The sequence below is a fragment of the Nocardiopsis sp. MG754419 genome (assembly GCF_018207095.1).
GTDB lineage: Bacteria > Actinomycetota > Actinomycetes > Streptosporangiales > Streptosporangiaceae > Nocardiopsis.
In genome coordinates this window covers 1-54,445 of record NZ_QOCZ01000037.1, presented here as the reverse complement: position 1 = coordinate 54,445, position 54,445 = coordinate 1, and the positions used below count along the sequence as shown (strand labels likewise).

The 54,445-nt window shown below is 72.3% G+C and carries 46 protein-coding genes and 1 pseudogene; 25 read left to right on the top strand and 22 right to left on the bottom strand.

Features of this window, described 5'->3' with window-relative positions; translation table 11 throughout:
• The 5 genes and pseudogenes from DSY14_RS10180 to DSY14_RS10160 all read left to right on the top strand — a co-directional run.
• Positions 1-461, top strand: a pseudogene (locus DSY14_RS10180) (exopolyphosphatase); the annotation flags it as partial.
• Positions 458-1,966: an acyl-CoA carboxylase subunit beta gene (locus tag DSY14_RS10175; RefSeq protein ID WP_211716253.1), complete on the top strand. Its 1,509-nt coding sequence runs from the start codon at positions 458-460 to the stop codon at positions 1,964-1,966. The pseudogene DSY14_RS10180 and the gene DSY14_RS10175, both read left to right, overlap by 4 nt.
• Positions 1,967-1,979: 13 nt before the next feature.
• Positions 1,980-4,082: a biotin carboxylase N-terminal domain-containing protein gene (locus tag DSY14_RS10170; protein ID WP_211716252.1), complete on the top strand. Its 2,103-nt coding sequence runs from the start codon at positions 1,980-1,982 to the stop codon at positions 4,080-4,082.
• On the top strand, positions 4,079-5,251 hold the full coding sequence (locus DSY14_RS10165) for an acyl-CoA dehydrogenase family protein (protein WP_211716251.1): 1,173 nt from the start codon (positions 4,079-4,081) through the stop codon (positions 5,249-5,251). Before DSY14_RS10170 ends, DSY14_RS10165 begins: the two co-directional genes overlap by 4 nt.
• Before the next feature lie 20 nt (positions 5,252-5,271).
• Positions 5,272-5,889 (top strand): TetR/AcrR family transcriptional regulator, encoded by a 618-nt coding sequence (locus DSY14_RS10160; protein WP_211716250.1) that lies wholly within the window; start codon positions 5,272-5,274, stop codon positions 5,887-5,889.
• Positions 5,890-5,936: 47 nt separating this feature from the next.
• On the opposite strand, the gene DSY14_RS10155 is transcribed toward DSY14_RS10160, so the two are convergent.
• Together DSY14_RS10155 and DSY14_RS10150 are read right to left on the bottom strand one after the other, a co-directional pair.
• Positions 5,937-7,019: a tartrate dehydrogenase gene (locus DSY14_RS10155; RefSeq protein WP_211716249.1), complete on the bottom strand. Its 1,083-nt coding sequence runs from the start codon at positions 7,017-7,019 to the stop codon at positions 5,937-5,939.
• Between the two features lie 95 nt (positions 7,020-7,114).
• The gene (locus DSY14_RS10150) at positions 7,115-8,002 is read right to left on the bottom strand and encodes a LysR family transcriptional regulator (RefSeq protein WP_211716248.1); all 888 of its coding nucleotides are present in this window, start codon (positions 8,000-8,002) and stop codon (positions 7,115-7,117) included.
• Between the two features lie 123 nt (positions 8,003-8,125).
• Between DSY14_RS10150 and DSY14_RS10145 the strand changes: the two genes are divergently transcribed.
• The 3 genes from DSY14_RS10145 to DSY14_RS10135 all read left to right on the top strand — a co-directional run bounded on the left by DSY14_RS10145 (position 8,126) and on the right by DSY14_RS10135 (position 10,707).
• Entirely contained in the window at positions 8,126-9,745 is a 1,620-nt protein-coding gene (locus tag DSY14_RS10145) for a DASS family sodium-coupled anion symporter (RefSeq protein WP_249187636.1), read from the top strand.
• Positions 9,746-9,923: 178 nt separating this feature from the next.
• Positions 9,924-10,499 carry a hypothetical protein gene (locus tag DSY14_RS10140; protein ID WP_211716247.1) on the top strand — a complete coding sequence of 192 codons (576 nt, stop codon included), beginning with the start codon at positions 9,924-9,926 and terminating at the stop codon, positions 10,497-10,499.
• A 22-nt stretch (positions 10,500-10,521) separates the two neighbouring features.
• Positions 10,522-10,707 (top strand): hypothetical protein, encoded by a 186-nt coding sequence (locus tag DSY14_RS10135; protein ID WP_211716246.1) that lies wholly within the window; start codon positions 10,522-10,524, stop codon positions 10,705-10,707.
• On the opposite strand, the gene DSY14_RS28690 is transcribed toward DSY14_RS10135, so the two are convergent.
• The 3 genes from DSY14_RS28690 to DSY14_RS10125 form a co-directional block, all read right to left on the bottom strand.
• Positions 10,680-10,925, bottom strand: coding sequence for a hypothetical protein (locus DSY14_RS28690; protein ID WP_249187635.1), 246 nt, complete (start codon positions 10,923-10,925; stop codon positions 10,680-10,682). The genes DSY14_RS10135 and DSY14_RS28690 overlap by 28 nt on opposite strands.
• Positions 10,922-11,107, bottom strand: coding sequence for a hypothetical protein (locus tag DSY14_RS28685; protein ID WP_249187634.1), 186 nt, complete (start codon positions 11,105-11,107; stop codon positions 10,922-10,924). Before DSY14_RS28685 ends, DSY14_RS28690 begins: the two co-directional genes overlap by 4 nt.
• A 71-nt stretch (positions 11,108-11,178) precedes the next feature.
• Positions 11,179-12,465: an MFS transporter gene (locus tag DSY14_RS10125; RefSeq protein WP_211716245.1), complete on the bottom strand. Its 1,287-nt coding sequence runs from the start codon at positions 12,463-12,465 to the stop codon at positions 11,179-11,181.
• 126 nt (positions 12,466-12,591) lie between these two features.
• On the opposite strand from DSY14_RS10125, the gene DSY14_RS10120 reads away from it, so the two are divergent.
• Positions 12,592-13,362 carry a glyoxalase gene (locus DSY14_RS10120; protein WP_211716244.1) on the top strand — a complete coding sequence of 257 codons (771 nt, stop codon included), beginning with the start codon at positions 12,592-12,594 and terminating at the stop codon, positions 13,360-13,362.
• A 98-nt stretch (positions 13,363-13,460) separates the two neighbouring features.
• On the opposite strand, the gene DSY14_RS10115 is transcribed toward DSY14_RS10120, so the two are convergent.
• The 9 genes from DSY14_RS10115 to map all read right to left on the bottom strand — a co-directional run bounded on the left by DSY14_RS10115 (position 13,461) and on the right by map (position 23,997).
• The gene (locus tag DSY14_RS10115) at positions 13,461-14,078 is read right to left on the bottom strand and encodes a PadR family transcriptional regulator (RefSeq protein ID WP_211716243.1); all 618 of its coding nucleotides are present in this window, start codon (positions 14,076-14,078) and stop codon (positions 13,461-13,463) included.
• A gap of 56 nt (positions 14,079-14,134) precedes the next feature.
• Positions 14,135-16,102 (bottom strand): acyl-CoA dehydrogenase, encoded by a 1,968-nt coding sequence (locus DSY14_RS10110; RefSeq protein ID WP_211716242.1) that lies wholly within the window; start codon positions 16,100-16,102, stop codon positions 14,135-14,137.
• A gap of 166 nt (positions 16,103-16,268) precedes the next feature.
• Entirely contained in the window at positions 16,269-16,544 is a 276-nt protein-coding gene (locus tag DSY14_RS10105; RefSeq protein WP_211716241.1) for a helix-turn-helix domain-containing protein, read from the bottom strand.
• Between the two features lie 217 nt (positions 16,545-16,761).
• Positions 16,762-18,420: a glycoside hydrolase family 13 protein gene (locus tag DSY14_RS10100; protein WP_211716240.1), complete on the bottom strand. Its 1,659-nt coding sequence runs from the start codon at positions 18,418-18,420 to the stop codon at positions 16,762-16,764.
• A gap of 130 nt (positions 18,421-18,550) precedes the next feature.
• A complete protein-coding gene (locus DSY14_RS10095) occupies positions 18,551-19,555 on the bottom strand; it encodes an LD-carboxypeptidase (protein WP_211716239.1) in 1,005 nt (334 codons plus the stop codon).
• Positions 19,556-19,639: 84 nt separating this feature from the next.
• Positions 19,640-21,031, bottom strand: a complete 1,392-nt coding sequence (locus DSY14_RS10090; RefSeq protein WP_211716238.1) for a M20/M25/M40 family metallo-hydrolase — start codon at positions 21,029-21,031, stop codon at positions 19,640-19,642.
• A gap of 160 nt (positions 21,032-21,191) precedes the next feature.
• A complete protein-coding gene (locus DSY14_RS10085) occupies positions 21,192-22,025 on the bottom strand; it encodes a M55 family metallopeptidase (RefSeq protein ID WP_211716237.1) in 834 nt (277 codons plus the stop codon).
• A 59-nt stretch (positions 22,026-22,084) separates the two neighbouring features.
• Positions 22,085-22,621 carry a hypothetical protein gene (locus DSY14_RS10080; RefSeq protein WP_211716236.1) on the bottom strand — a complete coding sequence of 179 codons (537 nt, stop codon included), beginning with the start codon at positions 22,619-22,621 and terminating at the stop codon, positions 22,085-22,087.
• Between the two features lie 524 nt (positions 22,622-23,145).
• Positions 23,146-23,997 carry a type I methionyl aminopeptidase gene (map, locus tag DSY14_RS10075; protein ID WP_211716235.1) on the bottom strand — a complete coding sequence of 284 codons (852 nt, stop codon included), beginning with the start codon at positions 23,995-23,997 and terminating at the stop codon, positions 23,146-23,148.
• 116 nt (positions 23,998-24,113) lie between these two features.
• On the opposite strand from map, the gene DSY14_RS10070 reads away from it, so the two are divergent.
• Both DSY14_RS10070 and npdG read left to right on the top strand, forming a co-directional pair.
• Positions 24,114-24,305: a hypothetical protein gene (locus DSY14_RS10070; protein ID WP_211716234.1), complete on the top strand. Its 192-nt coding sequence runs from the start codon at positions 24,114-24,116 to the stop codon at positions 24,303-24,305.
• 51 nt (positions 24,306-24,356) lie between these two features.
• Positions 24,357-25,052 carry an NADPH-dependent F420 reductase gene (gene npdG / locus DSY14_RS10065; RefSeq protein ID WP_211716233.1) on the top strand — a complete coding sequence of 232 codons (696 nt, stop codon included), beginning with the start codon at positions 24,357-24,359 and terminating at the stop codon, positions 25,050-25,052.
• A gap of 275 nt (positions 25,053-25,327) precedes the next feature.
• Here npdG and DSY14_RS10060 read toward each other — a convergent pair whose 3' ends face one another.
• Positions 25,328-26,368: an LLM class F420-dependent oxidoreductase gene (locus DSY14_RS10060; protein ID WP_211716232.1), complete on the bottom strand. Its 1,041-nt coding sequence runs from the start codon at positions 26,366-26,368 to the stop codon at positions 25,328-25,330.
• Positions 26,369-26,551: 183 nt separating this feature from the next.
• On the opposite strand from DSY14_RS10060, the gene DSY14_RS10055 reads away from it, so the two are divergent.
• Both DSY14_RS10055 and DSY14_RS10050 read left to right on the top strand, forming a co-directional pair.
• Complete coding sequence (locus DSY14_RS10055; protein ID WP_211716231.1) at positions 26,552-27,181, top strand: transcriptional regulator; 630 nt, start codon at positions 26,552-26,554, stop codon at positions 27,179-27,181.
• On the top strand, positions 27,178-28,419 hold the full coding sequence (locus DSY14_RS10050; RefSeq protein ID WP_211716230.1) for an MFS transporter: 1,242 nt from the start codon (positions 27,178-27,180) through the stop codon (positions 28,417-28,419). The genes DSY14_RS10055 and DSY14_RS10050 overlap by 4 nt, the downstream gene beginning before the upstream one ends.
• A gap of 145 nt (positions 28,420-28,564) precedes the next feature.
• Here the strand turns inward: DSY14_RS10050 and DSY14_RS10045 are convergent, their stop codons facing one another.
• Positions 28,565-29,446 carry a sulfurtransferase gene (locus DSY14_RS10045; RefSeq protein ID WP_211716229.1) on the bottom strand — a complete coding sequence of 294 codons (882 nt, stop codon included), beginning with the start codon at positions 29,444-29,446 and terminating at the stop codon, positions 28,565-28,567.
• A 127-nt stretch (positions 29,447-29,573) separates the two neighbouring features.
• A complete protein-coding gene (gene panB, locus DSY14_RS10040; protein WP_211716228.1) occupies positions 29,574-30,428 on the bottom strand; it encodes a 3-methyl-2-oxobutanoate hydroxymethyltransferase in 855 nt (284 codons plus the stop codon).
• 508 nt (positions 30,429-30,936) lie between these two features.
• Between panB and DSY14_RS10035 the strand changes: the two genes are divergently transcribed.
• From DSY14_RS10035 to DSY14_RS29595, 4 genes are all read left to right on the top strand, one after another.
• Positions 30,937-32,544: an MFS transporter gene (locus DSY14_RS10035; RefSeq protein ID WP_211716227.1), complete on the top strand. Its 1,608-nt coding sequence runs from the start codon at positions 30,937-30,939 to the stop codon at positions 32,542-32,544.
• A 135-nt stretch (positions 32,545-32,679) separates the two neighbouring features.
• On the top strand, positions 32,680-35,670 hold the full coding sequence (locus DSY14_RS10030; protein WP_211716226.1) for a helix-turn-helix transcriptional regulator: 2,991 nt from the start codon (positions 32,680-32,682) through the stop codon (positions 35,668-35,670).
• Between the two features lie 89 nt (positions 35,671-35,759).
• Positions 35,760-38,366: an AAA family ATPase gene (locus DSY14_RS10025; RefSeq protein ID WP_374223998.1), complete on the top strand. Its 2,607-nt coding sequence runs from the start codon at positions 35,760-35,762 to the stop codon at positions 38,364-38,366.
• A complete protein-coding gene (locus DSY14_RS29595; protein ID WP_374223997.1) occupies positions 38,363-38,575 on the top strand; it encodes a LuxR C-terminal-related transcriptional regulator in 213 nt (70 codons plus the stop codon). Before DSY14_RS10025 ends, DSY14_RS29595 begins: the two co-directional genes overlap by 4 nt.
• Before the next feature lie 13 nt (positions 38,576-38,588).
• Here the strand turns inward: DSY14_RS29595 and DSY14_RS10020 are convergent, their stop codons facing one another.
• A complete protein-coding gene (locus DSY14_RS10020; RefSeq protein ID WP_249187633.1) occupies positions 38,589-39,164 on the bottom strand; it encodes a Chromate resistance protein ChrB in 576 nt (191 codons plus the stop codon).
• Between the two features lie 83 nt (positions 39,165-39,247).
• On the opposite strand from DSY14_RS10020, the gene DSY14_RS10015 reads away from it, so the two are divergent.
• Positions 39,248-40,438, top strand: a complete 1,191-nt coding sequence (locus DSY14_RS10015) for an MFS transporter (RefSeq protein WP_211716225.1) — start codon at positions 39,248-39,250, stop codon at positions 40,436-40,438.
• Positions 40,439-40,622: 184 nt separating this feature from the next.
• Here the strand turns inward: DSY14_RS10015 and DSY14_RS10010 are convergent, their stop codons facing one another.
• Positions 40,623-41,984 (bottom strand): glutamine synthetase family protein, encoded by a 1,362-nt coding sequence (locus DSY14_RS10010; protein ID WP_211716224.1) that lies wholly within the window; start codon positions 41,982-41,984, stop codon positions 40,623-40,625.
• Positions 41,985-42,250: 266 nt separating this feature from the next.
• Between DSY14_RS10010 and DSY14_RS10005 the strand changes: the two genes are divergently transcribed.
• Entirely contained in the window at positions 42,251-44,035 is a 1,785-nt protein-coding gene (locus DSY14_RS10005) for an NAD+ synthase (RefSeq protein WP_211716223.1), read from the top strand.
• 30 nt (positions 44,036-44,065) lie between these two features.
• Here the strand turns inward: DSY14_RS10005 and DSY14_RS10000 are convergent, their stop codons facing one another.
• Complete coding sequence (locus tag DSY14_RS10000) at positions 44,066-44,674, bottom strand: dihydrofolate reductase family protein (protein WP_211716222.1); 609 nt, start codon at positions 44,672-44,674, stop codon at positions 44,066-44,068.
• A gap of 113 nt (positions 44,675-44,787) precedes the next feature.
• Here DSY14_RS10000 and DSY14_RS09995 point away from each other — a divergent pair, with 113 nt between their 5' ends.
• The 4 genes from DSY14_RS09995 (at position 44,788) to DSY14_RS09980 (ending at position 48,986) form a co-directional block, all read left to right on the top strand.
• Positions 44,788-45,366 carry a TetR/AcrR family transcriptional regulator gene (locus tag DSY14_RS09995; protein WP_211716221.1) on the top strand — a complete coding sequence of 193 codons (579 nt, stop codon included), beginning with the start codon at positions 44,788-44,790 and terminating at the stop codon, positions 45,364-45,366.
• 408 nt (positions 45,367-45,774) lie between these two features.
• Positions 45,775-46,431, top strand: a complete 657-nt coding sequence (locus tag DSY14_RS09990) for a hypothetical protein (RefSeq protein ID WP_211716220.1) — start codon at positions 45,775-45,777, stop codon at positions 46,429-46,431.
• 92 nt (positions 46,432-46,523) lie between these two features.
• Complete coding sequence (locus tag DSY14_RS09985; RefSeq protein ID WP_211716219.1) at positions 46,524-46,862, top strand: hypothetical protein; 339 nt, start codon at positions 46,524-46,526, stop codon at positions 46,860-46,862.
• 315 nt (positions 46,863-47,177) lie between these two features.
• Positions 47,178-48,986 (top strand): carbohydrate-binding module family 20 domain-containing protein, encoded by a 1,809-nt coding sequence (locus DSY14_RS09980; protein WP_211716218.1) that lies wholly within the window; start codon positions 47,178-47,180, stop codon positions 48,984-48,986.
• Between the two features lie 84 nt (positions 48,987-49,070).
• Here DSY14_RS09980 and DSY14_RS09975 read toward each other — a convergent pair whose 3' ends face one another.
• Positions 49,071-49,682, bottom strand: coding sequence for a M15 family metallopeptidase (locus DSY14_RS09975; protein WP_211716217.1), 612 nt, complete (start codon positions 49,680-49,682; stop codon positions 49,071-49,073).
• Positions 49,683-49,845: 163 nt separating this feature from the next.
• On the opposite strand from DSY14_RS09975, the gene DSY14_RS09970 reads away from it, so the two are divergent.
• Positions 49,846-50,517, top strand: a complete 672-nt coding sequence (locus tag DSY14_RS09970; protein WP_211716216.1) for a response regulator transcription factor — start codon at positions 49,846-49,848, stop codon at positions 50,515-50,517.
• Positions 50,518-50,570: 53 nt separating this feature from the next.
• Entirely contained in the window at positions 50,571-51,701 is a 1,131-nt protein-coding gene (locus tag DSY14_RS09965) for a HAMP domain-containing sensor histidine kinase (RefSeq protein WP_307851181.1), read from the top strand.
• Here DSY14_RS09965 and DSY14_RS09960 read toward each other — a convergent pair.
• A partial coding sequence (locus DSY14_RS09960) for a bifunctional [glutamine synthetase] adenylyltransferase/[glutamine synthetase]-adenylyl-L-tyrosine phosphorylase (protein WP_211716214.1) occupies positions 51,689-54,445 on the bottom strand: 2,757 nt, incomplete at its 5' end. The genes DSY14_RS09965 and DSY14_RS09960 overlap by 13 nt on opposite strands.

The following is a 54,445-nucleotide window of genomic DNA, read 5'->3' as shown; positions in this document are numbered from 1 at the left end:
CACCCCCGCGCACCCGTCCGCTCGCCGCCGTCCCCGCACCGGAACCACCCGTGCCGCTCCCCGAGGGTCGCACGCGCACCGTCCCCCTCGGCCTGGTATTGGGCGCGCGCAGCGGTGACAAGGGCGCCGACGCCAACGTGGGGGTGTGGGCCACCACCGACGAGGGGTGGCGCTGGCTCGCGCACGCCCTGACCGTCGACGCGCTGCGCGAGCTCCTGCCCGAGACCGCCGGCCTGTCGGTGACCCGCCATCCACTGCCGAACCTGCGTGCCGTCAACTTCTGGATCGAGGGCCTGCTCGCCCCGGGGACCGCCCGGCGCGAGGGTGTCGATCCCCAGGCCAAGGGGCTCGGCGAGTGGTTGCGCGCCCGCCCCTTCCCGGTCCCCGAGTCCCTGCTCGACCGACCCGGACACGCGGCGACGGTCGACCCACCGACCCCGGCGAACGAGGAGACCCCGTGAGCGTCCTGCCCTCCCGACTCGACACCCGGAGCCCGGCCTACTCCGAGGCCCGGGAGACCATGCTCGGCAGGCTCGCCGAGATCGACGAGCAACACGCCAAGGCCCTGGCCGGCGGCGGTGAACGCTACGTGGAGCGTCACCGTTCGCGAGGCGGCCTCCTCGCCCGCGAACGCGTCGAACTGCTCCTCGACGAGGGCTCCCCGTTCCTGGAACTGTCCACCCTCGCCGCCTGGGGCAGCGACTTCCACGTCGGAGCGAGCGTCGTCACCGGTGTGGGCGTGGTCTCCGGGGTCGAGTGCGTGATCGTGGCCAACGACCCCACCGTGCGCGGCGGCTCCAGCAACCCCTGGTCCCTGAAGAAGTCCCAGCGCGCCGGCGAGATCGCCGAACGCAACCGCATGCCGATGATCAGCCTGGTGGAGTCGGGGGGCGCGGACCTGCCCACCCAGAAGGAGATCTTCATCCCCGGCGGGGGCACCTTCCGCCACCTCACACGGTTGTCCCGGGCCGGTATCCCCACCATCGCCCTGGTCTTCGGCAACTCCACCGCGGGCGGCGCGTACGTCCCGGGCATGAGCGACCACGTCGTCATGGTGCGTGATCGCGCGAAGGTGTCCGGGCTCGCCGACCACCTCGCCGAGGACGAACACGACGCGCTTCGCATCGGGCGGCGCATCGTCGCCCGCCTCAACCACACCAAGGCCGGTCCCGCACCGCGCGCCGCCGCGCCCGAACCCGTCCACGCGAGCGAGGAACTGCTCGGCGTCATGCCTCCCGACCTCAAGATCCCCGTCGACCCCCGCGAGGTCATCGCCCGGATCGTCGACGGCTCCGAGTTCGACGAGTTCAAGCCCTCCTACGGCGCCGGACTGGTCACCGGACTGGCCACCCTGCACGGGTATCCCGTCGGTGTCCTGGCCAACGACAACGGTGTGCTGTTCAGCGAGGAGGCACAGAAGGCCGCCCAGTTCATCCAGCTGGCCAACCGTTCCGACACCCCGCTGATCTTCCTGCACAACACCACCGGGTACATGGTCGGCGCGGAGTACGAGCAGGGCGGCATCATCAAACACGGCTCGATGATGATCAACGCCGTCTCCAACAGCACCGTCCCGCACTTCTCCGTCCTCATCGGCGCCTCCTACGGCGCCGGGCACTACGGCATGTGCGGCCGCGCCTACGACCCCCGCTTCCTCTTCGCCTGGCCCAGCGCCCGCTCCGCGGTGATGGGCCCCCGCCAACTCGCCGAGGTGGTCTCCCTCGTCTCACGGGCCTCGGCGGCCAAGAAGGGCCACCCCTACGACGACGCACAGGACGCGGCCATGCGCGAACTGATCGAGAACCAGATCGAGGCCGAGTCCCTGCCGATGTTCCTGTCCGGGCGGGTCTACGACGACGGTGTCATCGACCCGCGCGACACCCGCACGGTCCTGGGGTTGTGCCTGTCCTTCGCCCACAACGCACCCGTCGCCGGTACCGACGCCTTCGGCGTCTTCCGTATGTAGAGGAGGCCAGGCCATGTCCCCGATCGACCCCGCCGCCACCGGCGCCGGCCGTCCCGTCACGACCCTGCTCGTGGCCAACCGCGGCGAGATCGCCCGCCGGATCCTCCGCACCTGCCGCACCCTGGGCGTCGCCTCCGTGGCCGTGTACGCGCCCGGCGAGGAGAACGCCCCCCACGTGCGCGAGGCCGACGCCGCCGTGGCGCTCACCGTCCCCGAGGGCCGCGGTCCCGTGGACGCCTACCTCGACCCCGACGCCCTGGTGGCGGCGGCCCGTACGGCGGGGGCCGACGCCGTCCATCCCGGCTACGGCTTCCTCTCCGAGAACGCCGACTTCGCCCGCGCGGTCGTCGAGGCCGGACTCACCTGGATCGGTCCCTCCGCCGAGGCCGTCGAACGGATGGGCTCCAAGACCCGCGCCAAGAAGGTCGCGCGCGACGCCGGGGTGCCCGTCGCCGACGCCCTCGACCCCGCCGACGTGCGCACCGAGGACCTTCCCGTGCTGGTCAAGGCGGTCTCGGGCGGCGGTGGCCGAGGTATGCGGGTGGTCCGTGACCTGGCCGACCTCCACACCGAGGTGGAGGCGGCACGCGCCGAGGCGGCCTCCGCCTTCGGCGACGCCGGCGTGTTCTGCGAGCCCTACGTCGAAGGCGGTCGGCACGTGGAGGTCCAGGTGCTCGCCGACGTCCACGGCACCGTGTGGGCGCTCGGCGAGCGCGACTGCTCGGTGCAGCGCCGTCACCAGAAGGTCGTGGAGGAGACCCCGGCCCCCGGCCTGACCGAGGCCACCCGTGAACGCCTGCACCGGGCCGCGCGGGACCTGGCCGCGGCCATCGGCTACACCGGCGCCGGCACCGCGGAGTTCCTCGTCCCCGTCGACGCCACCGGCCCGGGCGAGCCGGTCTTCCTGGAGATGAACACCCGCCTGCAGGTGGAGCACCCCGTCACCGAGTGCGTCACCGGACTGGACCTGGTCGAGTGGCAGCTGCGCGTCGCCGAGGGCGAGCCCCTGCCACCGGACGGTCCGCCCGCCCCGCGTGGGCACGCCATCGAGGCACGTCTGTACGCCGAGGACCCGGGCGACGCATGGCGACCACGCACCGGGGTCCTGCACGCCTTCGACGTGCCCGCCGCCGACGTCTCCTTCGTCCCGCGCACCGAACCCGGGGTGCGCCTGGACCACGGGGTGGAGCCCGGCGACGAGGTCGGTACCGACTACGACCCCCTCCTGGCCAAGGTGATCGCGGTGGGGAGGGACCGTCGCGACGCCCTGCGTCGGCTGTCCGCGGCCCTGGCCTCGGCCCGTCTCCACGGGGTGGGCACCAACCGGGACCTGTTGGTGCGCGTCCTGCGCCACCCCGACATGGCCGGCGCCGAGGCCCACCCGGCCGGCCTGCACACCGGCTTCCTCGGCGGGGACCGGCTCACCGCGCTGTCCCGGCCCCTGGCCGACCCCGCCACGGAGCGACTGGCCGCCCTGGCCGCGTCGATCGCCGGGGTCGAGGCCGCCCGGGCCGGCGCCACCGTTCCCCCCGGGGTGCCCGCGGCCTGGCGCAACGTGCCCTCCGCCCCTCGCAGGCGCGAGCACGCCACGCTCGACGGGCGGACGATCACCACCGCCTTCCGTTCGGTGCGCGGAGACTTCCGCCCCGAGCAGGAGGGTGTGCGGGTCCTGTCGGCCGCCGCCGACCGGGTCGTGCTGAGCGTGGACGGGGTGCGACGCGCCTTCGACGTCCACCGGGTTCACGGCCGGGGACCCGGCGTCACCGGCGCCGTGTTCGTGGAGTCCCCGATCGGCATGGTCGCGCTCGTCCCCGTCGATCCGCTGCCGGCACCCGAGTCCCGGGTCGACCCCGGAGCGCTGCCGGCCCCCATGCCGGGCACCGTCATCGCCGTCGACGTGGAGGTGGGCCAACGGGTCGACCGGGGCCGGACCCTGCTGCGCATGGAGGCCATGAAGATGGAGCACCGCATCACCGCCCCCGCCGACGGCACCGTGCGAGAGCTCCCCGTGACGGTCGGGGAGCGGGTCGCCGCGGGGACCCCGCTGGCCGTCCTCGACCACACCCCCGACGCAGACGTCACCATCGCCACCAGCGACGAAGGGCCGAACCCGTGACCGGTGCCATGACCTTCAACGAGACCACCGAACGCGTCGAACTCCGGGCGGCCGTGTCCGCGCTCGCCTCCCGCTACGGCTCCACCTACTACCGCGCCAAGGCCGATGAGGGCGCCTACCTGACCGAACTGTGGGCGGAGGCCGGCAAGCTCGGCTACCTCGGCGTCAACATCCCCGAGGAGTACGGGGGCGGGGGCGGCGGCATCGGCGACCTGGGCGCCGTCCTCGAGGAGTTCAGCGCCGCGGGCTGCCCCACCCTCATGATGGTGGTCTCCCCGGCCATCTGCGGTACCGTCCTCGGCCGCTTCGGCACCGTCGCGCAACGGCGGCGATGGCTGCCCGGTCTCGCCACCGGCGCGACCATCATGGCCTTCGCCATCACCGAACCCGACGCCGGATCCAACGCCCATCGCATCACCACCACCGCCCGGCGCGACGGCGACGGGTGGGTGCTCACCGGGCGCAAGACGTTCATCTCCGGGGTCGACGTCGCCGACGCCGTGCTCGTGGTCGGCCGGATCGAGGACGCCCGCACCGGGCGTCTGTCCGCGGCCCTGTTCGTCGTGCCCACCGACGCCCCGGGTTTCGAGAAGCGCCGGATCGAGATGGACCTCGTCAGCCCGGACCACCAGTACCAGCTGTTCATGGACGAGGTCCGGCTGCCCGCCGACGCCCTGGTCGGTGACCCCGAGGCCGGACTGCTCCAGTTGTTCGCCGGGCTCAACCCGGAACGCATCATGGCCGCGTCCCTGGCCACCGGCAGCGCCCGGCACGCCCTGGACAAGGCCGTGGCCTACGCCAAGGAGCGGGTCGTCTGGAGCGACCGGCCCATCGGCTCCCACCAGGGGATCGCCCACCCTCTGGCCCAGGTCAAGATCGAGACCGAGCAGGCCCGGCTGATGACCCGGTACGCCGCGCTCCGCTACGATTCCGGCGATGACGCGGGCGCCGGGGAGGCCGCCAACATGGCCAAGTACGCCGCCGCCGAGGCATGCGTGCGGTCCGTCGACCAGGCCGTACAGACCCTGGGCGGCAACGGGCTGGCGAGCGAGTACGGGTTGGGTGCGGCGATCGCCGCCTCCCGCCTGGCCCGGATCGCCCCGGTGAGCCGGGAGATGATCCTCAACTACGTGGCCCAACAGTCCCTGGGGTTGCCCAAGTCGTACTGACGCACGAGGAAGGGGCGCGAGTGGAGACGGCATCCGACCGGGAGCCGAGGCAGGAACGCAGTCGGGCCACCCGGGCCCGACTGTTGGACGCCGCCGTCGGCTGCCTGGCCGAACGCGGGGTGTCCGGGGCCACGGTGGGGGCCGTCGCCGAACGCGCCGGGGTCTCCCGCGGCGCCGCCCAACACCACTTCCCCACGCGGGAGGAGCTGTTGCTCGCGGCGCTGCGGCACATGGTGGACGGCCGTGGTGAGGACCTGCGCCGCCGGGTGGAGAACGTCCCGGCCGGTCCCGGCCGCACCGAGGCGGTGGTCCAGCTGGTGGTGGACGCCTTCAGTGGTCCCGACTTCGACGCCGCCCTCCAACTGTGGGCGGCCGCCGCCAACGACCCGGCGCTGCGCGCCCAGGTGATCCCCCTGGAGGAACAGGTGGGGCGCGACGTGCACCACGCGGTGGTGGACCTGCTCGGCGCCGACGAGTCGCTGCCCGGCAACCGCGAGGCCGTCCAGGCGACCCTGGACCTGGCCCGCGGTCTGGGGCTGGCCAACCTGCTCACCGACGACCGCGCCCGACGCCGCCGCATCGTCGGCCAGTGGGCCCGCATGCTCGATCACACCCTCCATGGGAGGCCGGGGACCTAGCTGTACTGACCACGGAGCCGGGCTCCGACCGACGCGCCCCCGGTGACTCAGGCGCCGAGGTTGTCGATCAGCGCCCGGGTCACCTCCTCCGTGCCGGCGGTGCCGCCCACGTCCCGGGTGAGCACGCCCTGACCGGTGGTGGCCTCGATGGACCGGTGGATCCGCGCGGCCTCGTCGGACAGCCCCAGGTGCTCCAGCATCAGGGCCGCGCTGCCGACCGCGCCGATCGGGTTGCACACGCCCTGACCGGCGATGTCCGGGGCCGAGCCGTGGACCGGCTCGAACATGCTGGGGAAGCGCCGTTCCGGGTTGAGGTTGGCGCTGGCGGCCAGGCCCAGGCTGCCGGCCAGGGCACTGCCCAGGTCGGAGAGGATGTCGGCGTTGAGGTTGGAGGCCACCACCACCGACAGGTCCTCCGGCTTCAGAACGAACTTGGCGGACATCGCGTCCACCAGCACGCTCTCGTGTTCGACGTCGGGGTAGTCGGCCGCCACCCGGGCGAACACGTCGTCCCACAGCACCATGCCGTACTGCTGCGCGTTGCTCTTGGTGACGCTGGAGACCTTCTTACGGGTCCGGGTGCGGGCCAGGTCGAAGGCGAAGCGGATGATGCGCTCGCACCCCACCTCGGTGAACAGCGCGGACTGCACCGCCACCTCGCCGCCCCGACCGCGGGCGCTCAGGTTGCGCCCGCCGAGTCCGGCGTACTCGCCCTCGGAGTTCTCCCGCACCACGACCCAGTCCAGTTCGGTGTGGTCGGCCTTGCGCAGGGGGCTGGTCACGCCGGGCAGGAAGGTGACGGGGCGGACGTTGGCCCACTGGTCGAAGCTCTGGCAGATGCGCAGGCGCAGCCCCCACAGACTGACGTGGTCGGGGACGGTGGGCCAGCCGACCGCGCCGAAGTACAGCGCGTCCAGGTCGCGGATCCGGTCCAGACCGTCCTCGTCCATCATCCGCCCGGTGCGCGCGTGGAAGTCGCTGCCCCAGGGGAACTCCTGCCAGTCGAAGCCGAAGCGACCACCGGAGTCGGACGCGAGGGCGTCCAGGACGCGGCGTCCGGCCGCGACGACCTCGGCCCCCACACCGTCGCCGGGGATCGCTCCGATACGAAAGGTCCGGATGTCGGTCATTCTCGCTCCTCACGGATGGGTTGCTCGACACGAGTCAAGCCCCTCGCAGGGTCGCGGGTCCAAGACCGATCCTGGATCGCACCCATAGGAAACGCCTATGGGTGCAGGTCGGCGTGGTCGCGGGCCACGGCCACGAAGGCGCGCGCCGCCGGGGTGAGGTCCTCGGCGCGGCTCACCAGTGCCACCTCCAGGTGGGCGTCGGGCTCGATGGCGCGCACCTGGGCGCCGGAGCGCAGGGCCAGGGGCGTCCAGGAAGAAGGCACCACCGCGTGCCCCACCCCGGCCAGGACCAGGGGCAGGAGCGAGGTCCGGTGCGCGACCTGGGCGGCGATGCTCACCAGGGTGCCTCCGGCGAGCAGGTCGTCCACCAGCGACCGCATCAGGCTGCCGGGTTGCGAGACGACCATGGGGCGCCCGTTCAGGTCCTCGCGGTGGACCCGGTCCGGGGGCAGGTCGGTGCCGGGCGGGGAGAGCAGGACCAACGGTTGGCGCTCCAGACGCAGGAGCGAGAGTTCGCCGCTGCGCGGGTCGCCGGGTGAGCCCAGCAGGCCCAGTTCGGTGCGTCCCGAGCGCACACTGTCCACCACCTCCTCGGGGGTGAAGGCGGCCTCCACGTCGACCATCAGGGCCGGATGGCGTCCCCGGAACGACGCCACCAGGGTGGTGAGCGGTTCGATCCCGGGGGAGGGCATGGTGACCAGGTGTACCCGGCCCCGCTGGAGCCCGTTGACCGAGTCCACCACCGCCCGGGCCGCCTCGACGTCGCGCAGGACCCGACGGGCCGGTCCGACCAGCCGCCGGCCCGCGTCGCTGAGTACCACGCCGCGGCCCACCCGGTGGAACAGCCGGGTCCCCAGGTCCCGCTCCAGGCCCGCCACCGCCTGCGACAACGAGGGCTGCGCGATGAGCAGGTGCTCCGCCGCCCGCCCGAACCCACCGTGGTCCACCACGGCGAGGAAGTAACCCAGCCGACGCACGTCCATGACGCCTCCTTCACGCGGAACTCATAGGCCGAGCCTATGGGAGGGGGTGGAAAACGGTCTTGGACGTGACCTGCGCCACGGGATCAGTGTGGTGGCGATCACCCCCGAGCCAGGAGGTACGGCATGGCCGGCGAACCCACGACCCCCACCGACCAGGAAGGGCGCCCGCGCACCGACGTCACCCGCGCCCTGATGGAGGGGGGTGGCTACGGCGGCTCCGACACGAACGAACTCTCCCCCGGGGAGGCCCGGTTCGAGCGGATCCGACACACCGTGGGCTGGATCCTCACCCCCGTGGTCGTGGTGGGGTTCGCCCTGCTGCCCCTGGGGATGGACCCCCGTCAGCAGCTGCTCGCGGCGGTCCTGCTCGGTGTCGTCGTCATGTGGGTGTGCGAACCGATCCCCATCCCCGTGGCCGGTCTACTCGGGGTGTGCGCGGTGGTCCTGCTGGGGGTGGCCCCCGCGGGCGACGTCCTCGCCCCCTTCGGCTCCACCACGGTGTTCACCTTCATCGGGGCCTTCATCCTCGCCCAGGCCATGCTCCGCCACGGCCTGGCCCGGCGGCTCGCCTTCTTCGTGCTGTCCCTCCCCGGGGTCGGGAAGTCGACCCTGCGCATCATCATCGCGTTCGGTCTGGTCACGGCGATGCTGTCCGCGCTCATCTCCAACACGGCGACGGTGGCGATGCTGCTGCCCACCGCGCTCGGGATCCTCGGCGTCATCGCCAAGCTGATGCAGGACCGGGGTGCGGTCCGCCCCGACTTCGACCCCAAGCGCTTGCGCGTGGGGGCCGCCCTGATGCTGATGCTCACCTACGGAGCGGGCATGGGCGGCCTGGTCACGCCGGTGGGCACCCCGCCCAACCTGATCGGGCGCGGTCTCATCGAGGAGGCCACCGGTGAACGGATCTCCATCGTCCAGTGGTTCCTGACCGCGCTGCCCATCGCGCTCATCATGCTCGTCGCGGTCGTGGTGGTGTTGTTCCTGGTCAACCCGCCGGAGATCCGCCGGATCGAGGGCGTGGAGGAGCACATCCGCGAACAGCGCGCCCTTCTCGGTCCGATGGCGCGGGCCGAGGTCAACACGCTCGTCGCCTTCGCCGTCACCGTCTCCCTGTGGCTGGCACCCGCGGTCGTCGGACTCGTCTCCGGGACCGACTCCACGGTGTACGCGGCCGTGGACGACACCCTCGACGAGGGCATCGTCGCGGTCCTGGGCGCCTGTCTGCTCTTCCTGCTGCCCGTGGGGCGGGGGAGGGCGACCATGCGCTGGAAGGACGCCCAGGCCATCGACTGGGGGACCATCCTGCTCTTCGGCACCGGCATGATCTTCGGCTCCCTGCTCACCGGCACCGGTCTGGCTGCGACGATCGGCAACGGGGCCCACGGGCTGTTCGGTATCGGTACGCAGTTCGCCCTGGTCGCGTTCTCCGCACTCCTGGCCATGACCATCTCCGAGACCACGAGCAACACGGCGACCGCCGCGGTCGTGGTGCCGATCGTCATCCCCCTGGCGGTGGCGGCCGGGGTGGACCCGGTCGTGCCCGCGATGGCCGCGACCCTGGGCGCCTCCTTCGGTTTCATGCTGCCGGTGTCCACGCCGCAGAACGCCATCGTCTACGGCTCGGGCACCGTCCCCCTGCTCACCATGATCAAGACCGGCATCGGTCTCAACATCGTCGGGACCGTGACCCTCATCGGGCTCATCGTCCCCCTCACCGCACTCACGGGCATCAGCGGCTGAACACGGTCGAGGCGTCGGGGTCGTGCCGGTGAGGGGACCGGGACGACCCCACCGTGGATACCGATCGGTAACCGCCTACCTCCTTCGGCCTCACGCGGCTTATGATCAAGGTCCGGACCGGGGTCGGACCGCGACCCCGTCCCGGTGACGCGACAACGGGATCGATGGACAAGGCGGTGTGTCGGTGGGTGCGGAAACGGGCAGGGACCTCCCCGGCCTGGCCAAACGGGCGGTGGACGCGTTCGCGGAGAGTGCCGCGCGGCGCCGGGACCGCGACGCCTTGATGGACACGGCGTTCGCCCGACTCTTCGAGGTCTACCGGGCCACCAGCCCGGCCGAGCGCCGGTCCCCGGCGGGCCGGAACCTCAGTGCCACCCTCGCCGAACTCCTGGTCAGCGGTAGCAACCCGGATCGGGTCGGCCTGTACGTGGTGCGGACCCAGACGGCCGCCGACAACGGCCGCCACGAGGGGTACCGGCCGGCCTGCTGGCGCCGTTCCATGTTGCAGATCCTCGGCGACGAGTTCGTGCGGTGGGAACTGTTCATGCGTCCGGGCGACCTGGAAGCCCTCCCGCGCATCGACGACGCGCTGGAGGCGGTGGCCGACGACGCCGCCCCGACCACCGTCGAGGAGATCCCGTCCTGGGTGCCCGAGACGCACTGGTGGTGGTGGGAACCGGCCCGGCGGCGCGGCGAGGAGGTCTCCGGGATGACCCGTGCCGACACCGGTTCGATGGACGCCGTCGCCGAGTGAGTCCCTGACGAAGGAGGCCCGTATGCTCTCCGAACTCGCCCGTCGACCCTTGACCAACGCGGCCGGCCCGGCGGTGATCTCCGCCGTCGTCCTGGTGCCGTTGCGCGCGCTGATGGGTGACACCTGGCCCCAGGCGTTGGCCTACGGTGCGCTGTTCGGCGTGCTCTTCTTCGTCATCGCCTACGTCTGCCTGCGCTGGGCCCGCTGACCCGGCGGGTCGGCGAGAGTGTCGATCCCGCCCGTGTCCGGTCGCATGTGCCTCTCTCCGGGGCGGCTGGTGTCCACGGTCTCCTCCAGGTGCGACCGGAACAGCGCGAACGCCTCGATGAGGCCGCCGGAGCGGCGGCTTCCGAAGACCGTGACGGCCTCCTCCACCAGGGTCCGCAGATGCGCCGCGAACCCGGTCGGGTCCGTGTGCGGAGTCATCGGGGTTCCAGGTCCCGTCCGTGGAAGCGGAGGACGCGGATCCCGCGCTCTCCGGGCAGGACCTCGGCTCGATCGGTGGCGCGGTAGGTCACCGGTTCCCCCACACCGCCCGGCTGCACCGTCATCTCGGTGCCCTCGGTCAGGTCCAGGGCCAGAATGTTCCACAGTTCCCGGTCGTCCATGGCTCCATGCCGGACCTCACCCGACCCCCGCGCCACCCCCGCCACGGACGGGCCGAACCGGGACGGGGCCGTCAGCGCACGCCCCTGATCCGCCAGACCGCGGCGGCGCCCAGCAGGGAGAGGACCCCGCACACGGTGTACAGCACCGGGTAGCCGCCCAGATGGACCACGATCGGTCCGGCCAGCGCCGGGGCGATCACCTGGGGACCCGAACTGGCGATGTTGACGATCCCCAGATCCTTGGCGCGCCCCTCCGCGCTCGGCAGCACCTCGGTGACCAGGGCGTTGTCCACCGACAGGAACACACCGAAACCCACGCCGAGCACCACCGCGCCCACCAGCAGGGTCGGCCATGTGGGGGAGAGGGCCACCATGAACGCGGGCACGCCCATGACCGCACCCGCGCAGGCGACCATGGCGCGTCGTCGTCCCCGCCGGTCGGAGACCCATCCGGCCACCACCGTGGTGGCCACGACCGCCCCCGTGTAGACCAGGATCAGGGTGAGGAGTCCGTCGGTGGCGTCCGCGCCGGGGAAGAGTTCCTCGTACCCCACGGCATCGCGCAGGAAGTACAGCAGGTACAGGATGAACATGGCGTTGCCCGTGCCGATGAGGAACCGGGTGAGGAACGCCCACCCGAAGTCCGGATGGCGGCGGGGCGAGACCCACAGCCCCCGGAGCAGACCGCGCCAGGAGGGACGCGCCGAACGGGGCAGCGGAGGGTCGGGGGACAGCAGCGCGAACGGCAGCGCGCACACCAGAGTGAGCACCCCGATGAGCGTGTAGCCGGGTGCGATCTCGGTGACCACCACGGTCACCAGCACCACCGCGACGACCACTCCGGCGGACTGGGGGATGCCGATCCAGCCGGAGACCGCTCCACGCTGGCTCCGCGGCACGTGGTCGGGGACGGCGGCGAGGAGGGTCGCGTTCAGGCAGGACAGCGCGGTCTGCACGAACGACCAGCCCAGCAGCACACCCGCGACACCGTCGCGGGTGCCGAGGACCACGAGCCCGGCGCCGCCGAGCACCGCGCCGGCCAGGACCCAGGGCCGACGACGCCCCAGTGGCCCGGTGGTGCGGTCCGACAGGGCTCCGACCAGCGGTGTGGCCACGAGCGCCAGGGCGGCGCCCACCCCGGTGACCCACGCGAGCACGGTCTCCTTGTCGGCGGGGGCGACCCGGCCGATCTGCTCGGGCAGCAGGACCTGGAGGGGCCCGAAGAACGCCATCCACATGCCGAGGTTGGCCAGGCTGATCCCGGCCACCCACACCGCCCGGACGCGGCGGGTGGGTTCGGCGAGCGCGGCGGGCACGGAGTGATCGGGCGAGGGCGGAGGCGCGGGGGGTGTGCGCACGGTGTGACCTGCCTAACATGAAGATGCTTCAGGTTAGACCGCCGGGTGGTCCGAAGGAAGGGCATGTGCATCTAGTCAAACTTGACTAGTAAGGTGAGGCGATCGCGACGACCACCGGAGGAGACCATGGCGGAGACGGTCCGCGCCAACGAGACGCCCATCGTGACCCTGCACACCCACGACGCCGAGGCCACGCTCGCCTTCTACACGATGCTCGGCTTCGAGACGACCTGGAAACAGCTCAAGCCCTACGTCTACCTCGCGTTCCTCTGGAGCGCCATCGAACTGCACTACAGCCGGGCGCCCAAGGGTCTGGACCCCACCGAGGAGAACGGCGGCGGCGCGCTGATCATGGTCGACCACGTCGCCCCGTACCACGCCACCTTCACCGCCGCGATGCGCGCCGCGCACGGCAAGGTCCTGTCCCGCGGGCTGCCCCGGATCACCCGGCTGCGCCCCGGTGCCACGCGCTTCTCCCTCCTGGATCCGACCGGCAACCACCTCATCTTCATCCAACGGGACGAACCCGAGGAGCTGGAGTACGGCGGTTCCGCGGAGCTGGCGGGCCTGGCCAAGGTGTTGGACCAGGTGCGGATCTACCGGGAGTTCAAGAACGACGACCACGCGGCCTACCGGTACGCCAAGTCCGGGCTGAAGCGTCACCCGGACGCGCCGGCGGTGGAGCGCGCCACCGCGCACGCCGTGTTGGTGGAGCTGGCCACCGCGCTCGACCGCCCGGAGGAGGCCGCCCGCCGGCGGGACGATCTCCAAAGCATCATGGACGACGAACTGACCGAGGAGGAGCGGCAGGAGGTGGAGCGGGAACTGGACCACGCCGAGGAACTGCGCGAGTGGCGCGGTGACGGCCCGGACGACGGCGGGGGCGAGCGCACCTGAGCCGTCCCCGGGCCGGCTCCGAGGGTCGCCGGTCCTGCCATGGGGCTCCCGCACAGGGCCGGAAGCGCGGCGGAGGCCCGGAAGAGCACCGCCACCACCTAGGTCGCCGCGGCCTCCTCGCCGTCGGGCAGACCCGCCGGGCGCCAGGAGCCCTCTCCGGCGAAGACGTGGGCGCCGCCCTCGATCCGTGCGATGAGCGCCCGTGTCCACGCCGTCATGGACTCGGCCGAGTGCACCCAGAACCCCAGCACCTCGCCCACGGCACCGGCCTCCTCATGGTCGGGGGCGTGCGGGTCGTGGTGGACCACCACGCTCGCCCGCCACCCCTCCAGATGCCCCGCTCGTCGACGCAACAGCTCCAGGACCTCGGCGCGAGGCAGGTCCGTCATCAACCCCAGCCCGGCCGAGACCACGTCCACCCGGGCGTCGTGGTCGGCCGCGAGCGCCGCCCGCAACAGGTCGGTGTACTCCGCCTCGCCCCGCTCGGTCAGCGCGTAGGCGGTGCGGGGCGGGCCACCGGCGTCGGAGGGCGCCACCTCGTCGGCGGCCAGCAGTCCCTGGCGGGCCATCTGCTTCAGCGCGTGGTACACCGATCCGGGCTTGGCGGTGGACCACTCGTGCGCGCCCCACGACTCCAGGTCGCTCCGGACCTGGTAGCCGTGGGCGCGCTCGTGCGCCCGGACCGAACCGAGCACCAACAACCGGATCGCCGACATTCCCCCACCTCACATGGTCGAACGGCATGAGCATAGGGGAGCCGGGACCGGTGGTGTCACTCGCCCTGACGACGGTGTTCGGCACCCAGGGCGATCGGCGCGCCCAGCCACTCGTCGCGCAGCCCGAAGGCGTCGACCAGGCGCACCGCGTACGGCCGCAATCCCCGGCACAGGTCGTTCACGGCCGCCGTGACCGCCTTGGAGCGGGAGGTGGAGAGCCGTTCGTGCTCCAGGAACCAGCCGCGGTTCTCCTCGATCACCGACAACACGTACAGGTCGCACAGGCGGTTGAGCAGCTTGGCGGTGGACTTGTCACCGCAGCGGTCGATCCCCGCCACGAACGCCTCCAAAACGACGCGGTCCATGTGCGCGCGGCCCGCCTCCAGCACGTGGTCTTGGGCCACGTTGAACACCTCGAAGGCGTCGCCGCCGTCCTTCCTGGCCCGGCGCAGGCGGCCCGCCAGTCCTTCGAGCACGTGCTTCTCCCGGTCCTCGAACAGTTCCAGGTGCCAGCCGCGGTTGTACAGGCCCGCCTCGTCGCCCCGGCCCGGGGCCGCGGCGATGAGCCGTTCGATCAGCGGAAGGGCCGCGGTGCGCTCGATGACCGTCTCGAACGCCTTGCCCGCCATGAACCGGGCCAGGCCCAGCTGGTCGAGGTCGCCGAAGGAGTCCTGGAAGTTGGTGAGCAGCGCCTTGGTGAGCTGCTGCAGCAGGACCGTGTTGTCGCCCTCGAACGTGGTGAAGATGTCGGAGTCCGCCTTGAGCTGCGGGATCCGGTTCTCCGCCAGGTACCCCGAGCCGCCGCACGCCTCGCGGCAGGTCTGGATGGTCTCGGTGGCGTGCCAGGTCGCGATCGCTTTCAACCCGGCCGCGCGCGACTCCAGCTCCCGTTGGGCGTGCTCGTCGCGCTCCTCAACGCGAGACAGCTCGTGCAGTCGGGTGACCAGCTCCTCCTGGGCGAAGTGCAGCCCGTAGGTGCGGGCCAGCGCCGGCAGGAGCTTGCGCTGGTGGGCCAGGTAGTCGAGGATCCGCACCTCCTGTTCGGGGCGGTCCTCACCGGCGGGTCGGGTGAACTGGCGGCGCGTGTCGGCGTACCGGATCGCGATGCCCAGGGCCGCCTTGGTGGCGGTGCCGGCGCCCCCGGCCACACTGATCCGTCCCCGGATGAGGGTCCCCAGCATGGTGAAGAACCGGCGGTTGGGGTTCTCGATCGGGCTGGAGTAGGTGCCGTCCGCGGCGACCTGGCCGTACCGGTCGAGCAGGTCGGTGCGCGGCACCCGCACCCCGTCGAACCAGAGCCGACCGTTGTCGACCCCGTTGAGCCCGGCCTTGGGCCCGCAGTCCTCGATGCCGACACCGGGCAACGGTCGACCGGCCTCGTCGCGGATCGGCACCATGAGCGCGTGCACGCCGTGGTCGAGGGGACCGTCCTGGCCGGGCGTGCGCAGCTGGGCGAAGACCACCGCCATGCGTCCGTCCCGGGCCGCGTTGCCGATGTAGTCCTTGCGCGCCGACTCGTCGGGCGTGTGGACCACGAACTCCTCGGTGGCCGCGTCGTAGGTGGCGGTGGTGCGCAGACGCTGTACGTCCGAGCCGTGTCCGGTCTCGGTCATCGCGAAACAGCCGGGGAGCGCCACGCTCATGACGTCGGGCAGGTACCGCCGGTGGTGCCGGTCGGTGCCGAGGGCCTTGATCGCGCCGCCGAACAGCCCGAACTGCACCCCCATCTTCACCATGAGGGACATGTCGGCGACGAGCATCTCGAAGGCCACGACGGAGGCGCCGATGTCGTCGGTCCCCCCGACCGACTCCGGGAAACCGTAGGCGGGCATACCGGTCTCGGCCAGCCCCAGGAGCTGTTTGGAGGTGCGGGCGCGGTGCTCCTCCATCGACAGGCCGTGCACCGGAGCGTACTCCTCGCCCTGGACGACGTCCCGGGCCTTCTCGCGCACGTGCGCCCAGCACCCGTCCAGAAGACCGCGCAGTTCGGCCTCGTTCAGTGTCAGCGGTGCCTGCTCGCTCATCTGCTCCCCCTATGGTCGTCGTCGACGCGCACCCGTGCCCTCACGTGACTACCACCGGCGCACCCGCGGGTGTCCCGAACACGCCCGGACACGGGTGTGTCGATCCAAACTAGGTGGTCGCCGGACGGGGCCGGGCACGAGGGGAGGCGGAGGAGACCGCCGATGGTCACACGGCGATGTCGTGAGGGGCGGGGGCGACGGTGGCGTCGGTCCGGGTGAGGAGGTCGTCCAGGGACAGGCCCAGGGTGGCGGCCACCGCCGCGACGGTGAAGAAGGCCGGGGTGGGGATGCGGCCGCCCTCGATCTTGCGCAGGGTCTCCACGGAGATCCCCGAGTGGCGGGCGACGTCGACCATGGTGCGCCCCGCACGGGCTCGACGCAGCAGGGCGCCCAGGACACGGCCTCGCTCGATCTGCTCTTCGGTCAGCGGTTCACGAACCATGCGTCGAGTCTAACCGGGGTTCTCCGGCGCGCCGGAGCCCCGCGTCCCGGTCCCGTCGGTGGCCGAACACGTGCCGGCCGGTCGATCGGTGCCGGGCCGCCACCGTGGACGATCCGGCACCGACCGGCCGACGGCCGCGGCGCGGCGCGGGGTTCCCACCTCGCCGTGAGGCACCCGAACGCGGGCCGAAGCGCGGCGCGGGCCGTGGAAGCACGGCTCAGCGCAGCCGCACCCACGCCGCGGTGTCGCGCGGCAGTCGTCCCCCGACCACCACGTCGCTGGCCAACAGGACCTCCGCGCCCTCGGGCAGGTCCACCGGTTCCGTTCCGAGGTTCACCACGCACCGCACCCCCTCGCGGTCGAAGGCCAGCACCTGCTCACCCGCGTCCACCCACGTCATGGCCTCCCCGGCCAGTCCGGGGACCTCCGAGCGCAGCCGCAGCGCGTTCCGGTAGAGCGAGAGCATCGAGTCCGGGTCCGCGGCGGCCCGCTCGGCGGTGAGCTCGGCCCACCCCGCGGGTTGCGGCAGCCACGGCTCGGCACCGTCACCGAACCCGAAGGGCGGGGCCTGGCCGGACCACGGCAGGGGGACCCGACAACCGTCCCGTCCCGGGTCGGTACGCTCCGACCGCTCCCAGGTGGGGTCCTGCAACACCTCCGGGGGAAGGTCCTCCACCTCCCACAGGCCCAGTTCCTCGCCCTGGTAGAGGTAGACGTTGCCGGGCAGGGCCAGTGACAACAGCGCGGCCGCGCGGGCGCGTCGCGTCCCCAGCTCCAGGTCGAGCGGCGCGTCGCGCAGGGCCGAGAGCGCCTTGTGCTGGGCGTGGTCGGGACGACCGAACCGCGACACATGGCGCACCACGTCGTGGTTGGACAGCACCCAGGTCACGGGAGCCCCCACCGACCCCAGCGCGGCGAAGGAGGCGTCGATCGACGCGCGCATGCCCTCGGCGGTCCATGGAGCCTGGAGGTAGTGGAAGTTGAACGCGGTGTGCAGTTCGTCGGCGCGCAGGTAGCGCGAGAGCCTCTCCGGTGTGGGCACCCAGGCCTCGGCCACGAAGATCCGCGGCGGATCGTAGGAGTCAGCCACCCGACGCCAGTCCCGGTAGATCTCGTGGACCCCGTCGAGGTCGGCGTAGGGGTGCACGTGTCCGGGGGCGGGCAGGTGCTGCTCTCTCGGGTGCTGCTGGAAGTCGGGCAGCAGGGGGTCCTTCACCAGCCCGTGCGCGACGTCGATGCGGAAACCGTCGACGCCGAGGTCGAACCAGAAACGCAGGATCGACCGGAACTCCTCGTGGACGTCGGGGTGCTCCCAGTTCAGGTCGGGCTGCTCGGGGGCGAACAGGTGCAGGTACCACTGACCGGGTGTGCCGTCCGGGTTCGTCGTCCTGGTCCAGGCGGGGCCGCCGAAGTTGGCGCGCCAGTTGTTGGGCGGCTCGTCCCCGTCAGGACCCCGACCGTCCCGGAACAGGAACAGTTCGCGCTCGGGTGCGCCCGGCCCGGCGGCCAGCGCCTGCCGGAACCACGCGTGCCGGTCGGAGACGTGGTTGGGCACGATGTCGAGGATGACGCGGATCCCGTGCCCGTGGGCCTCCTCGATGAAGGCCCGGCCCTCCTCCAGGGTGCCCAGGACCGGGTCGATGTCCCGGAAGTCGGCCACGTCGTAGCCGCCGTCCGCCATCGGCGAGACGTACCAGGGGTTGAGCCACACCGCGTCCACACCCAGGTCGCGCAGGTAGGGGAGACGGGCGCGCAGGCCGGCGACGTCGCCCACACCGTCACCGTCACCGTCGGCGAAGCTGCGCACGTAGACCTGGTAGATGGAGGCGGTGCGCCACCACAGGGGGTCGTCGCGGTGGAGGAGACGCTCGGTCATGGAAGCTCCCGGAGTCGGAGGGGAAGAGGCTCGTGTGCATCAGGGGGACGGGGCCCGCCCCCCGTGGTCTGCCCCGACCGGGCGGTGCCGACCCCTGCTCCGGGAACCCGATCGCCATCGGGCCGACACGTCACTCCAGTCCGGGGACCGCGAGTTCCAGGCTCGCCCGTTCGGTGTCCAGGGTCGCCAGGACCCCCAGCGGCAGCGTGAGCTGGGCGGCGCAGTGGCCGAACTCCAACCCCCACAGCACCGGCACCCCCAGTGAGGACAGGCGATCCCGCATGAGGTCGGCGATCGCACCCGGGTCCGGCGGGCAGTCCGTCCACGTCCCGATCGCCACCCCCCTCACCCCGTCCAACCAGCCGGTGCGCAACAGGTGGGTGAGCATCCGGTCCACCCGCGCGGCGTCCTCGTTGACGTCCTCCAGGACCAGAACGCCGCCGTCCGTCGCCAGGCGACTGTGCGGCGTGGCCAACCCGTCGTTGAGCAGGCTGAGGTTCCCGCCGAACAGCACGCCCTCGGCCCGCCCCGGCACCAGGGCGTGGGCGCCCGGTGAGGTGAGCAGCATCCGCCGTTCGGGGGTGAACAGGGTGGTGTGCAGTTCCCGCTGGGCCACCTCGTCGCCCACGAAGTACCGGGTGCCCACCACGGGGCCGTGCACCGTCGCCACCCCCAACTCGACGGCGAACGCCTCGTGCAGCGCGGTGATGTCGCTGAACCCGATCAGTGCCTTGGGCTCCGCCCGGCGCATCCGCGCGAAGTCCAGCAGGTCCAGCATCCGGTGCGCCCCGTCACCGCCCCGGGCGCAGAAGACCGCGCGCACGTCCGGGTCGCACCAGGCGTCCTGGAGGTCGCGTGCCCGATCCCGATCGAGCCCGGCCAGGTAGGGCAGCAGGGGGTGCCGGTCGCGCACGTGCGGGGCGAGTTCGACCTCCAGTCCCCAACCGGTGAGGATCTCCACGGCCGCGTCCAACTGGGCGTCCGGCACCGGGCTGCACGGGGCCACCAGCCGTACCCGGTCACCTCGGCGCAGTCTCGGCGGTCGACGCAGTGTCGACGGACGGGCCTTCGCCACCCGACCGCCCGTGAACCCCTCACGCACCTCGACCACCGACTCGCCCACGTCGTCCCTCATCCTTTTCGTCGTCCCCTCCTCGGTGCGCCCGCGCACGGGCGGCACCCGGGCACCGGCCGTCCCGACCGGTGCCCACGCGGTCCCTCAGGAGCGCAGGAAACCGTCCAGCACCCGTACCCCGAACCGCAGTCCCTCCAGCGGCACCCGCTCGTCCACCGCGTGCAACAACCCGGGGTAGTCCAACCCCTCGGGCAGACGCATGGGCGAGAAGCCGTAACAGTCGATCCCCAGCCGTGCGAACACCTTCGCGTCGGTGCCCCCGGCCAGGCACACCGGCACGACCCGCGCCTCGGGGTCGTGCGCCAGCACCGCGCTCCGGAGCGCGTCGAAGGCCGGTGAGTCCACCGGGGCGGCCACCGGATCCGACCCGTGCGCGTACTCCCACGTGACGCGGTCGCCGGTCAGCGCGTTCATGGTGGCGGTGAACGCGTCCTCTCCGCCGGGCAGGACCCGGCCGTCGATCCCCGCGCTCGCCTCTCCCGGCACCACGTTCACCTTGTAGCCGGCCGAGAGCATCGTCGGGGTGGCGCTGTTGCGGACCGTGGGCGCCACGAGCGGCGCCGCGGTGCCGAAACGGGCCACCAACGCGTCCATCGCCTCGTTGGAGTCGGTGTCGCCCGGAGCGCGTTCCACCCCCAGCGCGTCCGCGATGGCGTCGATCGCCGAACGGACCACCGGGGTGGGGTGCAGGGGCCACTCGTGAGCGTCGATCCTGGCCACGGCGGCGGCGAGCGCCCCCACCGCGCCGTCCTTCGGCGGTCGGGAACCGTGCCCGGCGGTCCCGTGCGCGCGCAGGGTCAACCAGGCGCTCCCACGCTCGGCCGAACCGATCGGGTACAACCGCACCGGCGCTCCGCCGGTGCCGCGGGCGTGGACGGTGTGGCCGCCGCCCTCACCGATCGCGACGGTGCAGCCCTCGAACAGGTCGGCGTGTCCGCGCACCAGGTAGTCGGCGCCGTAGGCGGCGCTGTCCTCCTCGTCGGCGACGAACGCCAGCACGATGTCGCGCCGCGGTCGCAGCCCCAGCCGCGCCCAGTACCGCACCACCGCGGTGACCATGCCGATGGTGTTCTTCATGTCCACGGCGCCGCGCCCCCACAGAGCGGGCACCCCGGTGTCCGGACAGTCGGCGATCTCCCCCGAGAAGGGCGGCACCGTCCAGTCGCTCGGGTCGGCGGGAACCACGTCGAGGTGGCCGTGGACCAGCAGCGCGTCGGCGTCGGGGTCGGTACCGGGGATCCGCACCACCATGTTGGCGCGGCGGTCGGCGGACTCCAACACCAGGGGGGACAGGCCCGCGGCCCCCAGCGCCTCGGCCACGAACTCGGCGGCGGCGCGCTCGTCGCCCCGCCCTCCGCCGTGGTTGGTGGAGTCGCGGCGGATCAGCTCACGGGTCAGGTGAACGGCGTCCTCGCCGGCGGCGACCAGCGCCTCTTCTCTGACGCTGTCGGGCAGGGAGGTGTCGGTGTGGCCCACGGGCTCGGCCTTTCTTCGGGTGCGGGTGGTGATGTGCGGCGAACCGCGCACGGGGCGTGTGCGGTGGTCCGGACCGGGTCCCGGGCACAGTTCTACCGGTTGTTCCTGGTGGCTGTCCGCCGAACCGCCCGGAAGTGCCGTTTCCGGGCGGCGGTACGGGTCAGCCGTAGTCCTTCTCCATGTGCTGGGAGATCATCGTGGTCACGGTCTTGAACGTCCGGATCATCTCGTAGGCGTCCGGAGAGGTGTAGCGGACCCGACGGTCCCCGGTCCGGGTCACGCTCGGCACGATCGCCGCCGCCTGGGCGAGCTGGGCGGAGTCCACCTCCACCTCTACCGTCCGAGGGGCGGGGGCGACCGGGTCGGTCCGTCCCGCCGACGTCATCGCCCCCTCCGCGGCGGCGCGGATGTCGGCGGCGGTGCGCGCGGGCGGTCGGCAGCGTGCCGCGTACCGGCTGACGTGGTCCTTCACCGCGACGGTCCGGGCGAAGGGGGCGTAGGACGCGGCGTCCTCACAGGCGCGGTCGTCCCCGGTCACGAGGATGACGGGTGTGCCGTACTCGGCGACCACGGCGGCGTTGAGGCGGCCCTCGCTCGCCGGCGCGCCGTCCAGCAGAACCTCGGTGACGGCGTTGGGCAGGTAGGTGTGGGCCAGGACCCCGTCGTCCCCGGCGCCGCAGTGATAGCCGAGGAACACGATCCCGTCCACGTCGCCGGCCTGCACGCCCTCCACCATGGAGAGCTCCTTGTGCCTGCCGGTGATCATCGTGGCCCGCTCGTCCAACTCCTCCAACAGCAGGTTGCGCATGGTGGAGTGGGCCTCGTTGACGAGAACCTCGGTCGCGCCGCCCGCGAGGAGACCGCCGATCGTGGCGTTGACGTCACCGGTCAACATCGACCGACAGCGCTGCCACTGCTCGGTGCCGGGTTCGCAGTCGGCCGGCCAGGTGACGCCGGTGGCGCCCTCCATGTCCGCGGAGATGAGGATCTTCATCCGGCAGAGCCTACGACCTGTGCACCTCGCGAAGCCAGGGATCCGCCGACCCGTGACGGTCAGTCGCCGCGCACCTGCTCCGGGATGGCCCGGCCGAGGTCCACGACGGCCTCGGCCGGGGCCGCCATGGGTTCGGGTCGCAGCCGTGGGAAGGCGCCGTTCAGGGGATCCGGCACGACCTGGGCCCGGGGTTGCAGGGCCGACACGTACCCGGTGGTCCACCGGACCTCGCGGATGCGCTGGACCTCGCCCCGCAGCACCGGTCGCGGGACGACCACCTCCCAACCGCCGGGGTCCTCCAGCTCCCGGACCACGCGGACCGCCTCCGCGGCGGTCACGCGCCGGGCGTCGCGGTCGTCGAAGTGGCCCACGGTCACGGGCTCGTCGTCCGGCAGACGCACGTCGACCGCCACCAGTCCGTGCGGTCCGTGGTGCGGCCCCAGCGCCCCGAACCACTGGTGCGTCACCGAGTAGGAGGGCAGGAGGGGGAAACAGAAGACCCCCCGGACGTCACCGTGCCCGTTGGAGGGACGCACACCGGACCGCTGGACGCGGGTGATGTTGGGGCGAGGGGTCAGGTGGACGAACAGCGCCATGGGGTGGATCCCTGTCGATCGGGAGACATCAGTGGTCGATCTCGCGAGCCTCGTCCAGGGGTCTCACCGGCAGGCGCGGGGTCGCCCACCGTCGGTGTGCAGCGGGCACCCGGTGCAACAGGTGCCCTCGACCGGCGCGCTCTGGTGCATGATGCGGAATCTCGGCCCCTTCGGAGCGGGGTCGAGTCACCACCCTACGTGCACACGGGCGTCGTGGTGACACCCGTGACGCCGCGTGGTGCGGGTTCGGAGAAGTGACCCTGAAGTCTCATGATGTGCGCGGGGCCGGCCTCGCTCCGCACCCGTGGGACGCCGCCCCGGGGCGATCCGTTCGACCTCCGTCCCGGCGGGTCTTCGGCCGGTGCGCCTTCCCGGTCGCGGGCGTGGTTCGGCGGCGGTGAGGGCTCGTCCCACCGGGGGAGTGCGAACGTCCTCACGTCGACCCCGCCCCACCCCCGGGGCCGGCCGACCGCCGGACATGCGCGGGCCCCGGTGCGGTGACCGGGGCCCGAGGACGTGCGCCGCTAGGGGAGGGTGAGGATCTCCGCGCCGGAGTCGGTGATGACCAGGGTGTGCTCGAACTGGGCCGTCCAGGAACGGTCCGCGGTCACCGCGGTCCAGCCGTCGTCCCACAGGTCGTAGTCCACGCCGCCCAGGGTGATCATCGGCTCGATGGTGAACACCATGCCCGGCTCCATGATCGTGGTGGCGCGCGTGTCGTCGTAGTGCGGGATCACCAGGCCCGAGTGGAACTCCGGTCCCACGCCATGGCCGGTGAAGTCCCGGACCACGCCGTAGCCGAACCGCTTGGCGTAGGACTCGATCACCCGGCCGATCACGTTGATCTGCCGCCCCGGGCGGCACGCCTTGATGGCGCGCATGGTCGCCTCGTGGGTGCGCTCCACCAGCAGACGGTTCTCCTCGGCGACGTCCCCCGCCAGGAAGGTGGCGTTGGTGTCGCCGTGCACCCCGTCCTTGTAGGCGGTGATGTCGATGTTGACGATGTCGCCGTCGGAGACCACCGTGTCGTCGGGGATGCCGTGGCAGATGACCTCGTTGAGGGAGGAGCACAGCGACTTCGGGTAGCCCTTGTAGCCCAGGGTGCTCGGGTAGGCGCCGTGGTCCAGCAGGTACTCGTGGCCGATCCGGTCCAGCTCGTCGGTGGTCACGCCCGGCTCGACGTGCTTGCCGACCTCTTCGAGGGCCCGCGCGGCGATCCGACCGGCGACTCGGACGCGCTCGACCGTCTCGGCGTCGTGGACGTCCCCCAGGACCCCCTCGATCGGGCGCTTTTTACCGACGTACTCCGGGCGGACGATGTGCGGGGGGACCGAACGTTGCGGCGAGATGCGCCCAGGAACCAGCGGAGTAGTCATGGACACTGAGTGTAGTTCGTGGGTGGCACCGGACGGTCGGGACGGTGGGTGTGATGAGCGTCCCGGGCGTGGGTAGGTGCCCCACGAGAACGACGAGGTGAGGGAGGCGGTCGACCGTGGTGGACGTCCAGGACGACGGTTGGTGGTTCTGTCTGCGGCACGACGAGGTCGAGCAGGGCAAGGGGTGTCCCAACAGCCAACGCCTGGGTCCCTACCCTGACCGCGAGACGGCGGCGCGGGCGCTGAACATCGCCGCGCGGCGCAACGAGGCCTGGGACGAGGACGAGGAGAACGAGGGTGATCGTTGAGTCCGGCCCTGCGCGTTCCGCGCCGGGGCCTGCTCTGACAGGATCGGCCCCATGAGCGAACAGAGCGTGCCCCAGGGCGTGGACATCTCCGGGAAGACCATCGCGGTTCTGGGCGGGACCGGCGACCAGGGGCGGGGACTGGCCCGCCGGTTCGCCCTGGCCGGTCACACCGTCCTCATCGGCTCCCGTAGCGCCGAACGCGCTTCCAAGGCCGCGAACGACCTGGTCGACGCGGAGTCCGTCGAGGTGCGGGTGCACGGGGCGGACAACGCCGAGGCGGCCGCGCGGGCCGACATCGTCATCGTCGCGGTGCCCTGGGACGGTCACCGGGACCTGCTGGTCGCGTTGGCCGACAAGCTCGCCGGGAAGATCGTGGTGGACTGCGTCAACCCGCTCGGCTTCGACAAAAAGGGGCCCTTCGCCTTGGAGGTCCCCGAGGGCAGCGCCGCCCAGCAGGCCGCCGAGGTCCTGCCGGGCAGCCGGGTCACCGCCGCGTTCCACCACGTGTCCGCGTCGTTGTTGCTGGACCCGCGGGTGGCCGAGGTCGACCTGGACGTGCTGGTGCTGGGCGAGGACCGTGAGGCCACGGACGTGGTGCGGGCCCTGGCCGAGCGCATCCCCGGTGTGCGGGGCGTGTTCGGGGGTCGGTTGCGCAACGCGCACCAGGTGGAGGCGCTCACGGCCAACCTCATCGCGGTCAACCGCCGCTACAAGACGCACGCGGGGATCCGGATCACCGGTCTGTAGCCGGCACCGTCACCGCCACCCGGTCCCGTACGCCCGTTCCCGTCCACGCGGCACCGATCTCCGTGGCGCTCCCGGGGGCGGGGTCGGGGCCGAGGCTCTGCGCGTCGCACGACGAGGTGTTCCCCCGTACCGGTGTGGGCGGGAGTGCCCCCTCGGCCCGGGGTGCGGTGGGTGGGATCGTGCGGAACGATCCCCCTGTGGCGCCGCGGCCCCGGTGGCGTCGTGGGGCGCCCGGACACGGGCCCGACCACGGTGGAGGCAGCGAGGAATCCGGCCTAGGAGGCCCACTCCTTGACCTTCGCGATCAGCTCCGCGGGGTCGCCGCCGACCGGGGTGACGTTGAGGCGGGTGACCCCGGCGGCCCGGAAGGCCTCCACCCGTTCCCGCACGTACGACTCGGGGCCGACCAGGTTGGTCAGCTCCACGAACTCGTCCGGGACCGCGGCGGCGGCCTCGTCCTTCTTGCCGTCCAGGTACAGGTCCTGGATCCTCTCGGCCGCCTCCTCGTAGCCGTAGCGCCGGGCGACCGTGTTGTAGAAGTTCTTGCCCTTGGCCCCCATGCCGCCCACGTACAGGGCGATCATCGGACGGGTGAACTCCAGGAGGCTCCTGGTCTCCTCGCCCTCGCCGATGGCCAGCAGCCCGCCCGCGGTGATGTCCAGGGGGCCCAGGGAGGCGTCGCGCGCGGCCGTCCCCTTGGCCAGGGCCTGCCCCCACACCTGGTCGGCCTTCTCCGGGATGAACAGGTGCGGCAGCCAACCGTCGGCGATCTCGGCGGTCATCTCGACGTTCTTGACGCCCAGCGACGCCACGTGGATCGGGATCCGCGGGCGCTCGGGGTGGTTGATGATCTTGAGCGGCCGACCCAGACCGGTGCCCTGCTCGGGCGGCAGGGGGAGGGTGAACACGTCGCCGTCGTGGGTGAGGCGCTCCTCGCGCGCCCAGATCTTGCGGCAGATCTCGATGGTCTCGCGGGTGCGGGTCAGCGGCTTGGTGTAGGGGATGCCGTGGAAGCCCTCGATCACCTGGGGACCGCTGGCGCCCAGCCCGAGGATCGCGCGACCTTCGGAGAGGTGGTCCAGCCCGGCGGCGGTCATCGCGACGAGCGCGGGCGTGCGGCTGTACATGGGAAGGATGGCCGAACCGATCTCCACCCGCTCGGTGCGGGCGGCCAGGTACCCCATGAGGGTGGGGCTGTCGTACCCGTAGGCCTCGGCGACCCACACGGTGTCCAGCCCGGCCTTCTCCAGCGCGACGACCTGCTCGACGGCGGCCTTGGGCTCGCCCGCGTACTGGAGCGGCATCGAGATGCGCATCTGCTGTCCTCCCGGTGGGGCCGGGGGCCGACCCCGTGGCGGTCCTGGTGTCGCCGTCACTGTACTACCGAGCGACGTTCGGCCGGTGATGTGGCTCACGCCCTCGCTTCTTCTCCTGCAATGCCCAAGAGTTCTTGGCCAAAGAGTCTTGGCCAAGAACTCTTGGGCATCTAGGGTGTGCCCATGACCCACGAACACGAGCCCACCGCACACGACCCCTTCGAGAACGCCGCCGTCCTGGACGCCCGCTCCCTGCGCGGTCTGGCCCACCCCCTGCGCATGCGGGTCTACCTGCTGATCCAGAAAAGGCCCGCCACCGGCAAGAGCATCGCCGAGCGGCTCGACATCTCCTCCGCCTCGGCCAGTTACCACCTGCGCCAGTTGGAGTCCTACGGGTTCATCGAGGAGGACACCTCGCTCGGGCACAGCCGCGAACGCTGGTGGCGCGCCGTCCATCAGGGCTTCCGGTTGCCCGAACGCCTGGACACGGAGGCGCCCGAACTGACCACCGCCCTGCGACACGCCCTCGCCGCCGGGTGGTCCGAGCGTCTGGGGGCCGCGGTCAACCTGTGGTCCGCCCAACCCGAGCGGTGGCGTGAGGCCCAGTTCATGGCCGACCGCACCGTCTCCCTGACCCTCGAACAGATGGAGCGCTTCCGCGCCGAGGTGATCGGGCTGCTCGACCGCTACGCCGACGAGGGAGGCACGGACGAGCGCACCGTCAACGTCCAGTTCGCGGCCTTCCCCACCCCCGGCCCCGAGAACGAGCCTGAGACCGACGTGCCTCCCGTCCCCCCGGGCGACGCCTCGTGAGACCCGTGACCGGTCTGGTCCTCGCCCAGGCCTGTGCCTATCTCGGCACCCGCCTGGCCATGATCGCCATCCCCTGGTTCGTCCTGGAGAGCACCGGCAGCCCGGCCCACATGGGTCTGGTCACGCTGTTCGAACTCGGTTCCTACACCCTGGCCCGGTTGTTCGTCGGTCCCGTTCTGGACCGATGGGGTCAGCGGGCCGTGAGCGTCCGGGTGGACGTCCTCGGAGCGGTCGCCCTCGTCAGCGTGCCGGTACTGTTCACCGCCGGTCTGCTGCCCTTCCCGGTCCTGCTCGCCCTGGTCACCGTGATCGGGCTGGCCACCGGCCCCTCCGAGGCGGCCAAGGTGTCCTTGTCGCCCTTCGCGGCGCGCGCAGCCGGGGTACGCGTGGAACGGGTCACCGGGCTCACCGGCACCGTCGACCGGCTCTCCATGACGGTCGGCCCCCTCGTCGCCGGGGTCGTGGTCACCTCCCTGGGCGCCCTGACCGCCCTGTACCTCAACGCGGCGCTCATGCTGCTCGCGGCGTTGGTCATGACGGTGTTCCTGCGTCGGGACATCGAGGCGACCGCGGGCGACGGGCCGGATCCGGAGGCGGACCAGGGGTACCTGACCCGCCTGCACGCCGGATGGCGGGCGGTCTGGGGCGACCTGCCGCTGCGCACCCTCACGGTGATGATCCTGGTGACCAACGTCGTGGACGTCGCGGTGATGAGCCTGGCCCTGCCGGTGTGGGCCCACGAAGGCGGATGGGGGCCCGAGGCGATCGGTCTGGTGGCGGGAACGCTCGGCGGAGCCTCGGTTCTCGGGTCGCTGTGCGCGGTGGCGATCGGTCACCGCCTGCCCCGACGCGCGGTCTTCTTCACGGCCCTGGCGGTGGCCGGTCCGCCGCGCATCCTGGTCCTGGCCCTCGACGTGCCGTTGTTGGTCGTCCTCGTGGTCTGGGGCGTGTCCGGCCTGTTCGGCGGGCTCATCAACCCGATCCTGTCGGCGATGCTCTTCGAACGCCTGCCCCTTCCCATGGTGGGTCGGGGCATGGCGATGCTCGGCGCCCTGACCCGGGTCGGCGCACCCATCGCCGCACCCGGTGTCGGTGTGGCCATCGGCCTGTGGGGCGTGGCCCCCGTCCTGGTCGCAGGTGCCGTCGTGTACCTGTCCGCGGTGGTGTGGCCCGCCTTCGGCCCGTCCGCCGAGGCGTTCGCGCGTCCCGCGGAGGAACCGGTGGGCGCGGACCCGTGAGCGTCCGGAGGGGCACGCGCGACCCCCTCGACCCCCTCGACCCCGGCGGCGCCGTCGTCCCGAGAAGGGCGCCCCGGCCGCACGGTCCGACGACCGTGCGGCCCGGGCGCACGCCGTCCGCGTCGGTGCCCGACGGACGCCCGATCTACTCGGGTTCGTCGCCGGTCACCAGGGGGAGCGCGGGGTCGGCGGCCCACGCCGTCATCGAACCGTCGTAGACGGCCACGTCCGCGCGGCCCACGAGGGCCAGGGCGTGCGCGACGCCGGTGGCCGCGATCCCTCCACCGCAGTAGGTCACGGGCGTGATCCCCGGGTCGAGCAGCCCCTTGGCGGCGAAAAGGGCGCGCAGTCGCTCCACGGACTTGAGCGTCCCGGTCTCGGGGTCGGTCACCTCGCTCACCGGCAGGTTGATGCTGCCGGGGATGTGGCCGGGGCGGGCGTAGGTCCGCTTCTCACCGCTGTAGGTCTGCGGGTCCAACACGTTGACCAGCACCGTCCTCGGGTCGCCCAGGGAGACGGACACCTCGGCGGTGGAACGCAGCAGTTCGGGACGGCGACGCGCCTCGAAGGACCGAGGGGTGGGAGCGGGCGAGGGCGTGTCGGTGACCTTGTGCCCGGCCGCCGTCCAGGCCGCGAGCCCGCCGTCCAGGACCTCCACGTCGTCGAAACCCTCCAGCCGCAGGTGCCACCACAGGCGCGTGGCCCAGAACCCGCTGGACTGGTCGTAGACCACCACGCGGGTCCCCGGGCCGATGCCCAGGGCGCCCGCGCTCGCGGCGAACCGTTCCGAGGAGGGGACCGTCCACGGCTCCGTGGCGTCGGGGTCGGCGAAGTCGGTCAGCAGGTCCGCGAAGAGCGCGCCGGGGATGTGCGCCGCGTCGAAGGTCGCCCGCCCCGACTCCAGGGTGTAGGGACCCTCGGCGGGCATGCTCAGGTGGGTGGTCGAGTCGAGGAGGACGAGGTCCTCGTCGGCCAGGTGCTCGGCCAGCCAGTCCACACTGACGGTCGGCGCGGTGCTCGGTGCCATGGTCCGGTTCCCCTCGGGTTGGAAGCTTCGGACAACACCAACCTCGCGTGGTACACGCTTGTTCCGGCCCTCGGACACGAGAACGCCGGCCGGGACGGACCCGACCGGCGTGGTGCGCGTGGTGCGATCAGCTCGCGTAGGTGTGCTCCGCGGCAGGGAAGGCGCCGTTGACGACCTCGTCGGCGTAGGTGGACGCGGCCTCGCGCAACGTCTCGCCCAGGTTCGCGTAGGTCTTGACGAACTTGGCCACCCGCGGGCTCAGCCCGGCCATGTCCTGCCAGACCAACACCTGCGCGTCGGTGCCCGCACCCGCGCCGATACCGACGGTCGGGATGGACAGCTGTTCGGTGACCTGGACGGCCAGGTCCGCCGGGACGGCCTCCAGGACCACGGAGAAGGCGCCGGCGCGCTCCAGTTCCTTGGCGTCCTTGAGCAGACCGGCGGCGGCCTCGCCCCGGCCCTGCACACGGTAACCGCCCAGGGTGTTGACGGACTGCGGGGTCAGGCCCACGTGCGCCATCACCGGGATGCCCGCGGAGACCAGCATCTCCACCTGCGGGGCGACGGCGTGGCCGCCCTCCAGCTTGACGGCCTGGGCGTTGCCCTCCTTCATGAACCGGGTGGCGGTCTCCAGCGCCTGGCCGGGGGACCCCTGGTAGGAGCCGAACGGCAGGTCGGCCACGACCAGCGCCCGCTGGGTGGAACGGGCCACCGCCGCGGTCAGGGGGAGGAGTTCGTCGACCGTGACCGGGACGGTGGAGTCGTAGCCGTAGACGACGTTGGCGGCGGAGTCGCCGACGAGGAGCACGGGGATGCCGGCCTCGTCGAAGATCCGGGAGGAGAGCGCGTCGTAGGCGGTCAGCATCGGCCAACGCTCGCCGCGCTCCTTGGCGCGGGCCAGGTCGCGGATGGTGACGCGCCGATTGGTGACCCCGCCGTACAGGGCGTTCCCGGCGGAGGGGGTCTGGGCTGTGGTGCTCATGATGTTCTTCCTCCGATGTCTCGAAGCACCCGTGTGGGTGTCCCCGGACGTGTGGACGAGAAGGGTGGTGCGTGCTCGCGCACGCGTGGTTCCCCGAGGGGAACGGTGTGCTCGTGCGGCTTGTTCCCCTCCACCGGCCCCCGGACCGCCCGGACACGCCGGTGCGAGAGGAACAGGTGTGCGGGGTCCGCACCCCTGCATCATCGCACGGCGCGGCGGTGTGGTCGGCCCCGGGCCGGAGGTTGTTCTCACACCGATGCACAGCGCCGGCATCGCCACCGGCACGGGGGTGCGGGCCCGGCGGGCGTCGGTGGGCGGGAGGGAATGTGAAGACGTGTGAAGGTGTTCCCAGGGGGCGCGTCCGCGGCGGATCTCCCTGGTGAGCCGGGTCCCACACGCGTCGCCGGGTGGTTAGCATGGCGGGACACCCGGCCCCGGCGTCGGCTCCGACGGCCGCGGGGCGCGTGGCGCCCACGGTGGGCCGGCGTCGTGAGCGGGAGGTGGCGGCGTGGACCAGCGGACGGCGTACCGGCGTAGATGGGGCGGGCTGGCGGTGCTCGTCATCTGCCTGTTGGTGGTCGTGGCCGACAACACGATCCTCAACGTGGCCCTACGGACCCTGTCCGACCCGGTGGACGGTGTGGGGGCGAGCCAGGCCCAACTGGCGTGGGCGATCAACTCCTACACCCTGGTGTTCGCCGGACTGCTGTTCACCTTCGGCGTCCTGGGCGACCGCTGGGGGCGCCGACGGCTGTTGGCCTGCGGGCTGCTGGTGTTCGGTGCGGCCTCGGCCCTGTCCGCGTACTCCCAGAACCCCGAACAGCTCATCGCGGCGCGCGCGGTGATGGGGTTCGGCGCCTCCATGGTGATGCCGCAGACCCTGTCGGTGATCACCAACGTGTTCCCCTCCGAGGAACGCGGCCGGGCGATCGGTATCTGGGCCGGAGCGGTCGGTCTGGCGATGGCCATCGGTCCGTCCGCGGGCGGGTTGCTGCTGGAGAACTTCTGGTGGGGCTCGATCTTCCTGGTGAACGTGCCGTTCGTCCTGGTCGGACTGGCCCTGATGTTCGTCCTCATCCCCGAGTCCAAGGACCCGAACGCGGGCCGTCCCGACGTGGTGGGCGTCGCGCTGTCCATCCCCGGGTTGGTGCTGTTGATCTACGGGATCATCACCGCGGGGGAGCGGGCCTCGTTGGCCGACTGGGACGTGTACGGCGCCCTGGTGCTGGGGGTGGCGGTGATCGCGCTGTTCCTGGTGCACGAGTCGCGCATCCCGAACCCGTCGTTGGACGTGCGGTTCTTCCGCGACCCGCGGTTCAGCGTCTCCATCGCCACCATCATGGTGCTGTTCTTCAGCATGGCGGGGATCATCTTCTTCCTCAGCTTCTACTGGCAGAGCGTGCGCGAGTTCACCCCGCTGGTCGCCGGGCTGTTGGTGCTGCCCGCCGCCATCGGCCAGATGATCTTCGCGCCGCTCAGCACCACACTGGTCCGGTGGGTGGGCGCGCGTGCCCTGGCGGCCACCGGGGTGGCGATCGTGTGCTGCAGCTTCGTGTTCTACACACAGATCGGGCAGGACACCCCGCTACCGCTCATCATCATGTTCTTCTTCCTCCAGGCGTCCGCGATGGCGGTGGTGCTCACCCCGGCCACGGACGCCATCATGTCGTCGGTCCCGCCCGGCAAGGCCGGGTCCGCGTCGGCGGTGCAGAACACGGTGCGTCAGGTCGCCACCGCCATGGGCGTGGCGGTCCTGGGAGCGGTCATCTCCTTCCACTACCGGTCGGCGATGGCGCCCACCCTGGACACCGTCGCGGCCGAGACGGACACCGATCCCGCCCGGGTCCGAGCGGCGGGGGAGTCCATCGAGGGCACCATGGCCCTCGCCCGGGAGCTGGGGGCGCAGGGGCGGGCACTGGTGGACCCGGCCAAGGAGGCCTTCCTCGCCGGCCTGCACCTGGCGGCGATGGTCTCCCTGGGGTTCGGGTTGGTGGGGCTGCTGGTGGTGCTGGTCTGGATGCCGCGCGGTGCGCCCGGGCCCCGCCGCGGTGACGGCGACGACGCACCCGCGGTCGGGGGACGGGACTCCGCCGCCGGGCGTGAGAGCGGATCCTGAGCGCGGATCGGGACGTGGCCGGTGGAGCACGGTCGGCGCACACGCCACGCCCTCCGATCGGCCTCTTCCCAGGTGCCGGGCGAGGCGCGGAAACCCGGGTGTCCGCGACGGTGCGGAGCGGACATACTGGGCGGCATGCGGATCCATGACCCCTCCGCCGTGTTCGTCGGACGCCACCCCCACCTGTCCACCCTGGCCGCGGACGGGCGCAGGGCCCGCAGAGACGGGGCCCGCGCCGTCCTCGTCTGCGGCGAGGCCGGCGTCGGCAAGACCCGTCTGATCGAGGAGCACCTCCGCAGAGTGCCCGGGGTCCGGTCCGCCGTCGGCGGGTGCCTGGAGGTGGGGGCGGACGGTCTGCCCTTCGCCCCCTTCACCGCCCTGCTCCGCGCTCTCCTGCGCGCGGGCGGACCCTCCACCGCCCCCACCGCGGACCTCGGCCGGCTCCTGCCCGAACTGGGCGGGGCCGGCGGCGGCACGGACGAGGGGCGCGCCCGCCTGTTCGAGGCGGTGCTCACCTTCCTGGAGGAGCGGGCCCGCCCCGAGGGGCTCACCCTGGTCCTGGAGGACCTGCACTGGGCCGACGCCTCCACCCGTGACCTGCTGGTCTTCCTGTTGCGCAACCTCGGCTCCGCCCCGGTCCACCTGGTGGTGAGCGTGCGCACCGACGACCTGCACCGCGCCCATCCGTTGCGCCGCCTGCTGCCCGAACTCCAACGTCTGTCCCGGGTCGGGCGTCTGGACGTGGGGCCGCTCTCACGTGAGGAGGTCGGGGCGCAGGCCACCGCGTTGCGGGGCACCGGGCCCGACCCCGAGGACCTGGACCTGCTCTGGGAACGCAGCGGCGGCAACCCGCTGTTCGTCGAGTCCCTCGTGAACGGTCCCGCGCACATCGGATCCGCCCTGCCCGAGGGCCTGCGCGACCTGCTCCTGGCCTCGGTCGCGTCCCTCTCCGAACCCACGCGCGGTGTCCTCGGCCTGGCGGCCACCGCCGGTGGCCGGGTCCCGCACACCCTGCTGGCCGCGGTCGCCCGCCGGGCGGGGATCAGCGAGGAGGACCTGGAGGCGGCGCTGCGCCCGGCCATCGACGCCCAGGCACTGCGCACCACCGACGAAGGCTACGTGTTCCGACACGCGCTGCTGGCCGAGGCCGTTCACGCCGACCTCCTGCCCGGGGAACGCGTGCGCGCCCACCGGCGCTACGCCGAGGCACTGCACCGCGGCGTCCCCCGCATGTCCGAGCGCGAACAGGCGGTCCGTCTCGCGCACCACGCCCACGCGGCGCACGACCGCCCCCTGGCGTTGGAGGCGGCGTGGCGGGCCGCCGACCACGTCGCCGCCGTGGACGCCTATCCCGAACAGATGTCCCTGGTGGAGCGGGTCCTGGAACTGTGGGACCAGGTCCCCGACGCCGGCGAACGCCTCGGGTCGGAGCGCGTGGACGTCCTGGTCCGCGCCGCCGAGGCGTGCCTGGTCGCGGGGGCGGTGCGCCACGCGGTGGGCCACGCCGACGACGGGCTGGCCGCGCTCGGGATCACCGGCCACCACGGGACGATCGACAAGGAGAACCCACCGGCCGAGGCGGAACGGATCGCCCTGCTGCGCCACGCCCGCGCGCTGGCCCTCATGGAGATGGGCCTGGACGGGGCGCTGGAGGATCTGGCCGAGGCCTCCGTCCTCTTGCCCCGACACCACCCCCGGAGCGCCGCGGTCCTCGCCACCTTCTCCGCCACGCTCCTCATGCGCGGACACCACCAACACGCCGACACCGGCGCGCGCCGCGCCCTCGACCTCGCCCGGGAACTGGGGGATCGACGGAGCGAGGCCGACGCCCTCGTCACCCTGGGCTCGCTGTTGGAGCATCGCGAACGTGGCTGCGGGCTGGCCGACCTGGAACGGGGCATCCGGCTCGCCCGGGAGATCGGGGACGTCCAGGCCGAGATCCGCGGACTCACCGACCTCGGCGGGGTGCTCAAGAGCCACGGTCGGGTGGAGGAGAGCGCCGAGGTCTCACTGGAGGGGTTGCGCCGGTGCCGCGCCCTGGGTCTGACCCGCACCAGGGGCGGCGCCTTCGTCTACGGGATCGCCGTCACCCGCTTCGACCAGGGGCGGTTCGACGAGGCCGAGGCGCTACTGGACGGGATCCACGACAGCGGGGTGGTGGGGGCGCGCGCGTTGGTGCTGCGCATGCACCTGGACCTGTACCGCTGGCGACCGGACGCCGTGCGCGCCGCCGCTGACCGCTTCCGGCGCGTGCTGCCCGAGCGTGACAGCGCACCGGTGGAACACCTCCCGGCGCACATGGTCCGGCAACAGCTCGCCCTGCACGAAGGGCGTCTGGAGGACGCCGGACGGATCTCCCTGACCCTGCTCACCAGTGCCGACGGCAGGCGCGGGATGGCCGCCGTCACCCACGGGCTGTACCGCTCCACCCTGCCCTGGCACGCGTGGGTCCTCGCCCTGCTCGCGGAGGAACCCGACGGGGAGTCCCGGCTGCTGGCCGCACGGATCGAGGAGGCCCTGGACGCCCTCCCCCCGGACGTGATCCATTCCGACGCCCGCGCCGCCGCCCTGGCGGCCCGAGCCTGGCGTGGGCGCGACCCCGCCGCGTCCCTGGAACTGTTCGAGCGGGCCCTCGACGAGCTGGGCCCCACCGGCCCGGTCGTCTCCCACGCCGAGTACCACTTGGGCGCCGCCCACGCCGCGCTGCGGGCCGAGGCGCGCGACGCCGCGGTCCGACACGTGGACGCCCTGTACGACCGGGCCGTCGCCCACGGGATGACGCTCTTCGAACGGGAGGCGCTGGTGCTCCGTGCCCGCCACGGGTGGCCCGAACCGGGGCGGCCCCCGGTCGTCGGAGCGGCCGTCGCGCCTGCGGCTCTCACGGCGGGTCACGAGTCGGCGGCCTCCGGTACCGCCGCCTCCACCGCGTCACGGTCCGGCCTGACCCGCCGTGAACTGGAGGTGCTGACCGAAGTCGCCCGCGGATCCAGCAACCGGGAGATCGGTGCGACGCTGTTCATCTCCGCCAAGACCGTGAGCGTGCACATCACCAACCTCATGAACAAGCTGGACGTGAACAACCGGACCGCGGCCGCCGCCAAGGGCAGGGACCTGGGGCTCCTCTGAACCGCGGGGCCGGACCGAGCGCGCATGGCGCCGGACCCGGCCGCGGGCCTCCTCCCGGGCGGAGCCCTCCACCGGGCATACTGGCCTCCATGTCCCCCTCCGCGCACTCCGCCTTCGTGGGCCGCCGGCGCCACCTCGACCTCCTGCTCGGCGACGCCCGCCGTGCCCTGACCGGGGAGGTGCGGACCACTCTGCTGTGCGGCGACGCCGGGATCGGCAAGTCACGCCTGCTCGCCGAGTACCTGGACCGGACACCCATGGGACGCACGGCCCTCGGCGCCTGCCTGGAGTTGGGCACCGAGGGCGTCGCCTACGCGCCGTTCACGGCCCTGCTGCGTCGGCTGCTCCCCACCGAGGACGGTGCCACGGAGCGTGGCGCGCTCACCCGGATCCTGCCCGGCCCGGACGAGCCCGCGGCTCCCGCCCGCGCCCACGACGAGCATGGCCGCGCACGGCTGTTCGAGGCGGTGCTCACCTTCCTGGAGGAGCGGGCCCGTCCCGACGGGATCGGTCTGGTGGTGGAGGACCTCCACTGGTCGGACGCCTCCACGCGCGACCTGCTGGTCTTCCTGCTGCGCAACCTCCAGGCGGTGCCCCTGCACCTGGTGGTGAGCGTGCGCACCGACGACCTGCACCGCACCCATCCGCTCCGTCCCCTCCTGCCCGAACTGGAGCGGCTGCCCCGGGTCACCCGCCTGGACCTGGAACCGCTCTCCCGCCCCGAGGTGGCCGCGCAGGCGACGGCGCTGGGTGGGTCCCTGTCCGCCGCCGACCTGGACCTGCTGCACGAACGCAGCGGCGGCAATCCGCTGTTCGTCGAATCGTTCCTCGGTGCCTCCGGTCTCGACGCCGGTGTTCCCGACGGTCCCCGGGACCTGCTCATGCGCCGGGTCGAACCGCTCGACCCCCTCGTGCGCAAGGTCCTGGGCCTGGCCGCGATCGCCGGCGACCGGGTCGACCACGCGCTGCTCGCCGAGGTGGCCGAGCGTTCGGGCATCGGCGAGGAGGACCTGGAGGAGGCGCTGCGCGGAGCGGTGGACGCCCGACTCATCGGTCCGACCGACACCGGCTACGTGTTCCGGCACGCGCTGCTCGCCGAGGCGATCAGGAACGACCTCCTGCCCGGGCAACGGGTCCGGACCCACCGCCTCTACGCCGAGGTCCTGGACGCGGGGGTGCCCGGAACTCCGCGGGCGGAGGAGGTGCTCCGGCTCGCGCACCACGCCTACGCCGCCCACGACCATCCGCGCGCCCTCGTCTCCGCGCTGGAGGCGGCCGAACGGTGCCTCGCCGTCGCGGCCCACCCCGAGCACCTGGAGCTGCTCGAACGGGTGGTGGAACTGTGGGAGGCGGTCCCCGAGGCCGCCGAGCGGCTCGGCCTGGCGCGCGGCGCACTCCTGCTCCGGGTGTGCCTGGCCGCCCAGGTGGCCGGCGACCTGCGTCGTGCGGTCGAGCACGCCACCGACGGCCTCGCCGACCTGGACGCCACGACCGACCCCGACACCGCCGCCCGCCTGCTCGTGGCCCGTGCCCGTGCCTACAAGGACCTCGGACGCACCGCGGCCCTGGAGGACCTGCGGGCCGCCGCCGCGCTGCTGCCGGAGGACCATCCCGACCAGGCCCTCATCGGCGCCGCCACCGCCTCGGTCCTGATGCTCCAGGGGCACCCGGAGGAGGCCGAGGTGGTCGCCGCGGCCGCCATCGACCTGGCCCGCCTGTCCGGGGACCGGGCGAGCGAGGCCGACGCCCTCGTCACCCTGGGCACCCTGCTGGACGTCACCGGTTCGGACCAGGCCGTGGAGATGCTGTGGTCCGGGATCCGCCTCGCTCGGGACCTGGGCGAGGTCCAGGTGGAACTGCGCGGGCTCAACAACCTGGCCGGCAACCTGCGGCTGCGGCTCGAACTGGAACCGGCCCTGGACCTGGCGCGGGAGACCCTGGAGCGGTGCGCCGAACTCGGCATCCTGCGCAGCCAGGGTGGCGGCTACGCCAACGGTGTCGCCGTCTACCTCCTCGACCTGGGAAGGGTCGAGGAGGCCGCCCGTGTCCTGGACGCCCATCCGGGCGGCGGGGACCTCATCGAGGCCCGCCGGCAGGGGATCGCCGCCCAAGTGCACGCGGCGCGCGGTGACCGGGACGCCGCCGAGAACGCGCTGGAGGAGTTCGCCCGGTTGCTGCCCCGGGAACGCAGTTCGCCGATGGAGTACATGTCGCACTACTTCGGGCGACTGGCGGCCCTGATGGACGGGTCGGAGGAGCGTTGGGCCGACGCCGCCCGCCTGATCCTCGAGGCCGAGGAGGACATCGGGCTCATCAGCCGGGTCCGGTACGGCTTCCAGGGGCAGCCGATCTCGGCCGAGGTCGTCTTCCGGCTGCGCCGGCGCGGCGCCCCCGGGGACGCCGCGCTCGCCCTGGACCTGACGGCGCTGCTGCGCGGCGCTCTGGCGGTCCAGGGGTGGCCGACCTCGGCCTCGGGGCGGCTCTGTCGTGACCTGGTGTCGGGGTGGCTGGCGACCGATCCGGCCGAGGCCCGCGCGCACTGGGAGCGCGCGCTCCCGCTGGTGGAGGCGGCCGCGTTCCGCACCAGGGTCAACGCCTGGTACGGGGCGTTCTGGGACCTGCTCGCTCTGGGCGACCGGGCCCGTGCCGGGGAACTGACGGAACGGCTCGCGGAGCTGGGGGAGCTCGGCCCATGAGCGCCCCCGTGGCGCCCGCCGGTCTCACGCCGCGTGAGGTCGAGGTCCTGGCCCAGGTCGCCACCGGGGCGTCCAACCGGGAGGTGGGGGAGGCGCTGTTCATCTCGGCCAAGACCGTGAGCGTGCACGTCACCAACCTCATGGCCAAACTGGGCGTGCACAACCGGACCGCCGCCGTCGCCCGGGCCCGCGAACTCGGTCTCGGCTGAACCCGCGCCCGGTTCACCCGGTGCGGGGGTCGACCTCGCCGTGCGGGCCGCCGTGGACGGCGGTGTAGACGAGTTCGGCGTACCCGTCGAGCGTGCGGGCGCACGCGCGGAGCAGCTCGGCCGCCGTCCGCGCCTCGGGCAGGGCCAGGACGTCGCGTTTCTTGAGGTCCCGGAACCAGCGGCGCAGCCGCTCCAGGCTCTGTTCCTCCTCCTCCAGTTCGGCGAAGGTGAACTTCTCCTTGGCGATCTCCTTGGCGATCTCGTCCTGGAACTTGCCGCAGTCCGCCGTGAACTCCCGCCATTCGTCGATCCGCGCGGCCGTGAAGGCGTCGACGATGAGCACGCGCGACTCCGTGTCCCGCGGTTCGACGTCGAACACCGCCACCCGACCACCGCCCTCGACGGCCAGTTCCGCCGCGCGCTCCACGGCCGCGCGGAAGGCGTCCGTGGCCGGCAGCGCCCAGGTCCCCTGCGACACGGGCACGGCCCCCGCGCGTCGCAGTTCGCGCCACACCGCGACCCTGTGCCGGGAGGGCTTGGCCGGCACCTGCACCACCGCGAGGATCCATCGCACCGCTTCGTCTGTCACGCCCCCGACGGTAACAGCGCCTCGGTCAGGACGAACGGATCCGGCCCACGTCGCGGTGAGTAACACGTGTTACCGTCGAGAATGTGACGAAATCTCCTTCCGTGTGGTCGGTCGCGCCGCTGTACCTCGCCGGGTTCACCACCGCCTTCGGTGCCCACGGTGTCGCCGGCGTGCTCGGCACCCAGAGCGAGGACATCGGACTGAGCCTGCTCGGCCTCGGGCTCATGCTGGCCCTGTACGACGTGGCGGAGGTGATCCTCAAACCGCTCTTCGGGGCGCTCAGCGACCGGATCGGGGTCAGGCCGGTCATCCTCGGCGGTCTGGTCGCGTTCGGTGCCGCGTCCCTGCTCGCGGCCACCGCCCCGACCCCCTTCGTGCTGGGCCTGGCCCGGTTCGGACAGGGAGCGGCGGCCGCCGCCTTCTCCCCGGCGTCCTCGGCGGCGGTCGCGCGTCTGGCGGGGAAGGAGCGTCTGGGGCGGTCCTTCGGCCGGTACGGGGCGTGGAAGAGCCTCGGGTACGTCCTCGGTCCGCTCTGCGGAGTCGCCCTGGCCCAACTGTGGGGTATCCAGGCCCTCTACCTGGTGCTCGCCGTCCTGGCCGTCGCCGCCGCGGCCTGGGTCCTGTGCGCGCTCCCGAGGCTGCCGGTCATGCCCCGGACCCGCTACACCGTCGCCGACCTCGTGCGCCAGTCGACCGAACGCGGGTTCCTCGTCCCCACGCTCCTGCTCGCCACGACCACCGGGATCCTCGGTGTCGCCGTCGGGTTCCTGCCGTTGCTCGCCGTCCGACTCGACCTGCACCCCCTGGCCGGAGCGTTCGCCGTCACACTCCTCGCCCTCGTCTCGGCCCTCGTGCAGCCGGTCGTCGGGGGGCTGCGCGACCGGCGGAGGATCACCACCCGCGACGGCGGGGCGATCGCCCTCGGCCTCGCCGCCGTCGCGCTCCTCGTGCTCGCCCTCGTCCCCCACGGGATCACGCTGTACGCCTCGGCCGCCGTGATCGGCCTGATGGTCGGCACCGTCACCCCGCTCTGCTTCGCCCACCTGGCGGAGGTCACCCCGGAGGAACGCCTGGGCCGCACCATGGGCAACGCCGAACTCGGACGCGAGGTCGGTGACGCCGGCGGGCCGCTCCTGGTCGGCGCGATCGCCGGGGCCACGACCCTGCCCGTCGCGTTCTTGGCGCTGGCCGCCGCAGGTCTCGGCGCCGGCGCGCTCGCCCGGGGAGCGCTGCGCGATGACGCGGAGCGGACACCGCGCCCCTCCCCGGGCTGAGGGAGCGGGATCCGGTGCCACGGGTCACCGCTCACCGACGCGCGCGACCACCGCGTGCACGGTGGTCCTGAGGCAGCGGGTACCGACGGTCGCGGCGCCGACCGATCGACCCGCCCACCGGCCCGGGAACGGGAAGGAGCCCCCGCCGGCCGTGCCGGCGGGGGCTCCTTCGGAGCGGGTGTGCCTACAGCGTGGGCAGGTACCGCTGGAGCTCGTACGGTGTGACCTGGCGGCGGTAGGAGTTCCACTCCGACTTCTTGTTGCGCAGGAAGAAGTCGAAGACGTGCTCGCCCAGCGTCTCGGCGACCAGCTCGCTGTTCTCCATCAGTCGCAGCGCCTCGTCCAGGCTCTGCGGCAGCGGCCGGATACCCAGCGCCCGACGCTCGGCGTCGGTCAGCGCCCACACGTCGTCCTCGGCGCCCGGGGGCAGCTCGTACCCCTCCTCGATGCCCTTGAGGCCGGCGGCCAGGATCACCGCGTAGGCCAGGTACGGGTTGGTCGCGCTGTCCAGCGAACGGATCTCGATCCGACTGGAGTTGGACTTGCCCGGCTTGTACATCGGCACCCGCACGAGCGCGGACCGGTTGTTGTGCCCCCAGCAGATGTAGGCGGGCGCCTCGCCGCCCATGCCGGCCGAGGCGGCCGGGTCGTCCCACAGGCGCTTGTAGGAGTTCACCCACTGGTTGGTCACGGCGGCGATCTCGTCGGCGTGCCGCAGCAGACCGGCGATGAACCCGCGCCCCACCTTGGAGAGCTGGTAGTCGGCGCCCGGCTCGTAGAAGGCGTTGCGGTCGCCCTCGAACAGGGACAGGTGGGTGTGCATGCCCGAACCCGGGTACTCCGTGAACGGCTTGGGCATGAACGTGGCGTAGACGTCCTGCTCCATCGCCACCTCCTTCATCACCAACCGGAAGGTCATGATGTTGTCGGCGGTGGTGAGCGCGTCCGCGTAGCGCAGGTCGATCTCCTGCTGGCCCGGGCCGCCCTCGTGGTGGCTGAACTCCACCGAGATGCCCATGGCCTCGAGCATGTTGATGGCGTTGCGCCGGAAGTCGTGCGCGCTGTTGTGCGGCGTGTGGTCGAAGTAGCCGCCCGAGTCGTTGGGCTCGGGGAACTCCCCGTGCTCGGGGAACTTCTTCAGCAGGTAGAACTCGATCTCGGGGTGCGTGTAGAAGGTGAACCCGAGGTCGGAGGCCTTGCTGAGCTGGCGCTTGAGCACGTGCCGCGGGTCGGCCGGGGAGGGCGAACCGTCGGGCATGAGGATGTCGCAGTACATGCGCGCGGTGCCGTGCGGTTCGTTGCGCCAGGGCAGCACCTGGAAGGTGGACGGGTCGGGTTGGGCGAGCATGTCGGCTTCGTAGACCCGGGCGAAGCCCTCGATCGCCGAGCCGTCGAACCCGATGCCCTCGGAGAACGCGGCCTCCAGTTCGGCGGGCGCCACCGCCACGGACTTGAGGTACCCGAGCACGTCGGTGAACCACAGCCTCACGAACCGGATGTCGCGCTCCTCCAGCGTGCGGAGCACGAATTCCTGCTGTCGATTCACGATCAACCTTCCTCGATGCCGATCGGTCCCGGCCCCGGTCCGTCGGTCGCGGAGCCGAGCCGGACACGTTGTCCCAGGACCCAGTGTGCCGTGCGGATATTTCCAGGGTATTTCCGCGCCCGCTCAGGGGCCTGCCCGGTCCGTCACCCGCACACGCATTATGACCGCTGACGGCGGCGCTGCGGACCACCCCGGCCGCGAGGCCCCGGGCCGGACGCGGCCACGTGTTTCCGGGGAACGAAACACGCGAGGGATAGGCTCGAAACGTGGCACAGCTGAGAATCGCACTGGCCCAGGTCGATCCCACCGTAGGGGACCTGGAGGGCAACGGTCGACTGGTCGTGGAGTCCGCCCGGGCCGCCGCCGACGACGGCGCCCACCTGGTGGTACTGCCGGAGATGATGGTCACCGGTTACCCGGTCGAGGACCTGGCGCTGCGCGGCTCGTTCGTGTCGGCGTCGATCCGCGCCACCCGGGCCCTGGCCGCCGAACTGGACCGCGAGGGTCTGGGGGAGCTACCGGTCGTGGTGGGATTCCTCTCCCGTGGGGAGGGGCCGGGGGAGCGGTTCGGCCGGCCCTCGGGCAGTCCGCGCAACGCGGTCGCCGTGCTGCACCGGGGGCGCATGGCGGTCACCTCCGCCAAGTACCACCTGCCCAACTACGGGGTCTTCGACGAGTTCCGCAACTTCGTCCCCGGCGACACCCTGCCGGTGGTGCGGGTCCGCGGTGTGGACGTCGCCCTGGTGGTGTGCGAGGACCTGTGGCGCGACCGCGGCCCGGTCACGGCCGCCCGCGCGGCCGGGGTGGGCCTGCTGGTCTCGCTCAACGGTTCCCCCTACGAGCGGCACAAGGACGACACGCGCCTGGAGCTGTGCCGGCGCCGGGCCCGGGAGGTCGGCGCGACCCTGGCCTACGTCAACATGGTCGGTGGCCAGGACGACCTGGTCTTCGACGGCGACTCCCTGGTGGTGGACGCCGAGGGCGAACCGGTGGCCCGTGCGCCCCGGTTCGCCGAGACCCTGCTGGTGACCGACCTCGACCTGCCGGCCGCGGGCGCGGATCCCCTGCGGCCGGAGGCCCCCGACGGCACCGTGGTGGACGGTCTGCGGATCACCCGTCACCTGCTCTCCGAGGATCCGGTCCCCGCCTACGAACCCCGTCCCGCCACGGTCACCCCGCGCCCGGACCCGCTCTCGGACATCGGCGACGTGTACAGGGCCCTCGTGCTGGGGTTGCGCGACTACGTCACCAAGAACGGGTTCGACTCGGTGATCCTCGGGATCTCCGGGGGGATCGACTCCGCGCTCACCGCCGCCGTCGCGGTGGACGCCCTCGGCCCCGAACGGGTGCACGGGGTGCTCCTGCCCGGTGCGTACTCCAGCGGGCACTCGATCACCGACGCCGAGGAGCTGGCCCACCGGCAGGGCTTCACCGCCCGTACCGTCGCCATCGCACCGGTGGTGGAGGCGTTCGAGGCGGCCGCCGCCTCCGTCGACGCCCCGCTGGGCGGACTGGCGGCGGAGAACCTCCAGGCCCGGGTACGCGGCACACTGCTCATGGCACTGTCCAACCAGGAGGGCCACCTGGTGCTGGCCACCGGCAACAAGAGCGAGGCCGCGACCGGATACTCCACGCTCTACGGTGACTCCGCGGGCGGGTTCGCGCCCATCAAGGACTGCTGGAAGACCCTGGTCTGGGAGTTGGCGCGGTGGCGCAACGCCGAGGCCGGCCGGCTCGGGCGGGTACCGCCGATCCCGGAGTCCTCCATCACCAAGCCGCCCAGCGCGGAGTTGCGCCCCGACCAGCTCGACGCCGACTCCCTGCCCGACTACGCGGTGCTGGACGCGGTGCTGGACGCCTACGTGGGCACCGACCTGGGGGAGGCGGAGCTGATCCTGGCCGGGCACGACCCCGCGTTGGTGCGCAAGGTGATCCGTCTGGTGGACCGGGCCGAGTACAAGCGTCGCCAGTCCGCCCCGGGGACCAAGATCAGTGCCCGGAACCTGGGCCGGGACCGCCGACTCCCCATCACCGTCCGCTGGAGGGTGTGAGGGGCCCGGACGGTCCCGGCACCGGACGGCTCACGTCGTCCCGGACGAGGCGCGACGGAACAGCGTGTAGTCGCTCCCGTCCTTCAGGATGGTGCCGCTCACCCGGGTGAAGGCGGTCGGGTCGAACGCGGCGCCCTCGAAGAAGGTCTTCCCGGACCCGGCCACGACCGGGTAGCGCTTGATCATGAGCGCGTCGATCTCCGGCAGCAGGACCCCGGCGATGGACGGGCCGCCGACCAGGCAGACGCCCAGGTCGGAGTCCTCCTCCTTGAGCCGTCGGACCGTGCCGAGGGGGTCCTCGGACACGATCGTCACGTCGGGGTCCAGGTCGGCGGGCAGGGTGCGCGAGAACACGTACTCCCGCAGGTGCGCGTAGGGGCGGGTCACCCCCACGTCCAGCGCGACCTGGTAGGAGCCGCGCCCCTGCACCATGGTGTCGAAGTGCCGGTGCGGCGCGTCCACCCCGAGGTGCGTGCGCACGTGGGTGGGCAGCAGTTCCGGGTACTCGTCGACGTGGAACGCGCCGCCCTCCCCGAGTTCACCGTCGCCGTCACCGTTGGGAAAGAAGTCGAAGGAACCGTCGGGTCCGCACACGTAGCCGTCGAGCGAGACCGCGACGAAGTAGGTGAGGTCGCGCATGGATCTCCCGGGGGTGTGTTCGTGGTCGGCTGACCACTATGGTTGAAGTACTACGGATAAAGTACTCCAGGCGTAGTGGTTTGCCAAGTCGATTGTAGAAGAGGGGAAAGGCCATGGTCAGGAACCCGGAGCGGCGTGCCGCGCTGTTGGACGCCGCCATCGAGACGCTCGCCGAGGAGGGGGCGCGCGGGCTCACCTTCAGGGCGGTCGACACCCGGGCCGCCGTGCCCGCCGGCACCGCCTCGAACTACTTCACCGACCGCGGCGATCTGCTCGCCCAGGCCGGTGGGCGCACCTACGAGCGCTTCATGCCCGAGCAGGCCGAGTGGGACGACGTGCTGACCGGCCCCCGGGACCGGGCCAGACTCGCCGAGATCATGCGCGCCACGGTCCGGCGCCTGGTCGCCGACCCCCACGTCCACCTGGCCACCCTCGAACTGCAGTTGGAGGCCACCCGGAGACCCGCTCTGCGAGCGGACATGACCGCCCGCGTGCGCGCCGACCTCGAGGCCAACGTCGCCTTCCACGACCAGGTGGGCATGCCCGGTGGCCGCGACACCGTGCTGGTCCTCTATCTGGCCCTGAACGCGCTGGTCACCGATCACCTCACCCTGCCCGGCGTCCTGGCCCCCGAGGGCGACCTGGACGCCCTGGTCGACCGCGTGGTGCACCGCCTGGACCTCGACGACTGAGCCCCGGGCCCCGCCCCGCGCCTCGTGGGCGGTCGCGGTGCCGCGGCACCTTCCGGCGCCGCCCGTCCTGCTGCTGCCCCCTTCCGTGCGGGCCGTTCGACGCAGTGCCGCGGGGTCTCGACGTGGAACACGGGTCCGTCCCCTCCTGGCGGCGGCCGACCCTCGGCCGCTCCGGTCTCCACCATCGCCCTGACGAACCCGGCCGGGCGCCGGGCGGGAGCCCGATTCCCCGGATGACGCGGCCGAGGGGGCGGGGCCGTCGCCTGAGAAGGGCGATCACGGGCCTAAGGAACATTCAGGGCGGGGTGGAGTCGGGGCGAAGCGGACGGGGGCGTGTCACCTGGCGCCCCCGTGGCCTCACCCGTAGTTGTCTGTTCCTGTCACGCAGTGAACATGGGGAGGCGTGGGATGACTCTGATCGCTTTCGGGAGCGCCGCCGGCCGGGCCGGGGCGCCAAGGGCCGGCCGTGCGGTCGTCGGCGCGGTCACCGGGGTGGCGGCCGTGGCGCTCTTGGCCGTTCCCGCCTCGGCGGATCGTGCGGGGGATCGTTCGATCCTCGCCGATGGCGGCGCCGACACGGCGCTCGTGGGACTCTCCCTGTCCGGGTCCGCGCAGCCGTCCGCGCCGGGGGAGGAGATCGTCTACCGGGCGACGGTGGCCAACGACGGCGAGGAGGCGATCGAGAACGGTCTGCTCGCCCAGCACGTGCCCGAACCCCTGGAAGTGGTGGAGCTCGGTCAGGGCGGGGTGCTGGAGGAAGGGGTCGCCAACTGGCGGGTCGACGTCCCCGCGGGCGGAGAGGCGGAGTACACCGTGCGGGTCAGGTTGCCCGAGAGTGCGCCGGAGGAGGAGCGGGCGGTGAGCACGGCCTGTCTGTTGCTGGACCGGGACGCCGAGCCCGCGGCCTGCGCGAGTGACACGCTCCTGGTCGCGGAGTCGACGATGCTCTCCCGCATGGGGGAGGTGGTCGACCGTGAGGGTGTGCTGCGCGCGGTGGGCGTCGGTGCCTTGATGCTGTTGGTGTGGCTGCTGTGGCGACAGTGGGGTGTACGCCGGCGCGGCTGACCCCGCGAGGCGTGCGGCGGAGTGTCCGTTTTGTTACGTCAGAGCGTCAGAAAGACGAGATCAAGAACTACAGCGCGTAGTAGTGTGTCGACATGGACTTTCTCTACTCCGCGCTCGTCTTCCTGCACATGATCGGCCTGGCCGGCATCCTCGCCGGTGTCCTGATGCAGCTGATGACCGACAACGTCAAGGCCACCAAGGTCCTGCTGCACAGCTCCCTGCTCCAGTTCGTCACGGGGCTGCTCCTGGTCGGTGTGGCCGAGATGGCCGATCTCACCGACCTCGACCACGTCAAGATCGCGGTCAAGCTGATCGTCTCCCTGTCCGTGGTCGTGCTGGGCGTGCTCAACCTGCGCAAGCCGGCGAAGAACCTGGCGATCATCGCCGGGGTGCTCGCCATCGTCAACATCGCGGTGGCCGTCTTCTGGTGATCCCCTGAGGCGCCGTGTTCCCCACGACCCCGCCCGTGAGGGGTCGTTCCGCCGGTGGCGGGTCGGAGTGCTCCGGCCCGCCACCGGCTTTTTCGCGCCCGCGGCGCGAGGTCCGGTGTCGCCTTTCAGAAAACTTGCAGACTCTTTCGTAGAGGTCAGTCCTCAAAGGCTGTTCAGGAGCAGGAAACACCCGGTTCACATGGCCTCGTTCTCGTGTTACCTTCATCACTCCTACGCAAACTCTTGCAGAATCTGCAAGGGATTGGCGGTGGGGCAGTGTGGCCCCGTCGCGGAACCTCCCCCCAAGGAGCGCACATGAGAACACCCCGACTCGGCGCCCTCGCCGGAGCCGCGGTGCTGGGAGCCGGCCTGCTAGCGGTTCCCGGTCCGTCGGTCTCCTCGGACGGACCGATCGTCACCCCCGTCGCCGCGGCCGAGAGCACCGGCGACACCATCGTCCACCTGTTCCAGTGGAACTGGGACTCCGTCGCCACCGAGTGCGCCGACTTCCTCGGTCCCCAGGGCTACGGAGGCGTCCAGGTCTCCCCGCCCCAGGAGCACATCGTCGTCCCGCACGCGGAGGGCGGCGACCACCCCTGGTGGCAGGACTACCAGCCGGTCTCCTACAGCATCGACAACACCCGGCGGGGCACCGCCGAGGACTTCGAGGACATGGTCGCCACCTGCGCCGACAACGGTGTCCGTATCTACGTCGACGCGGTGATCAACCACATGACCGGCCCCCTGCAGGCCGACCTGCCCGGCAGCGCCGGCACCGAGTGGGAGCAGTACGAGTACCCCGACCTCTTCGGTGACGGTGAGGCCTCCTACACCCGCGACGACTTCGGGCCCTGCTACGAGGAGATCACGAACTGGGACGACAAGGAGGAGGTGCAGAACTGCCAGCTCCTCGGTCTGTCCGACCTGAACACCGGTGACCCGCACGTGCGGGACCAGATCGTGCGCTACCTCAACGGGCTGGTCGCCCTGGGCGTGGGCGGCTTCCGGGTGGATGCCTCCAAGCACGTCCCCGAGGACGACATGGGGGCCATCATCGGCGCCCTGGACGAGGTGCCCGGCTTCGGCGGCGCCCCGCACGTCTTCCACGAGGTCTACGGGGACCAGACGATCCCCTACACCGCCTACACGCCCTACGGTCAGGTCACCAACTTCGACTACAAGCGCGACGTCGCCTCGCGCTTCGCCGACGGGAACATCGCCGACCTCACCTCGATGCCCGACCACGGCGCCCTCACCTCCGACGAGTCGGTGGTCTTCATCGACAACCACGACACCCAGCGCTACGAGCCCACGCTCACCTACGTGGACGGCGACCGCTACCACCTCGCCACCGCGTTCATGCTCGCCCACCCCTACGGCACGCCCGTGGTGATGTCGAGCTACGACTTCCGGGGCAACGACGCCGAGGGGCCGCCCAGCGTCGGTGAGGTCGACGGCAACCCCGCCGGGTGGATCACCGCCGACAGCGACTGTTCCGACGGCGACTGGATCTGTGAGCACCGCGACGCGACCGTCAGCGGCATGGTCGGGTTCCGCAACGCCGTGAGCGGCGCCGACCTGACCGAGCGTGCCCGCGAGGGGTCCGCGCGGGTGGCCTTCGATCGCGGCACGGCCGGCTTCGCCGCCTTCAACGCCTCCGGTGCGAGCTGGACGGTCACCGCGTCCACCTCCCTGCCCGACGGCGAATACGACAACGCGGCCGGCCCCGGGGTCGCCACGGTCTCCGGTGGCGAGGTCTCCGCCACCGTTCCCGCCGACGGTGCCCTGGCACTGCACGTGGGCGGCGAATGCGCACAGGACTGCGGCGGCGACCCGGGGGAACCGGGGGAGCCCGGTGACACCCTCACCGCCACGGTCGAGACCGACCCCGGGCAGGAGGTCCACGTGGTCGGCTCCACCGCCGAGCTCGGGTCGTGGCAGCCCGCCGACGGGGTGGCGCTGACCACCGACGCGGACACCTACCCCGCGTGGACAGGCACCGTCCCCCTCGGATCCGACACCGCATGGAAACTCGTCAAGGTCGGTCCCGACGGCTCCGCCGAGTGGGAGCCCGGCGACGACCGGGTCGGTCCGGCCACCACGGTCACCTGGGGCGAGCGCTGACCCACGACCGTCGTTCGGGGCCGCGCCCCCGATCCGGCGCCCTTCGCCCCCTGGCGGGCGAGGGGCGCCCTCGTCTTTCTCCGGTCATCGCTCCGAGGCGTCCGCGACCGGTTCCGGGCAGGTGTCCCCGGGCTCCACGGTGAGTTCGTAGTGCCAGATCTCGTTGGCGAAGGTCTGGCACAACCCGAACTCCGATCCGTGCCGCGCGAACCAGTAGGCCGCGTCGGTGTACCCGACGTCCACGGCCTCGCCCCGCACGTGCGCCGACTCCTCCGGGGTGGCGACCCAACGCCCGGCCTCCTCCTCACCGCCGTACGTCCGGACGGCGTCCTCCCACAGTGAGGCCTGGTAACGCTCCGCCCGCCAACCGCCGGTCACCACCACCTCGATCCCCTGGTCCTCGGCCGCGGCCGCCGCCTCCCGCACCGCCGCGAGCAGGTCCGGGTCGAGTCGGTGCAGCGCCGGGGCGTCCGCGTCCGGCGCCAGCCCCTTCCCCTCGGGGACCAGACCGTCGGCCTCGTCCAGCGGGGAGAACAGGGACACCGGCGACCGTTCGGCCCCCGACGTTCCCTCCGGCCACGCGTCCCCGGTGGGCGCGCACGCCGCGGCCGTCACGGCGGACAGAAGAACGAAGGGGAGGGTGCGACGGAACCGGACGGGCTCGGGACACGAGGGGCGTGCGGACCTGTGGGACATCGGTGCGACTCCTGAGCGGTGGGGTGGGCGCGAGGGCCCGTCGAACCACACCAGGAGAGCAACGGGGGCGTGGAGGGACTGTTGCGCGTGACGCACACGTTTTCGCAACACGAGACCGACTACCGTCGGTCCCCCTCACCCGACCAGACCCAGGGGGAAGCCGGTGCGTGTGCTCATCGTCGAGGACGAGGTCTTCATGGCCGAGGCCCTGCAGTCCGGGCTCGCCCACGAAGCGATCACCGCCGATGTCGCCCTCGACGGCGACCAGGCCCTGGAACGGGTCGGTGTCCACGACTACGACGTGGTCGTGCTGGACCGGGACCTCCCCGGGACCCACGGGGACGACGTGTGCGCCGCCGTCACCCGCGACCACCCCGGCACCCGTGTGCTCATGCTCACCGCCGCCACGCGGCTGCGCGACAAGGTCGACGGGTTCTCCCTCGGCGCCGACGACTACCTCACTAAACCCTTCGACCTGGAGGAACTGGTGATGCGGTTGCGGGCGTTGGCCCGCAGACCGGCGGCGGCCGTCCCCCCGGTCCTGGTCCGTGGAGACCTGCGCCTGGACCCCTACCGGCGCGAGGCCCATCGGGGCCGGCGCCCCCTGCGTCTGCCGCGCAAGCAGTTCGCCGTCCTCGAACTGTTGATGCGCGCGGAAGGGGGCGTGGTCAGCGCCGAGACCCTGTTGGAGAAGGTCTGGGACGAGAACACCGACCCCTTCACCAGCGCGCCCCGGGTCACCGTCTCCCAACTCCGCAGGGTCCTGGGCACCCCCGACCCCATCGTCACCGTCCCCGGGGTCGGCTACCGCCTGGTCGAGGTGAGCGCGCGGTGAACACCCCCTCGCCGGCGGGGCCGGACCCTCGTCCACGCTCGCGCGGGCCCCGGGTGACCGCCCGAGCCCGCCTGGCCCTGAGCTACGCGCTCTTCCTCGTCGCCGCCGGCGTCGCCGTGCTCCTCGGTGTGTACGTCGTGCTGCGCTACGTCCCCGACTACCCGCTCACCACCTCCGACCCCTCGGTCCAGGGGGACCCGGTGGCGAGCCGCACGGAGATCCTCCAGGCCCTGCTGCGCATGTCCGGGGGCGTCCTGCTCTTCCTGGCCGTGGTCGGCACCGTCGGCGGATGGTTCCTCGCCGGATGGGTGCTGCGTCCCCTGCACCACCTCAACGACGCGGCGCGTGCCGCCGCCGAGGGCCGCTTGGACCACCGCATCCGCATGCGCGGCCGCAACGACGAGTTCCGGCAGCTCGCGGACTCCTTCGACCACATGTTGGAACGTCTGGACGACACCTTCGCCGCCCAGGAACGGTTCGCCGCCAACGCCTCGCACGAACTGCGCACACCGCTCGCGGTCACCGGGGCCATCCTCGACGCCGCCCGCCTCGACCCCGAGGGCCGGGACGTGCCCGAGGTCCTGGAACGGCTCCGCGCCACCAACGCGCGCGCCATCGGCCTCACCGAGTCGCTGCTGCGGCTGGCCGACGTCCAGGCGGTCCACACCGTCTCCACCCCCCTGGACCTGGCCCGGGAGGTGCGCGCGAGCGTCGACGAACACGCGGAGGAGGCGCTGCGGCGCGGACTGCGTCTGGAACATCGACTCGCGCCGGCGCCCGTGCGGGGCGACGCCGCCCTCTTGGCCGGGGTCGCGGACAACCTGGTGGACAACGCCCTGCGCCACAACGCCGACGCGGGGCACGTCCTGGTGACCACCGGGTACGACCCCGCCACCGGAGCGGTGTTCCTGCGTGTGGCCAACCCCGGGCGCGTGTACGGCGCGGCGGAGGCCGACCGGCTGCGCGAGCCCTTCCACCGCGCCGGCCGCACCCGGGACGGCGACGGTGCGCGCGGCTACGGGCTCGGGTTGGCCCTGGTCGACCGGGTGGCCCAGGTCCACCAGGGTCGGCTGGAGATCGTGCCGCGCGCGGGCGGTGGACTGGTCGTCACCGTCCACCTGCCCGCCTCACCCGAGGTGTGGAGGGCGCCGGCCGTCCACGACACCCGGGCTCAGTCGTCGTAGAAGACCCGTTCCATGATCGCCCGCGCCCTTCGCGTGGCCCGCAGGTACGCCTCGGTCAGCTGTTCCGCGGGCCCCACGGTCTCGGCGTCCTCGTCCTCGGAGTCGGCCCGATAACCCATGGCCTCGGCCAGGGCGGCCCGCACCCGCAGATCGGAGGGGAGCGAGTCGCCGCCCCGCCCGCGCACCAGCATCACCATGCCGCGCACCCGGGAGGCCGACCGCCAGGCCTGCTCCAGGACCGCGCCGTCGTCGGCGGCCAACAGTCCGTGCGCCACGGCCACCCGCAGCGCCTCCAGGGTTCCGGTCGTGCGCAGGTCCGCGAACTCGTGGGCGTGCCGCAACTGCAGGAGCTGGACCACCCACTCCACGTCCGACAGCCCACCGCGCCCCAGCTTCGTGTGCAGGGTCGGGTCCGCCCCGCGCGGCAGCCGTTCGGCCTCCATTCGCGCCTTGAGTTTGCGGATCTCCAACACCGAGGTCCCGTCGATCCCGCCCTCGGGGTACCGCAGTGGATCGATCAGGGCGGTGAAGGCCGCGCGCAGTTCCGGGTCGCCGGCGATCGGCCGGGCCCGCAGCAGCGCCTGGCTCTCCCACACCTGCGACCAACGGCCGTAGTAGGCCGCGTAGGAGTCCAGAGTGCGCACCACCGGACCGCTCTTGCCCTCCGGCCGCAGATCGGTGTCCACCTTCAACGGAGGCTCCGCCTGCGGCATCTCCAACAACCGGGCCAGTTCCCGCACGATCGACAGAGCCTGCTTGGTGGCGGCCCCCTTGTCCGCCCCCGGCATCGGGTCGTGCACGTACATCACGTCGGCGTCGCTGGCATAGGTGAGCTCACCCCCGCCGAACCGCCCCATCGCCACCACGCACACACGCGTGAGCTCCTCGCCGCCCGCCTCGGCCACCACCTTGGTGTAGGCGGCGCGCAGCGCGGCGTCGACGGTCACGGCGGCGATGTCGGTCAGCGCGCTCCCGACCTCCTCCACCGACGACACTTCGAGCAGGTCCGCCGCGGCCGTGCGCAACAGCTCCCGGCGGCGCAGGGCGCGGACCGCCGACACCGCCTCCTCAGGGGTGTCGTACCGGCGCAGGGCCGAGTCCGCCTCCGCCATGAGCGTCTCGGCCGGCCGACGGCGCAGGTCGGCGTCGTCGGCCAGTGTCGCCACCGAGTCGGGCGCGCGGACCAACAGCTCGGTCACGTAGCGGCTCGTGCCCAGCAACCACGCCATCCGCTCGGCCACGCGCACGTCGTCGCGCAACAGCCTCAGATACCACGGGGTGGTGCCGAGCGCCTCGCTGACCTGCCTGAACCCCAACAGGCCGGCGTCGGGATCGGGGGAATCGGCGAACCAGCCGAGCATCACCGGCAACAACGTGCGCTGGATGGCGGCGCGCCGCGACAGACCCGAGGTCAGCGACTCCAGGTGCCGCAGGGCCCCGCGAGGGTCGGCGAACCCGAGCGCGCCCAGCCGGTCGACGGCCTGCTCGGGGGAGAGGCGGGCCTCCTCGTCGGGCAGCTTGGCCACGGCGTTGAGGAGCGGCCGGTAGAACAACTTCTCGTGCAGGCGCCGCACCTCCGCCGACACCCGTTTGCGCGCCTCGGTGAGCTCCCGGACCGGGTCCCCGGTGAAACCCAGGGCCCGACCCAGGCCGCGCAACTGGGCGGGGCCGTCCTGGGTCTTGGGGTCGGGCATCAGATGGGTGCGGCGCAACCGCTCCAGCTGCAGCAGGTGCTCCATCCGGCGCAGGAAGCGGTAGGCCTCGGCGAGCCCCGCCGCGTCCTTGCGCCCCACGTACCCGAACTCCGACAGCGCGGTCAACGCCCGGAGGGTGTTGCCCGAACGCAGCCGTTCGTCGGTGCGTCCGTGCACCAGCTGGAGCAACTGCACGGAGAACTCGATGTCGCGCAGACCACCCGGACCGAGCTTCAGCTCCCGGTCGGTCTCGGCGGTGGGGATGTGCGCCACCACCCGCCGGCGCATCGCCTGTACGTCCTCCACGAAGTCCTTGCGGGCGGAGGCCTCCCAGACCATCGGCGTGATCGCCTCGGCGTAGGCGCGGCCCAGGTCGACGTCACCGGCGATGGGTCGCGCCTTGAGCAGCGCCTGGAACTCCCAGGTCTTGGCCCAACGCTCGTAGTAGGTGACATGACTGGACAGTGGCCGCACGAGCGGGCCGTTCTTGCCCTCGGGCCGCAGCGCGGGGTCGACCTCCCACAGGGTGCCCTCGGTGTCGGTCGCCGACGGGATCCGCATCATCGCCGCCGCCAACCGGGTCGCCGCGCGCAGGGCCTCCTGTTCGTCGGCGTCCCCGACCGGTTCGGCCACGAACACCACGTCCACGTCGCTGACGTAGTTGAGCTCACGACCGCCGCACTTGCCCATGCCGATCACGGCCAGTCGGCACAGCGCCGCGTCCTCGGGGGCCTCGCCCCGGGCCACCGCCAACGCCCCGTCCAGCAGGGAGGCGGCCAGGTCCGACAGCTCGGCGGCGACCTCCTCCACCGTGTTCACGGCGGTCAGGTCGCGTCCGGCCAGACGCAGCAGCCGCCGACGGTAGGCCACCCTGAGGGTGTGACGCAGCAGCTCCCACGGGTCGCCGCCCGCACCCTCGACCACCGCCGGATCGGCGACGGGCGCGGGGTCGTCGGGGCGGGCGCCCACGGTGTGCAGCAGACCGCGGCGCGGTTCCTCCGGTTGTGGGGTGCGCGCGGCGTCGGCCCCCCGCAGCTCGCGCCAGTCCTC

Excerpts from the sequence above, each read along its gene's own strand:
- DSY14_RS10170 (WP_211716252.1), top strand. The coding sequence starts at position 1,980 with ATGTCCCCGATCGACCCCGCCGCCACCGGCGCCGGCCGTCCCGTCACG.
- DSY14_RS10155 (WP_211716249.1), bottom strand. The coding sequence starts at position 7,019 with ATGACCGACATCCGGACCTTTCGTATCGGAGCGATCCCCGGCGACGGT.
- DSY14_RS10150 (WP_211716248.1), bottom strand. The coding sequence starts at position 8,002 with ATGGACGTGCGTCGGCTGGGTTACTTCCTCGCCGTGGTGGACCACGGT.
- DSY14_RS10145 (WP_249187636.1), top strand. The coding sequence starts at position 8,126 with ATGGCCGGCGAACCCACGACCCCCACCGACCAGGAAGGGCGCCCGCGC.
- DSY14_RS10135 (WP_211716246.1), top strand. The coding sequence starts at position 10,522 with ATGCTCTCCGAACTCGCCCGTCGACCCTTGACCAACGCGGCCGGCCCG.
- DSY14_RS28690 (WP_249187635.1), bottom strand. The coding sequence starts at position 10,925 with ATGACTCCGCACACGGACCCGACCGGGTTCGCGGCGCATCTGCGGACC.
- DSY14_RS28685 (WP_249187634.1), bottom strand. The coding sequence starts at position 11,107 with ATGGACGACCGGGAACTGTGGAACATTCTGGCCCTGGACCTGACCGAG.
- DSY14_RS10120 (WP_211716244.1), top strand. The coding sequence starts at position 12,592 with ATGGCGGAGACGGTCCGCGCCAACGAGACGCCCATCGTGACCCTGCAC.
- DSY14_RS10115 (WP_211716243.1), bottom strand. The coding sequence starts at position 14,078 with ATGTCGGCGATCCGGTTGTTGGTGCTCGGTTCGGTCCGGGCGCACGAG.
- DSY14_RS10110 (WP_211716242.1), bottom strand. The coding sequence starts at position 16,102 with ATGAGCGAGCAGGCACCGCTGACACTGAACGAGGCCGAACTGCGCGGT.
- DSY14_RS10105 (WP_211716241.1), bottom strand. The coding sequence starts at position 16,544 with ATGGTTCGTGAACCGCTGACCGAAGAGCAGATCGAGCGAGGCCGTGTC.
- DSY14_RS10100 (WP_211716240.1), bottom strand. The coding sequence starts at position 18,420 with ATGACCGAGCGTCTCCTCCACCGCGACGACCCCCTGTGGTGGCGCACC.
- DSY14_RS10095 (WP_211716239.1), bottom strand. The coding sequence starts at position 19,555 with ATGAGGGACGACGTGGGCGAGTCGGTGGTCGAGGTGCGTGAGGGGTTC.
- DSY14_RS10085 (WP_211716237.1), bottom strand. The coding sequence starts at position 22,025 with ATGAAGATCCTCATCTCCGCGGACATGGAGGGCGCCACCGGCGTCACC.
- DSY14_RS10080 (WP_211716236.1), bottom strand. The coding sequence starts at position 22,621 with ATGGCGCTGTTCGTCCACCTGACCCCTCGCCCCAACATCACCCGCGTC.
- map (WP_211716235.1), bottom strand. The coding sequence starts at position 23,997 with ATGACTACTCCGCTGGTTCCTGGGCGCATCTCGCCGCAACGTTCGGTC.
- npdG (WP_211716233.1), top strand. The coding sequence starts at position 24,357 with ATGAGCGAACAGAGCGTGCCCCAGGGCGTGGACATCTCCGGGAAGACC.
- DSY14_RS10060 (WP_211716232.1), bottom strand. The coding sequence starts at position 26,368 with ATGCGCATCTCGATGCCGCTCCAGTACGCGGGCGAGCCCAAGGCCGCC.
- DSY14_RS10055 (WP_211716231.1), top strand. The coding sequence starts at position 26,552 with ATGACCCACGAACACGAGCCCACCGCACACGACCCCTTCGAGAACGCC.
- DSY14_RS10045 (WP_211716229.1), bottom strand. The coding sequence starts at position 29,446 with ATGGCACCGAGCACCGCGCCGACCGTCAGTGTGGACTGGCTGGCCGAG.
- panB (WP_211716228.1), bottom strand. The coding sequence starts at position 30,428 with ATGAGCACCACAGCCCAGACCCCCTCCGCCGGGAACGCCCTGTACGGC.
- DSY14_RS10030 (WP_211716226.1), top strand. The coding sequence starts at position 32,680 with ATGCGGATCCATGACCCCTCCGCCGTGTTCGTCGGACGCCACCCCCAC.
- DSY14_RS10025 (WP_374223998.1), top strand. The coding sequence starts at position 35,760 with ATGTCCCCCTCCGCGCACTCCGCCTTCGTGGGCCGCCGGCGCCACCTC.
- DSY14_RS29595 (WP_374223997.1), top strand. The coding sequence starts at position 38,363 with ATGAGCGCCCCCGTGGCGCCCGCCGGTCTCACGCCGCGTGAGGTCGAG.
- DSY14_RS10000 (WP_211716222.1), bottom strand. The coding sequence starts at position 44,674 with ATGCGCGACCTCACCTACTTCGTCGCGGTCTCGCTCGACGGCTACGTG.
- DSY14_RS09995 (WP_211716221.1), top strand. The coding sequence starts at position 44,788 with ATGGTCAGGAACCCGGAGCGGCGTGCCGCGCTGTTGGACGCCGCCATC.
- DSY14_RS09990 (WP_211716220.1), top strand. The coding sequence starts at position 45,775 with ATGACTCTGATCGCTTTCGGGAGCGCCGCCGGCCGGGCCGGGGCGCCA.
- DSY14_RS09985 (WP_211716219.1), top strand. The coding sequence starts at position 46,524 with ATGGACTTTCTCTACTCCGCGCTCGTCTTCCTGCACATGATCGGCCTG.
- DSY14_RS09980 (WP_211716218.1), top strand. The coding sequence starts at position 47,178 with ATGAGAACACCCCGACTCGGCGCCCTCGCCGGAGCCGCGGTGCTGGGA.
- DSY14_RS09975 (WP_211716217.1), bottom strand. The coding sequence starts at position 49,682 with ATGTCCCACAGGTCCGCACGCCCCTCGTGTCCCGAGCCCGTCCGGTTC.